The sequence below is a fragment of the Nocardioides aquiterrae genome (assembly GCF_039526625.1).
In the GTDB taxonomy this organism is placed as follows: domain Bacteria; phylum Actinomycetota; class Actinomycetes; order Propionibacteriales; family Nocardioidaceae; genus Nocardioides; species Nocardioides aquiterrae.
Window position 1 is genome coordinate 514647 of the sequence record NZ_BAAAJE010000006.1, and the last position, 57104, is coordinate 571750.

General features: G+C 72.3%; 50 protein-coding genes (1 of these 50 only partly in view). 27 read left to right on the forward strand and 23 right to left on the reverse strand.

Going from position 1 to position 57104, the window contains the following annotated elements; all coding sequences use genetic code 11:
* Positions 1 to 116: 116 nt before the first annotated feature.
* From ggt to ABD086_RS09380, 4 genes are read left to right on the forward strand one after another with little or no spacing between them, the layout of a single operon-like run.
* Complete coding sequence (gene ggt / locus ABD086_RS09365; protein WP_343907229.1) at positions 117 to 1868, forward strand: gamma-glutamyltransferase; 1752 nt, start codon at positions 117 to 119, stop codon at positions 1866 to 1868.
* 3 nt (positions 1869 to 1871) lie between these two features.
* Positions 1872 to 2513: a pyridoxamine 5'-phosphate oxidase family protein gene (locus tag ABD086_RS09370; RefSeq protein ID WP_343907230.1), complete on the forward strand. Its 642-nt coding sequence runs from the start codon at positions 1872 to 1874 to the stop codon at positions 2511 to 2513.
* A complete protein-coding gene (dapF, locus tag ABD086_RS09375; protein ID WP_343907231.1) occupies positions 2506 to 3300 on the forward strand; it encodes a diaminopimelate epimerase in 795 nt (264 codons plus the stop codon). Before ABD086_RS09370 ends, dapF begins: the two co-directional genes overlap by 8 nt.
* Positions 3301 to 3357: 57 nt before the next feature.
* Positions 3358 to 4134, forward strand: a complete 777-nt coding sequence (locus tag ABD086_RS09380; RefSeq protein ID WP_343907232.1) for an SDR family NAD(P)-dependent oxidoreductase — start codon at positions 3358 to 3360, stop codon at positions 4132 to 4134.
* Between the two features lie 45 nt (positions 4135 to 4179).
* Here the strand turns inward: ABD086_RS09380 and ABD086_RS09385 are convergent, their stop codons facing one another.
* On the reverse strand, positions 4180 to 4770 hold the full coding sequence (locus ABD086_RS09385) for a nucleoside/nucleotide kinase family protein (RefSeq protein ID WP_343907233.1): 591 nt from the start codon (positions 4768 to 4770) through the stop codon (positions 4180 to 4182).
* Positions 4767 to 7226, reverse strand: coding sequence for a GcvT family protein (locus ABD086_RS09390; protein WP_343907234.1), 2460 nt, complete (start codon positions 7224 to 7226; stop codon positions 4767 to 4769). The genes ABD086_RS09385 and ABD086_RS09390 overlap by 4 nt, the downstream gene beginning before the upstream one ends.
* An 85-nt stretch (positions 7227 to 7311) precedes the next feature.
* Here ABD086_RS09390 and hflX point away from each other — a divergent pair, with 85 nt between their 5' ends.
* Entirely contained in the window at positions 7312 to 8781 is a 1470-nt protein-coding gene (hflX, locus tag ABD086_RS09395; RefSeq protein WP_343907235.1) for a GTPase HflX, read from the forward strand.
* A 35-nt stretch (positions 8782 to 8816) separates the two neighbouring features.
* On the opposite strand, the gene ABD086_RS09400 is transcribed toward hflX, so the two are convergent.
* Positions 8817 to 10436, reverse strand: coding sequence for a S8 family serine peptidase (locus ABD086_RS09400; protein ID WP_343907236.1), 1620 nt, complete (start codon positions 10434 to 10436; stop codon positions 8817 to 8819).
* Positions 10437 to 10586: 150 nt separating this feature from the next.
* Complete coding sequence (locus tag ABD086_RS09405) at positions 10587 to 11471, reverse strand: alpha/beta fold hydrolase (RefSeq protein ID WP_343907237.1); 885 nt, start codon at positions 11469 to 11471, stop codon at positions 10587 to 10589.
* 86 nt (positions 11472 to 11557) lie between these two features.
* Between ABD086_RS09405 and ABD086_RS09410 the strand changes: the two genes are divergently transcribed.
* The 9 genes from ABD086_RS09410 (at position 11558) to ABD086_RS09450 (ending at position 21941) form a co-directional block, all read left to right on the forward strand.
* On the forward strand, positions 11558 to 12271 hold the full coding sequence (locus ABD086_RS09410; RefSeq protein WP_343907238.1) for an SGNH/GDSL hydrolase family protein: 714 nt from the start codon (positions 11558 to 11560) through the stop codon (positions 12269 to 12271).
* Between the two features lie 9 nt (positions 12272 to 12280).
* Positions 12281 to 13471, forward strand: coding sequence for an ROK family transcriptional regulator (locus tag ABD086_RS09415; protein ID WP_343907240.1), 1191 nt, complete (start codon positions 12281 to 12283; stop codon positions 13469 to 13471).
* Between the two features lie 158 nt (positions 13472 to 13629).
* On the forward strand, positions 13630 to 14838 hold the full coding sequence (locus tag ABD086_RS09420) for an ROK family protein (protein ID WP_343907242.1): 1209 nt from the start codon (positions 13630 to 13632) through the stop codon (positions 14836 to 14838).
* On the forward strand, positions 14835 to 16340 hold the full coding sequence (locus ABD086_RS09425; RefSeq protein WP_343907243.1) for a sugar ABC transporter ATP-binding protein: 1506 nt from the start codon (positions 14835 to 14837) through the stop codon (positions 16338 to 16340). Before ABD086_RS09420 ends, ABD086_RS09425 begins: the two co-directional genes overlap by 4 nt.
* Positions 16337 to 17368, forward strand: a complete 1032-nt coding sequence (locus ABD086_RS09430) for an ABC transporter permease (protein ID WP_343907244.1) — start codon at positions 16337 to 16339, stop codon at positions 17366 to 17368. The genes ABD086_RS09425 and ABD086_RS09430 overlap by 4 nt, the downstream gene beginning before the upstream one ends.
* 58 nt (positions 17369 to 17426) lie before the next feature.
* A complete protein-coding gene (locus ABD086_RS09435) occupies positions 17427 to 18491 on the forward strand; it encodes a substrate-binding domain-containing protein (RefSeq protein WP_343907245.1) in 1065 nt (354 codons plus the stop codon).
* Between the two features lie 79 nt (positions 18492 to 18570).
* Positions 18571 to 19743, forward strand: a complete 1173-nt coding sequence (locus ABD086_RS09440) for a Gfo/Idh/MocA family protein (protein ID WP_343907246.1) — start codon at positions 18571 to 18573, stop codon at positions 19741 to 19743.
* Positions 19740 to 20912: a xylose isomerase gene (xylA, locus tag ABD086_RS09445; protein ID WP_343907247.1), complete on the forward strand. Its 1173-nt coding sequence runs from the start codon at positions 19740 to 19742 to the stop codon at positions 20910 to 20912. Before ABD086_RS09440 ends, xylA begins: the two co-directional genes overlap by 4 nt.
* A gap of 24 nt (positions 20913 to 20936) precedes the next feature.
* Complete coding sequence (locus ABD086_RS09450) at positions 20937 to 21941, forward strand: sugar phosphate isomerase/epimerase family protein (protein WP_343907248.1); 1005 nt, start codon at positions 20937 to 20939, stop codon at positions 21939 to 21941.
* A gap of 70 nt (positions 21942 to 22011) precedes the next feature.
* Here the strand turns inward: ABD086_RS09450 and ABD086_RS09455 are convergent, their stop codons facing one another.
* The 5 genes from ABD086_RS09455 to ABD086_RS09475 are packed head-to-tail and all read right to left on the reverse strand — an operon-like array spanning position 22012 to position 25264.
* On the reverse strand, positions 22012 to 22218 hold the full coding sequence (locus ABD086_RS09455; protein ID WP_343907249.1) for a ferredoxin: 207 nt from the start codon (positions 22216 to 22218) through the stop codon (positions 22012 to 22014).
* The gene (locus ABD086_RS09460) at positions 22215 to 23378 is read right to left on the reverse strand and encodes an NADH-ubiquinone oxidoreductase-F iron-sulfur binding region domain-containing protein (protein ID WP_343907250.1); all 1164 of its coding nucleotides are present in this window, start codon (positions 23376 to 23378) and stop codon (positions 22215 to 22217) included. The genes ABD086_RS09455 and ABD086_RS09460 overlap by 4 nt, the downstream gene beginning before the upstream one ends.
* Entirely contained in the window at positions 23375 to 23932 is a 558-nt protein-coding gene (locus ABD086_RS09465) for a ferric reductase-like transmembrane domain-containing protein (RefSeq protein ID WP_343907251.1), read from the reverse strand. The genes ABD086_RS09460 and ABD086_RS09465 overlap by 4 nt, the downstream gene beginning before the upstream one ends.
* Positions 23929 to 24852 (reverse strand): FAD:protein FMN transferase, encoded by a 924-nt coding sequence (locus ABD086_RS09470; RefSeq protein WP_343907252.1) that lies wholly within the window; start codon positions 24850 to 24852, stop codon positions 23929 to 23931. Before ABD086_RS09470 ends, ABD086_RS09465 begins: the two co-directional genes overlap by 4 nt.
* Before the next feature lie 4 nt (positions 24853 to 24856).
* Entirely contained in the window at positions 24857 to 25264 is a 408-nt protein-coding gene (locus tag ABD086_RS09475) for a hypothetical protein (protein ID WP_343907253.1), read from the reverse strand.
* Positions 25265 to 25395: 131 nt separating this feature from the next.
* On the opposite strand from ABD086_RS09475, the gene ABD086_RS09480 reads away from it, so the two are divergent.
* Positions 25396 to 25842 (forward strand): hypothetical protein, encoded by a 447-nt coding sequence (locus ABD086_RS09480; protein WP_343907254.1) that lies wholly within the window; start codon positions 25396 to 25398, stop codon positions 25840 to 25842.
* A 6-nt stretch (positions 25843 to 25848) separates the two neighbouring features.
* On the opposite strand, the gene ABD086_RS09485 is transcribed toward ABD086_RS09480, so the two are convergent.
* Positions 25849 to 27120, reverse strand: coding sequence for a sensor histidine kinase (locus tag ABD086_RS09485; RefSeq protein WP_343907255.1), 1272 nt, complete (start codon positions 27118 to 27120; stop codon positions 25849 to 25851).
* On the reverse strand, positions 27120 to 27809 hold the full coding sequence (locus ABD086_RS09490; protein WP_343907256.1) for a response regulator transcription factor: 690 nt from the start codon (positions 27807 to 27809) through the stop codon (positions 27120 to 27122). Before ABD086_RS09490 ends, ABD086_RS09485 begins: the two co-directional genes overlap by 1 nt.
* Positions 27810 to 27859: 50 nt before the next feature.
* Between ABD086_RS09490 and ABD086_RS09495 the strand changes: the two genes are divergently transcribed.
* Together ABD086_RS09495 and ABD086_RS09500 are read left to right on the forward strand one after the other, a co-directional pair.
* Positions 27860 to 28306, forward strand: a complete 447-nt coding sequence (locus ABD086_RS09495) for a hypothetical protein (protein WP_343907257.1) — start codon at positions 27860 to 27862, stop codon at positions 28304 to 28306.
* Between the two features lie 131 nt (positions 28307 to 28437).
* The gene (locus ABD086_RS09500) at positions 28438 to 30387 is read left to right on the forward strand and encodes an ATP-dependent DNA helicase (RefSeq protein WP_343907258.1); all 1950 of its coding nucleotides are present in this window, start codon (positions 28438 to 28440) and stop codon (positions 30385 to 30387) included.
* A 12-nt stretch (positions 30388 to 30399) separates the two neighbouring features.
* Here the strand turns inward: ABD086_RS09500 and ABD086_RS09505 are convergent, their stop codons facing one another.
* The 6 genes from ABD086_RS09505 to lexA all read right to left on the reverse strand — a co-directional run bounded on the left by ABD086_RS09505 (position 30400) and on the right by lexA (position 38113).
* Positions 30400 to 31968: an MXAN_6640 family putative metalloprotease gene (locus ABD086_RS09505; RefSeq protein ID WP_343907259.1), complete on the reverse strand. Its 1569-nt coding sequence runs from the start codon at positions 31966 to 31968 to the stop codon at positions 30400 to 30402.
* 66 nt (positions 31969 to 32034) lie between these two features.
* Positions 32035 to 33489 (reverse strand): MXAN_6640 family putative metalloprotease, encoded by a 1455-nt coding sequence (locus ABD086_RS09510; RefSeq protein ID WP_343907260.1) that lies wholly within the window; start codon positions 33487 to 33489, stop codon positions 32035 to 32037.
* Positions 33490 to 33533: 44 nt separating this feature from the next.
* Positions 33534 to 34784, reverse strand: a complete 1251-nt coding sequence (locus ABD086_RS09515; RefSeq protein ID WP_343907261.1) for an alkaline phosphatase family protein — start codon at positions 34782 to 34784, stop codon at positions 33534 to 33536.
* Entirely contained in the window at positions 34781 to 36457 is a 1677-nt protein-coding gene (locus tag ABD086_RS09520) for an alkaline phosphatase D family protein (protein WP_343907262.1), read from the reverse strand. Before ABD086_RS09520 ends, ABD086_RS09515 begins: the two co-directional genes overlap by 4 nt.
* Complete coding sequence (locus ABD086_RS09525; RefSeq protein ID WP_343907263.1) at positions 36454 to 37296, reverse strand: phosphatase PAP2 family protein; 843 nt, start codon at positions 37294 to 37296, stop codon at positions 36454 to 36456. Before ABD086_RS09525 ends, ABD086_RS09520 begins: the two co-directional genes overlap by 4 nt.
* Positions 37297 to 37396: 100 nt before the next feature.
* On the reverse strand, positions 37397 to 38113 hold the full coding sequence (lexA, locus tag ABD086_RS09530; protein WP_343907264.1) for a transcriptional repressor LexA: 717 nt from the start codon (positions 38111 to 38113) through the stop codon (positions 37397 to 37399).
* A gap of 260 nt (positions 38114 to 38373) precedes the next feature.
* On the opposite strand from lexA, the gene ABD086_RS09535 reads away from it, so the two are divergent.
* Positions 38374 to 38709, forward strand: coding sequence for a LysM peptidoglycan-binding domain-containing protein (locus ABD086_RS09535; RefSeq protein ID WP_343907265.1), 336 nt, complete (start codon positions 38374 to 38376; stop codon positions 38707 to 38709).
* A 147-nt stretch (positions 38710 to 38856) separates the two neighbouring features.
* The gene (locus ABD086_RS09540; RefSeq protein ID WP_343907266.1) at positions 38857 to 39267 is read left to right on the forward strand and encodes a DUF3052 domain-containing protein; all 411 of its coding nucleotides are present in this window, start codon (positions 38857 to 38859) and stop codon (positions 39265 to 39267) included.
* Here ABD086_RS09540 and ABD086_RS09545 read toward each other — a convergent pair.
* Entirely contained in the window at positions 39264 to 39608 is a 345-nt protein-coding gene (locus tag ABD086_RS09545) for a hypothetical protein (RefSeq protein ID WP_343907267.1), read from the reverse strand. The two genes, ABD086_RS09540 and ABD086_RS09545, sit on opposite strands and share 4 nt — an antisense overlap.
* A 46-nt stretch (positions 39609 to 39654) precedes the next feature.
* Between ABD086_RS09545 and ABD086_RS09550 the strand changes: the two genes are divergently transcribed.
* Positions 39655 to 40581 (forward strand): ATP-binding protein, encoded by a 927-nt coding sequence (locus tag ABD086_RS09550; protein ID WP_343907268.1) that lies wholly within the window; start codon positions 39655 to 39657, stop codon positions 40579 to 40581.
* On the opposite strand, the gene ABD086_RS09555 is transcribed toward ABD086_RS09550, so the two are convergent.
* Positions 40505 to 41287: a SigB/SigF/SigG family RNA polymerase sigma factor gene (locus ABD086_RS09555; RefSeq protein ID WP_343907269.1), complete on the reverse strand. Its 783-nt coding sequence runs from the start codon at positions 41285 to 41287 to the stop codon at positions 40505 to 40507. The genes ABD086_RS09550 and ABD086_RS09555 overlap by 77 nt on opposite strands.
* A 199-nt stretch (positions 41288 to 41486) precedes the next feature.
* Entirely contained in the window at positions 41487 to 42284 is a 798-nt protein-coding gene (locus ABD086_RS09560; protein ID WP_343907270.1) for a hypothetical protein, read from the reverse strand.
* 421 nt (positions 42285 to 42705) lie between these two features.
* On the opposite strand from ABD086_RS09560, the gene nrdR reads away from it, so the two are divergent.
* From nrdR to ABD086_RS09575, 3 genes are all read left to right on the forward strand, one after another.
* A complete protein-coding gene (gene nrdR, locus ABD086_RS09565) occupies positions 42706 to 43248 on the forward strand; it encodes a transcriptional regulator NrdR (protein WP_343907271.1) in 543 nt (180 codons plus the stop codon).
* A 133-nt stretch (positions 43249 to 43381) separates the two neighbouring features.
* Positions 43382 to 46291 carry a vitamin B12-dependent ribonucleotide reductase gene (locus tag ABD086_RS09570; RefSeq protein WP_343907272.1) on the forward strand — a complete coding sequence of 970 codons (2910 nt, stop codon included), beginning with the start codon at positions 43382 to 43384 and terminating at the stop codon, positions 46289 to 46291.
* A 364-nt stretch (positions 46292 to 46655) separates the two neighbouring features.
* Positions 46656 to 47516, forward strand: a complete 861-nt coding sequence (locus ABD086_RS09575) for an LAGLIDADG family homing endonuclease (RefSeq protein ID WP_343907273.1) — start codon at positions 46656 to 46658, stop codon at positions 47514 to 47516.
* Between the two features lie 453 nt (positions 47517 to 47969).
* On the opposite strand, the gene ABD086_RS09580 is transcribed toward ABD086_RS09575, so the two are convergent.
* A complete protein-coding gene (locus ABD086_RS09580; protein ID WP_343907274.1) occupies positions 47970 to 51050 on the reverse strand; it encodes a DEAD/DEAH box helicase in 3081 nt (1026 codons plus the stop codon).
* 117 nt (positions 51051 to 51167) lie between these two features.
* Complete coding sequence (locus tag ABD086_RS09585; protein ID WP_343907275.1) at positions 51168 to 51938, reverse strand: hypothetical protein; 771 nt, start codon at positions 51936 to 51938, stop codon at positions 51168 to 51170.
* Positions 51939 to 52049: 111 nt separating this feature from the next.
* On the opposite strand from ABD086_RS09585, the gene ABD086_RS09590 reads away from it, so the two are divergent.
* Positions 52050 to 53249 carry a cysteine desulfurase-like protein gene (locus ABD086_RS09590; protein WP_343907276.1) on the forward strand — a complete coding sequence of 400 codons (1200 nt, stop codon included), beginning with the start codon at positions 52050 to 52052 and terminating at the stop codon, positions 53247 to 53249.
* A 74-nt stretch (positions 53250 to 53323) separates the two neighbouring features.
* On the opposite strand, the gene ABD086_RS09595 is transcribed toward ABD086_RS09590, so the two are convergent.
* Positions 53324 to 53905, reverse strand: a complete 582-nt coding sequence (locus tag ABD086_RS09595; protein ID WP_343907277.1) for a hypothetical protein — start codon at positions 53903 to 53905, stop codon at positions 53324 to 53326.
* Between the two features lie 273 nt (positions 53906 to 54178).
* On the opposite strand from ABD086_RS09595, the gene ABD086_RS09600 reads away from it, so the two are divergent.
* The 3 genes from ABD086_RS09600 to ABD086_RS09610 all read left to right on the forward strand — a co-directional run.
* A complete protein-coding gene (locus ABD086_RS09600; protein WP_343907278.1) occupies positions 54179 to 54973 on the forward strand; it encodes an SDR family NAD(P)-dependent oxidoreductase in 795 nt (264 codons plus the stop codon).
* Between the two features lie 39 nt (positions 54974 to 55012).
* Entirely contained in the window at positions 55013 to 55567 is a 555-nt protein-coding gene (locus ABD086_RS09605) for a nuclease-related domain-containing protein (protein WP_343907279.1), read from the forward strand.
* A 68-nt stretch (positions 55568 to 55635) separates the two neighbouring features.
* Positions 55636 to 57104, forward strand: partial view of a M1 family metallopeptidase gene (locus ABD086_RS09610; protein WP_343907280.1) — the 5' portion only. It continues 58 nt past the right edge of the window; only the first 1469 of its 1527 coding nucleotides appear in the window; it begins with the start codon at positions 55636 to 55638; the stop codon falls past the right edge of the window.

Consider the following 57104-nt stretch of genomic DNA (forward strand, 5'->3'; position numbering starts at 1 on the left):
CGCCCCGCTGCTGCCGCGACGGATCGAGCTGCGCCTGGAGGAGCACGCCCGGAACCGCGAGTTCCTCTGCGCCCGCTACGCCGTTTCGCGTCCCGGCTGAGCGGGCACGGGACGGCATGCGCCGTCTCGGGTACGTCGTCACGCTCGCCCTCGCGTCCTCCGCGCTGCTCGTGCCGCCGGCGCACGCGGACGCGCCGACGAAGGTCCCGACCCGGCACGGGTACGGCGGCGCGGTCACCTCGGTCGATCCCGACGCGTCGCGGATCGGGCTGCGGGTCCTGAAGGCGGGCGGGAACGCCGTCGACGCCGCGGTCGCCACGGCCGCGGCCCTCGGCGTGACCGAGCCGTTCAGCTCCGGCATCGGCGGTGGCGGCTACTTCGTCTACTACGACGCCAAGTCCGGCAGGGTCCGCACCATCGACGGCCGCGAGACCGCGCCGAAGGCGATGCCGCGCGACGCGTTCATCAACCCCAAGACCGGCCGGCCGTACGGCTTCTCGCCGGCCCTGGTCACCAGCGGCGTCTCGGTCGGCGTGCCCGGCACGCTCGCGACCTGGCAGCGCGCGCTGCGGAAGTGGGGGACCCGGTCCCTCGCCCAGTCGCTGGAGCCCGCCGAGGTGCTCGCCCGGAAGGGCTTCCTCGTCGACCGCACCTTCCACGGCCAGGTCCTGCAGAACAAGCGCCGCTTCAAGGCGTTCGTGCCCACCCGCGCGCTGTACCTGCCCGGCGGGCACGCGCCGAAGGTCGGCAGCCGCTTCCGCAACCCCGACCTCGCCGACACCTACGACCTGATCGCCGACCGCGGCACCCGGGCGTTCTACGAAGGGCCGCTCGCCGGAGAGATCACCCGCGTCGTGCGCAAGCCCCCGAAGTCGAAGCACACCACGCTGCCGGTGCCGAAGGGCTTCATGCGGCGCGGCGACCTCGCACGCTACCGAGCCATCGGTCGCATGCCCTCGCACACGCAGTACCGCGGCCTCGACGTCTACGGCATGGCGCCGTCGTCGTCCGGTGGCTCGACCGTCGGCGAGGCGCTCAACATCCTGGAGAACTACGACCTGTCGACGATGCCGCGCGCCGAGGCGCTGCACCTCTACCTCGAGGCCAGCGCGCTCGCGTTCGCCGACCGCGGCGCGTACGTCGGCGACCCGGAGTTCGTGGACGTGCCGCTACGGAGGCTGCTCAGCCAGGACTTCGCCGACCAGCGGGCTGCCGAGATCGACCCGGCGCAGGCCCAGCCCAAGCCGGTCGCGCCCGGCGACGTGTCGGACACCGAGAACGTCGAGACCACGAACCTCACGGTCGCCGACAAGTGGGGCAACGTCGTCGAGTACACCCTGACCATCGAGCAGACCGGCGGCTCCGGCATCGTCGTGCCCGGCCGCGGCTTCCTGCTCAACAACGAGCTCACCGACTTCACCCCCGTCTACGACAGGGCCGACCCGAACCGGATCCAGCCGCTCAAGCGGCCGCGCTCCTCGATGGCGCCGACGATCCTGCTGAAGGACGGCAAGCCGTTCCTCGCGGTCGGGTCGCCGGGCGGGTCGACGATCATCACCACGGTGCTCCAGATCCTCGTGAACCGGCTCGACCTCGGCATGACCCTGCCGCAGGCGATCGCGGCGCCGCGCGTCACCCAGCGCAACACCCCGGACGACCTGGGGGAGAAGCGCTTCGTGAAGCGCTGGCACGACGCGCTGACGGCGTACGGCCACGACGTGAAGACCTACGAGGACGTCTTCACCGGCACCGACCAGATCGGCGCGGCCACCGGCATCGAGTTCGGGCCCGGCAAGCGGCTCACCGTCGCGGCCGAGCCGCGGCGGCGCGGAGGCGGGTCGGCGACGGTGGTGCACCGGTACCGTTGAGGGGTGACGACCGCACCCGCCCCGACCGAGATCGCCACGGTCGACGAGCTCGTCGGCCTGCTCGGCGAGCCGCACCCCCGTGCCCGCGACAAGGGCCGCACCGCCCTGCTCGACGTGGATCGAGACTGGCTGGCGGCCACGCCGTTCTGTGTGCTCGCCACCTCGTCGGCCGACGGCCGCTGCGACGCCTCGCCGAAGGGTGACCCGGCCGGCCGGCTGGTGCACGTCATCGACGACACGACGATCGCGATCGCCGAGCGCCCCGGCAACAAGCGCGCGGACGGCTACCGGAACATCCTCGAGAACCCCCACGTCGGCCTGACCTTCCTCATCCCCGGCCGTGGTGACACCCTCCGCATCAACGGCCGCGCCCGGCTGGTCAGCGACGCGCCGTTCTTCGACGAGATGGTCGTCAAGGGCCACCGGCCGGTCCTGGCCGTGGTCGTCGAGATCGAGGAGATCTTCTTCCACTGCGCGAAGGCGTTCCTGCGGTCGGGGCTGTGGCAGCCGGAGACCTGGGACCCGGAGGCGAAGGTGCCGCGGCGTGCGGTGATCGCGAAGGAGGTCGAGCCGAGCGGGATGACGATCGAGCAGCTCGACGACTACTACACGCCCGAGAACTACGCGCGGGGCCTGTATGGCTGAGTACGAGTTCCTCAAGGGCCACGGCACCGAGAACGACTTCGTGCTGCTCCCCGACCTCGATGGCACGATCCACGGCGACCTGTCCCCCGAGCGGGTGCGCGCCCTCTGCGACCGGCGCGCCGGCATCGGCGGCGACGGCGTGCTGCGCGTGCTGCGCCGTGGTGACGGTTGGTTCATGGACTACCGCAACTCCGACGGGTCGCTGTCGGAGATGTGCGGCAACGGCATCCGGGTGTTCGCGCGGTACCTCGTCGACGCCGGGCTCGCCGACCCCGCGCAGCCGATCCCGGTCGACACCCGCGACGGCCGCAAGGTGCTGACCGTCGACGGCGACCTGATCACCGCCGACATGGGCACCCCGCGGGTGCTGGGCGAGTCGAAGGTCGCCGTCCCCGGCCACACCTGGCCCGCGCGGCACGTCGACATGGGCAACCCGCACGCGGTGGCGTTCGTCGACAGCCTCGACGACGCCGGCCCGCTGCTCGACCCGCCCGAGCACGACGCGGCGACGTACCCTGACGGCGTGAACGTCGAGTTCGTCGTCCGCCGCGGCGAGCGCCACGTGGCGATGCGCGTCCACGAGCGCGGCTCGGGGGAGACCCGCTCCTGCGGCACCGGCGCCTGCGCGGTGATGGTGGCGGCGGCGGTCGCCGACGGCCTCGGACCCGGCTCGGCGTACCGCGTGGACGTCCCCGGCGGCACGCTCACCGTCACCTGGACCGACGACGACCGGGTGCTGCTCACCGGCCCCGCCGTGATCGTCGCGCGGGGGACCACCTCGCTCTGACGGCAGACGACCAGCACCCTGACAGTCCCGCTGTGAGCATGGCTATGCTCGCCAGCCATGGACATCAACGGAGCCAGTGCCATCGTCACGGGCGGGGCGTCGGGCATCGGCGCCGCGGCCGCCCGCCAGCTCGCCGCCAAGGGTGCGGTCGTCGTGGTCGCCGACCTGCAGGCCGACAAGGGCGAGGCGCTCGCCCAGGAGATCGGCGGCGTGTTCGCCCGGGTCGACGTCACCGACACCGACCAGATCAAGGCCGCGGTGAACGCCGCCGCCGAGATCGCGCCGCTGCGTGCCTGCGTGAACTCGGCCGGCATCGGCTGGGCGCAGCGCACCATCGGCCGCGACGGCGAGTTCGACTCCGCCCACGACCTCGAGGCGTTCCGCAAGGTGATCGCGATCAACCTGATCGGCACCTTCGACATGACCCGCCTCGCCGCGACCGCGATGAGCCGCAACGAGCCCGACGAGGACGGCTGCCGGGGCGCGATCGTGAACCTGGCGAGCGTCGCGGCCTTCGACGGCCAGATCGGCCAGGCGTCGTACTCCGCCTCCAAGGGCGGCGTCGTCGGCATGACGCTGCCGGTCGCCCGCGACCTGTCGGCCGCCGGCATCCGCCTCAACACGATCGCCCCGGGCCTGATCGACACCCCGATCTACGGCGAGGGCGAGGCCGCCGAGGCGTTCAAGGCCAAGCTCGGCGAGAGCGTGCTGTTCCCCAAGCGCCTCGGCGTGCCGGACGAGCTGGCCAGCATGGTCGTCGAGTGCATCACCAACAGCTACATGAACGGCGAGGTGATCCGCGTCGACGGCGGCATCCGGATGCCTCCCAAGTAGTCGCCTGATCGGGTCGTCCGCCTCTGGCGCGTCAATACGCCGCCCTCAGGCGGACGACCCGGGCGCGTCAGGCCCGCTGACGTCGACGATCGCGTCCGCGCGGTCCCGCGCGGCCTCGACCAGCCGCGCGTTGGCCTCGTCGACCCGCGCCACCCAGGCGCGGGCCTCCTCCGGGGACTTCCCGAATGCGACGTGCCGGGCGACGAGCCGCTCGATCCGCGCGGCGTCGTCGGTGACCAGGTGCCAGACGACGTCGAGGGTCTCGCGGACCGCCCGCCAGCGGGGCTCGTCGAGCAGCAGGTAGTTGCCCTCGGTGACCACGGTCCCGGTCGGGGGCACGGGGATGGCCCCGGCCAGCGGCTGCTCGAGGTCGCGCTCGAACATCGGCGCCACGACGTCCTCCTCCCCGGCCCGGACCCGCCGCAGCAGCGCGGCGTACCCCGGCGCGTCGAAGGTCTCCGGCGCGCCCTTGCGGTCGAGCAGCCCGCGGCGGACCAGCTCGACGTCGGCGTAGTGGAACCCGTCCATCGGCACGACCGGGAGACCGAGCGCGGCTGCCACGGTGGACTTGCCGACCCCCGGCGCACCCGTGATGCCGAGCAGCCGGGTGCCGGGCGGGACGTCGGGCAGGGTCACGCGCGGACCCGGGCGGAGGTGGGGTCGTACATCGGCCGCAGCGACACCTCGGCGGCGTGGCGGGTGCCGGCGACGTCGACCTCCCAGGTGCCGGCCGACAGCCAGTCGGGCGTGACGGGGTCGCCCTGCCCGGACACCATGGCCAGCCCGACCGCCGAGCCGAGGGTCCAGCCGTACGACGCCGCCCGCACGTAGCCGACCGCCACCCCGTCGCGGTACACGACCTCGGCGTGGTGGAGCAGCGGCTCGGGGTCCAGCAGCCGGACCTGCACCAGCCGCTGGCCCATCCCGCCCGCGGCCGCGTGGGCGGCCCGGCGCTCGAGCACGGCCTCGCGGCCGACGAAACCGCCCGGCTTGTCGAGCGCGAGCGCGAAGCCGAGCCCGACCTCCAGGGGGCAGTCGGTGTTGTCGATGTCGTGACCGAAGTCGCGGTAGCCCTTCTCCAGCCGCAGCGACGCGAGCGCCTTGAGCCCCACCGGACGCAGGTCGTACGCCGCGCCGGCGTCCTGCAGCGCGTCGTACACCTTCAGGCCGTCGGCCGCCGGGACGTAGAGCTCGTAGCCGAGCTCGCCGAGGTAGGTGATCCGGGCGCAGAGCACCCGCACCCCCGCCACGTCGATCCAGCGCGCGGTGCGGAAGCCGAAGACCTCGGTGGACAGGTCGGCGTCGGTGAGGCCGGCCAGCACGTCCCGCGACCGGGGCCCCTGGAGGTTGAGCTGGGCGTAGTCCGCGGTCACGTCCTCCACCTCGACGTCCGCATCGCCGACCGCCCGGCCCAGCCAGGCCAGCACGTGGCCGTGCGCGGTGTCCGAGGCGACCACGAGGAAGTCGTCGTCGGCGAGCTTGGTGACGGTCAGGTCGGCCTCGATCCGGCCGCCCTCGTCCAGCCACTGCGTGTACGTGATCGTCTCCGCCGCCGCGGTGACGTCGCCGGCCGAGACCCGGTCGAGCACGCTCGCGGCGTCCGGGCCCCGGACCGCGAGCTTGGCCATGAAGCTCATGTCCATCAGCCCCACGCCCTCGCGCACGGCGCGGTGCTCGGCCTCCCAGGAGCCGAACCACGGGGCGTGGCCCCAGGTCGGCTCCGCGGTCGGCGCGACGCCCCGGCCGGCGAACCAGTCCGCGCCCTCCCACCCGGAGACCTCGCGCAGGTAGCCGCCCTGCTCGACGAGCCGGTCGTGCACCGGGGAGAGCAGGGTCCCGCGGGCCGAGCGCAGCTGCTTGCCCGGGGTGTGCGCGGCGTACACCGTGCCGAGGATCTCGGTGGTGCGTGCCGCCCGGTAGGCGTCGTCGGCCTGCCACGGCCGGAACCGGTCGACGTCGAAGCCGGTGACGTCCACGTCCGGGCGACCGGTGGTGATCCACGCGGCCAGCACCCGGCCCAGGCCGCCCGCGGACAGCACGCCGACCGAGTTCATCCCGGCGGCGACGAAGTAGTTGCGGATCCCCGGCGCCTCGCCGACGGCCGGCGCGAGGTCGGGCGTGAAGGACTCGGGTCCGCAGAAGAACGTGCGCACCCCGGCCTCCAGCGTCACCGGCACCCGCGCCATCGCCTTCTCCAGGAACGGGCCCATCCGGTCCCAGTCCGGCGGGATGGTGCCGAAGGAGAAGTCGGCAGGGACGCCCTCGACCCGCCACGGCGCGGCGACCGGCTCGAAGAGGCCGACCATCATCCCGCCGCCCTCCTCGCGGTAGTAGCCGTACGACGCGGGGTCCTCGAACACCGGCGCGTCCGGGTCGAGCCCCTCGATGGTGTCGGTGATCAGGTAGTAGTGCTCGGCGGCCTGGTTCGGGATCACCAGACCGTTGCGGGCACCGAGCTCCCGAGCCCACATGCCGGCGCAGTTCACGACGTACTCGCACTCCACGTCGCCCTGCGTGGTGGTCACGCCGGTGACCCGGCCGCGGTCGACCCGGACGTCGGTCACCGCGACGCCCTCGACGACGCGGACGCCGAGCTGCCGGGCGCCCTTCGCGAGCGCGGTCGTCAGGTCGACCGGGTTCACCCGGCCGTCGCCGGGGACGTGGAAGCCGGCGAGCAGGTCGTCGGTGCGCGCCCAGGGGAACAGGTCGGACATCTCGCGCGGCGAGATCTCGTGCACCTCCAGGCCGAGGTGCCGCTGGAACGCCGCGACCCGGCGGTACTCCTCCAACCGCGCCTCGTCGGCCGCCGCCTCGATGAGCCCGACCGGCTTGAAGCCGGTGGCCTGCCCGGTCTCCTCCTCCAGCCGCGCGTAGAGGTCGCGGGAGTAGAGGCGGATCGCGGTCGAGGTCTCCGACGTGGAGCCGAAGCAGGTCATCAGGCCGGCGGCGTGCCAGGTCGTGCCCGAGGTGAGGCGGTCCCGCTCGAGGACGACGACGTCGGTCCAGCCGGCGTGGGCGAGGTGGTAGGCCACCGAGCAGCCGATCACCCCGCCACCGATGACGACGACACGGGCACGGTCGGGGAGGGTCACCGCCACAAGGTACTGCCGGCGGGAATCGGTCGGACGCGTTAAGCGTTGGTACCGACAGATGACTGAAACGTACGCTGTTCCCCATATGACGAACCCTGACTTCAGCCTCGACGACGAGCTCGAGGCCACCGACGGCTGGGACTCCGAGGAGTTCGAGTCGGGATACGCCGACCAGCCGGACCCCGAGGACCTCACCACCGGTGAGCTGGACCTGGCCGAGCGCCACCAGCTGCGCCGCGTCGCGAGCCTGCGCACCGAGCTCGAGGACATCACCGAGGTCGAGTACCGCCAGCTCCGCCTGGAGCGCGTGGTGCTCGTCGGCGTGTGGACCGAGGGCACCGTGGAGGACGCCGAGAACTCGATGGCCGAGCTCGCGCTGCTCGCCGAGACCGCCGGCTCCGAGGTGCTCGACGCGATCTACCAGCGCCGGCAGTCGCCGGACCCGGCGACCTACATCGGCCGCGGCAAGGTGGAGGGCCTCGGCGAGATCGTCCGCGCCACCGGCGCCGACACCGTCATCTGCGACGGCGAGCTGGCGCCCAGCCAGCTGCGCAACCTGGAGGACCGGCTCAAGGTCAAGGTCGTCGACCGGACCGCGCTGATCCTCGACATCTTCGCCCAGCACGCGAAGTCCCGGGAGGGTCAGGCGCAGGTCGAGCTGGCGCAGCTGAACTACATGAAGCAGCGGCTGCGCGGCTGGGGCGGCAACCTGTCCCGCCAGGCCGGTGGCCGGGTGGCCGCGGGTGCCGGTATCGGCGGCCGTGGCCCCGGTGAGACCAAGATCGAGACCGACCGGCGGCGGATCAACACCAAGATCGCCAAGCTCCGTCGCGACCTGCGCGAGATGAAGGGCACCCGCGACACCAAGCGCCAGGAGCGCCGTCGCCACCACATCCCGAGCGTGTCGATCGCCGGCTACACCAACGCCGGCAAGTCGTCGCTGCTCAACCGCCTCACCGACGCGGGCGTGCTCGTCGAGAACGCCCTGTTCGCGACGCTCGACCCGACCACCCGCCGGACGACGACCGCGGACGGCCGCGTCTACACGATGAGCGACACCGTCGGCTTCGTCCGGCACCTCCCGCACCAGCTCGTGGAGGCGTTCCGCTCCACGCTGGAGGAGGTCGCGGACTCCGACCTGATCCTGCACGTCGTCGACGGCTCGCACCCGGACCCCGAGGGCCAGCTGTCCGCGGTGCGCGAGGTGTTCGCCGAGATCGGCGCGACCGGCGTGCCGGAGATCGTGGTGATCAACAAGGCCGACGCCGCCGACCCGATGGTGCTCGCCCGCCTCCAGCGCGAGGAGCCGCACTCGGTCGTCGTCTCCGCGAAGACCGGCGAGGGCATCGAGCAGGCGCTGCGCGTGATCGAGGGCGAGCTGCCCCGACCCGACGTGGAGTTCAAGGCGCTGCTGCCCTACGACCGCGGCGACCTGATCAACCGCCTCCACCAGCACGGCGAGATCGCCTCCATGGAGCACACCGGCGAGGGCACCATCGTCGTCGGCCGCGCCAACGAGGACCTCGCCGGCGAGCTGGCGGCGTACGCCCTCTGAGCTAGCTCCCCGCTAGCTCCCCGGCCGCGGCGAGCTCAGCCGGCGTGCTGGTGCCGGTGGCGGTGCTTGCGGTGGTGCCCGTGCTTGGCGGTGACCCTCACCGTGCCGGAGCGAGCCGACTCGGGGCTGGAGCCCACTGCGTTGGTCTCGACGACCGCGAAGGAGTAGCTGCGGCGCGGCTTCAGCTTCGACACCGTGATGGAGGTCGAGGCCGGCGAGACCGGCACGGTGCGGACCCGGCGGTTGCCGGAGTACACGACGACGGTCTGGCCGGTGAACGCGGAGCCACCGTCGTCGCCGCGAACCCAGGTCACCCGGGCCGAGCGCCGACCGGCGGTCGCCGCCACGTCCGTGGCCACCGACGGCCCGGTGACGGGACTGGGCTCGGGGGTGGGCGTCGGCTCGGGCATCGGCTCGGGCGTGGGCTCGGGCGTGGGCTCGGGCGTGGGCTCGGGCGTCGGCTCGGGCACGGCGGCCAGCGTGGGCGTGAACAGCAGTCGGTTCGCGGTGTCGGACGAGACGCCGGTCAGGACGCCGGGGCTCGCCGCGTCGAGGAGCACGGCGGTGACTCGGCTCGGCGTCAGGGTCGGGTCCTGGGACAGCACCGCGGCGGCCGCGCCCGCGACGTGGGGAGCGGCCATGGAGGTGCCGGACATCGTGGCCGTGGCCGTGCTGGAGGAGTAGTAGTCGGACCTGACCGAGACACCGGGTGCGAAGAGGTCCACGCAGCTGCCGTGGTTGGAGAACGAGGCCTGGTGGTCGCTGCTGTCACTCGCGGCGACGGTGAGCGCCGCGCGGACCCGGGCGGGGGAGTCCTGGCAGGCGTCGGCGCCGTCGTTGCCGGCCGCGACGGTGGCGGTCACGCCGTCGGCGACGACGCCGTCCAGGGCGGCGTCGAGGGTGGAGCTGACTCCGCCGCCGAGGCTGAGGTTGACGACCGCCGGCGCGCCGGCGGCGTGGTCGGCCGCGACCCAGTCCAGGCCCGCGACGACGTCGGACAGGTAGCCGGAGCCGTCGCAGCCCAGCACCCGCACCGGCACGATCCGCGCCGCCTTGGCCACGCCGTACGTCGTGCCAGCGACGGTACCCGCGACGTGGGTGCCGTGGCCGTTGCAGTCGTCGGTGCCGCGGCCGTCGGGAACGACGCCGTGCCCGGCCTCGACCCGCCCGCCGAAGTCGGTGTGGTCGGCGCGGACGCCGGTGTCGACGACGTACACCTCGACGCCCGCCCCGGTGCCGGCCGGGGTGTAGGAAGTCGACAGCGGCAGCGCCGGCTGGTCGATGCGGTCGAGGCCCCACGGTGCAGGGGACTGGGTGTCCGACACCGAGACGACGGCGTCGGGCTCGACCGAGAGCACCCGCGGGTCGTGCGCGAGGGCGGCTGCGGCGGCCGGGGTCGCGGTGACCGCGGCGGCGCGGACGGCGTGCGAGAAGGTGCGCCGTACCGTCATGCCGCTGTCGCGCAGGCCCCGAGCCTGGGCGGCGACCTCGGCGCCCGGGGCGTACCGGACCAGGTAGCGACCGGAGCCCTGGGCGGCCGCCCCGCCACCGCCCGGCTGCCCGGGGTCGGCCGCAGGAGTGGCCTGCGCGGTCGGGGCTGCGGCGAGCGCGAGAACGGCGAGGACGGCGGCTGCGCCGATTCGTGCGGAGATCACGGTGGCCTTTCCAGGAGCAGCTCCGGACGGTCCGGGCGACGGCGCGGGACCAGGCCCAGTGCCACACACCCAATGTCGGTCGCGCGTGGGGCGGCCTTGAGTGAGGACGGACACGCCGGACACGCAAGCCGGCGTCCGCGGGTCGTCCCGTCAGATCCCGGCGCGCTGCTCGAGGTCGGCGAGGATCTCGTCGATGCGGTTCACCAGCGACAGGTGGCCCTCGTCGTCGAACAGGTGCGCCTCGGCGCCGGGGACGTTCGCCGCGAGCCACTCGCCGTGGGCGAAGGGGACCATCGCGTCCTCGCGGCCCTGCCAGATCGCGACCGGGACCCGGATGCTCGCGAGGTCGTAGCCCCACGGCGTCACCGCGGCGATGCCGTCGTCGCGGACGCCGGTGACGCCCTGCGCGCCGGCGTTCTGGAAGGTCCGGCTGAGCCAGTCGGCGAACAACGGCGTCATCGCCGCCTTGTCGACCGGGGTGACCAGCCCGCCCATCGCCTCGGCCACCTCGTCGGCCGAGGCGGACAGGATCGGCGAGAAGTTCTCGGTGAGGTACGCCTCGTAGACCTCGCGGCCCTGCTCGGCGGCGTGGTACTCGTCGTGGTTCTCGTCGGCCATGCCGTCGAACCAGTCCAGGCCCGCGCCGTGGTACGGCGCGACGCCGGCGACCGACGCCGCCGCCCGGCAGCGCTCGGGCAGCAGCGCCGCGCAGGCCAGGGCCCGCGGCCCGCCGCCGGACCAGCCGACGGTCACGAACTCCCCGATGCCGAGGTGGTCGAGCACGAGCACCGACTCCTCGACGTCGTCGGCGTACCGGCCCGCCTCCGGACGCGGCGTCGAGGCGCCGTACCCCGGGCGGGAGTAGGTCACCAGCCGCAGTCCCAGCGACCGCGCGGTCTCGTCCAGCGGTGCGTACTCGGCGACCGCGGACGGCGAGCCGCCGTGGTACAGCAGGCCGAAGCCGTCCGGGTCACCTCCCACCAGCACCTCGATGGTGCGACCGTCGGGACCGGGGACCTGGAGGCGCTCGCTCATGGCCTCAGCCTGTCATTTCTTGCAGGTACATCACGGCTTGGCAACATCGCCGGCGAACCGCCCCGCCAGGCCGCACCATTGCTCGCGTGGTTCCCCGGGGGGTCGCGAGCATCGGCTCGCTGTGGTCAGTACGCCGTCGCACGGTCGTGGTCGGCGCGGCGCTGCTCCTCCTGCTAGCCGCCGTCCTCGTCGTCCACGCCGACCGCGCCGGGGCGAACGGCGACAAGTGCGACCGGTTCGCCGCGGATTCCCGAGCCCGGGCGGCCGTCGCCAGCGGGTCGGGGGAGCCGGTCGTCGTCATCGGCGACTCGTGGTCGGCCGGCCTCGGCCTGGACCGGATCGCCTCGTCCTGGCCGTCGCGGCTGCCGGGCGCCGTGCACGTGGCCGGCTTCTCCGGCTCCGGGTTCAGCGAGGAGGCGGGCGGGTGCCGCGGCGTCTCCTTCGCCGACCGCGCGCCGGCGGCCGTCCGCGGCGGCGCGGCCCTCGTCGTCGTCGAGGGCGGCCTGAACGACTACGACGTCCCGAACGCCGACATCCGCGCCGGCTTCCGGCGGCTGATGACCGAGCTGCGCGGCCAGCGGGTGGTCGTGGTGGGTCCCGCGAGTGCGCCGTCGCGCGCCGCCGAGGTGCCGCGCGTCGATGCGCTCCTCGCCCAGCTGGCCACGGCCTACGACGTCGGCTACGTGCGGACGTCGGGTCTCGACCTGCCGTACCTGCCCGACCGGCTGCACCTCACGCCGGCCGGCCACGAGGAGTTCGGCGACTTCGTCGCCGGGGAGCTGGCTTCCCTCCCGCACTAGCATCGCGGCGTGCGCCATTCCCTCGCGGGCCGTGCGGAGAACGCGATCCAGGCCCAGATCCTCGCCCAGCTGCGCGACGAGGGGCCGCTGTCGAAGGCCCAGCTCGCCGACCGGCTCGAGGTGTCCCGCACGACCGCGGCTTCCGAGGTGGCCCGGCTGGTCGAGGTCGGGCTCGCCCAGGAGGCCGGCCCGGCGGCGTCCCGAGGCGGCCGGCGCTCGACGTTGGTCGACCTGTCCCAGGACATCCGGTTCGTCGGCATCTCGATCGGCGCCACCGGCCTGTCCGTCGGGGTGACCGACGGCCGGCTCACCGTGCTCGCGACGCGGACCCGCGAGTGCGACATCCGGCAGGGCCCGGAGACGGTGCTCGCGGTCGCGCTCGAGCTGGCCCGGGAGGTGCTGGCCGAGGTCGGCGTCGACCGGCCGATGGGCGCCGGGGTCGGCGTCCCCGGCCCGGTGGACTTCCACCGCGGCGTGTCGGTGTCGCCGCCGATCATGCCCGGCTGGGGCGGCTACCCGGTCCGGGACGCGGTCTCCCGTGAGCTGGGCTGCCCGGCGCTGCTCGACAACGACGTGAACGTGCTGGCGCTGGGGGAGCAGCACGCCGGCGTGGCCAAGGGCGCGCGGGACTTCCTGTTCGTGAAGATCGGCACCGGCATCGGCTGCGGGATCGTCATCGACGGCCAGCTGTACCGCGGGGTGAACGGCTGCGCCGGCGACATCGGGCACATCCGTGTCGAGGAGTTCGGCCCGACCTGTGCCTGCGGCAACTCCGGCTGCCTCGAGGCGTTCTCCGGGGGTGCCGCCCTGGCCCGCGACGCGACCGCGGCCGCGCGCAGCGGCCGGTCGCCTGCGCTCGCGGCGCTGCTGGAGGAGAAGGGCGAGCTCACCGCCGCCGACGTCGGCACGGCCGTCGGCCAGGGTGACGCGCAGGCGGTGCAGCTGATCCGCGACAGCGGCCGCCAGATCGGCCAGGTGATCGCCGGGCTCGTGTCGTTCTTCAACCCCGGGCTGATCGTCATCGGCGGCCGGGTCACCGGGCTCGGCCACGCGCTGCTCGCCGAGATCCGCGGCGTCACCTACCGCCGGTCGCTCCCGCTGGCGACCGGGAACCTGCCGATCGTGCTCTCCGAGCTCGGCGACGAGGGCGGAGTCGTCGGTGCCGCGCGGATGATCAGCGAGTCGATCTACTCCCCGTAAGGCCGCCTACTGAGCGACTTTCGAAGGTAACTTTCAAAAGTTTGCCCAGAACTTGACGTTCTTCCGCCCGAAACGCTTGCGGGCTGCGCGCGCATCCGCCTACTTTGTCCGTCGTCACAACAAATGGGTGACGGTCGTCACGAAGCAGGAGGTCGCCGGTGCGCAGTGCCAACCTCTCCCTCGTGCTCCGTCGCCTCCGCGACGAGGGGCCGCGCTCGCGGGCCCGGCTCGCCACCGAGCTCGGCCTGACCCGCTCGGCGGTGTCCGCCCTGGTCGGCGAGCTCGAGGACCGCGGCCTGGTGCGCCGCGGCGGTGTCGAGCGCGGCGGCCTGGGCCGTCCCGGCACCGCGGTCGAGCTGGACGGCGGCGCCGTCTGCGGCATCGGTGCCGAGGTGAACGTCAACCACGTCGCGACGATGGCGCTCGACCTGGCCGGCGACGTCGTGGCCGAGCACCGGCTGGACCTGGACGCGAACCGGCTGGCGGTCGACGAGGTCCTCGACCGGCTCGCGGAGCTGGTGCTCACGACGGACGCCGAGGTCCGGGCGACCGGCCGGACGACCGTCGGCTGCGTGGTCGGCGTGGCCGGACTGCTCGACCGCACCCACGAGGTGCTGACCGTCGGTCCCAACCTGCACTGGAAGAACGTCCCGGTCGGCGCGGGGCTGCGCGCCCGGCTCGGGGGGGAGTACCCGGTCACCATCGACAACGAGAGCAACCTGGCCGCGGTCGCGGAGGCCACGCCCGGCGACGCGGCCCGCCAGGACATCCTGGTGATCTTCGGCGAGGTCGGCATGGGCGGCGGCATCGTCGTCGACGGCCGCCCGCTGCGCGGGCACCAGGGGTACGCCGGCGAGTTCGGCCACATGATCGTCGAGCCGGGCGGCCGCCGGTGCGGCTGCGGCCGGGTCGGCTGCTGGGAGACCGTGGCGGGCATGCGCGCGCTGCTGGACGCGGCCGCGGACCCCGACGACCCGGTGCGCGACCCGGACCTCTCGCTCGCGGACCGGCTCGCCGAGATCAACCGCCGCGCCGAGCTCGGCGACGCGCGCACGCTGGCCGCCCTCGACCAGCTCGGCAGCTGGATCGGCGTCGGGGCCGCGATGCTCGCCAACGCGCTCAACCCCGCGGCGATCGTGCTGAGCGGCTACTACGCCGAGCTGGGCGACCACCTGCGCCCCGCCATCGCGGAGCAGCTCCTCGCCGGCGTCCTCGCCCCGCAGGCCGGCGGCACCCGGGTGGAGTTCTCCACGCTCGGCTTCACCGCGGCGGTCCGGGGCGGGGCGACGGTCGCGCTCGAGGCCGTCTTCGACGACCCGACCGTGGTGGCCCCGCGGTCCGACGCGCTCACGGGAGGAACGCGATGACGCTGCTGCAGATGACCGGGATCGTCAAGGAGTTCCCGGGTGTCCGCGCCCTCGACGGCGTCGACCTCGACGTCCGGCCCGGCGAGGTGCACTGCCTGCTCGGCCAGAACGGGGCGGGCAAGTCGACGCTGATCAAGGTGCTCTCGGGCTTCCACCAGCCCGACGCCGGCACCATCACCTGGGACGGCGCCGAGGCGTCGCTGTCCACCCCCGCGAAGGCGATCGAGCGCGGCGTCGCGACGATCTACCAGGAGCTCGACCTGGTGCCGCACCTCGACGTCGCCGAGAACATCTTCCTCGGCCACGAGGTCGCCCGTGGCGGCTTCACCCAGCGCGGCCGGGCGCACCGGGAGGCCCGCGAGCTGCTGGCCCGGCTCGGTCACCCCGAGATCGCGCCGACCCGGATCGTCGGGGAGCTGCCGCCGGCCAAGCAGCAGATCGTCAGCATGGCCCGCGCCCTCTCCCGCGAGACCCGGCTGCTGGTCCTCGACGAGCCCTCCGCGGTGCTCGACCAGGAGGAGGTGAACAACCTCTTCCGGGTGATCCGCGGCCTCACGGCCGACGGCGTCGCGGTCGTCTACATCTCCCACCGGCTCGAGGAGATCCGCGAGATCGGCGACCGGATCACGGTCCTCAAGGACGGCCGCACCGTCGCCACCGGGCTGGCCGTCGCGGACACCCCGACCGCCGAGCTGATCCGGCTGATGACCGGCCGGTCCATCGAGTACGTCTTCCCGCAGCGTGGCGTGACCGCGCCGGCGGACCGTGGGGCCGTCCTCGAGGTGCGGGACCTGGCTCTCGACGGCGTGTTCTCAGGCGTCGACCTCACCGTGCACGCCGGCGAGATCGTCGGCTTCGCGGGCCTGGTCGGCGCCGGCCGCTCGGAGATCATCGAGACCGTGTACGGCGCCCGCCGGGCCTCGTCGGGGACCGTGATGGTCGACGGGAAGAAGCTGCGCCGGGGCTCGGTCCAGCAGGCGGTGCGTGCCGGCGTCGGCCTCGCCCCCGAGGAGCGCAAGAGCCAGGGCCTGCTGCTCGACGAGGCGGTGTTCAAGAACATCACGGTCTCCTCGATGAGCCGCTTCGCCCGGCTCGGCTTCCTCGACCGCGGCGAGGAGCGCAAGCAGGCGGCCGAGCTCACCGAGAGCCTCGACGTCCGACCCACCGGCGTGACCCGGGCGGTCCGCACGCTCTCGGGCGGCAACCAGCAGAAGATCGTGCTCGCCCGCTGGCTGATGCGCGACTGCCGGGTGCTGCTGCTCGACGAGCCCACCCGCGGCGTCGACGTCGGCGCCCGGTCCGAGATCTACCAGCTCATCCGGTCGCTGGCCGACCGCGGCGTCGCCGTCGTGGTCGTCTCCAGCGAGATCGAGGAGGTGCTCGGCCTGGCGGACCGGGTCCTCGTCGTCCGGGAGGGCGAGGTCGTCCACGAGTCCGCCGCCACCGCGATCGACGAAGCCGGGGTCCTCGACCTCGTCATGGAAGGAAAGGTTCCGGCATGAGCCAGGACAGTGCCCGGGTCGAGCGCGCGGCGCTCGAGACCGAACGCGAACCCAACCCGGTCCTCGCGGTGCTCCGCACCAGCGTCGGCCGGAACGCGGGGCTGGTCGTCGCCCTGCTGCTGATCTGCGTCGTCGGCGCGATCACGGCCGGTGACCGGTTCTCGTCCACCGACAACGCGCTCACGATCCTGCGGCTCGCCGCCACGATCGGCGTGGTCAGCATCGGCATGACCTTCGTGATCATCGGCGGCGGCATCGACCTGTCGGTCGGCGCGATCGTCGCGCTGTCGTCGGTCTGGTGCACGACGCTCGCCACCCAGAACATGGCCGCGGACACGCACTGGTCGGTCATGGTCCTCACCGCCCTGATCGTCGGTGCCGTGTGCGGCCTCGTGAACGGGTTGCTGATCGCCTACGGCAACATCGTGCCGTTCATCATGACGCTGGCCATGCTGGCCAGTGCGCGCGGCCTCGCCGAGATCATCAGCGACAAGAAGACCCAGATCGTCGGTTCCGGCGTCAGCGGGTTCAAGGACTTCTTCAACAGCGACTTCCTCGGCGTCGACGTGCAGATCTGGCTGTTCGCGCTGGTCGCGGTCGTGGGCTGGATCCTGCTCAACCGCACCACGTTCGGCCGCCGCACGGTCGCCGTCGGCGGCAACCCCGAGGCCGCCCGCCTGGCCGGCATCAACGTCAAGCGGCACACGGTCTACCTCTACGTGCTGATCGGCGTCTGCTGCGGCATCGCCGCGATCATGCTCGTCGCCAAGACCACGACCGGCAGCTCGACGCACGGCACCCTCTACGAGCTCGACGCCATCGCCGCCGTCGTCATCGGCGGCACCCTGCTCACCGGCGGCCGCGGCACCATCGTCGGCACCGTGCTCGGCGTCCTCATCTTCTCGACGCTCACGAACATCTTCATCCTCAACAACCGCTCCTTCTCCGAGCAGTCGCTCTTCAAGGGAGCCATCATCGTCGCCGCCGTGCTCCTCCAGCAGCGGCTGGCGTCTCGGAGCAGCACCTAGCACCAGCCCGCCACCACCACCATCACCTCTGCACGAACACGAACCAAGGAGCACCACCATGTCCCTGCGGTCCACCACACGTAAGTCCAGGAAGGTCGCCACCGGCCTGGTCGCCGGCGTCGCCGTCCTCGCGCTCGCCGCCTGCACCAGCAACAGCGAGGGCGGCGACGAGGGCGACACCTCGGGCGGCACCTCCGCGGCCCCCGCCGGCTCGAACGACGAGACCGGCGACAAGGTCGTCATCGGCTTCTCCGCGCCCGCCGCCGACCACGGCTGGATGGGCTCGATCACCGAGTCCGCCAAGAAGGAGGCCGCCAAGTACGACGACGTCGAGCTCAAGGTCGCCGAGGGCACCAACGACGTCTCCGTCCAGATCAGCCAGGTCGAGACCTTCATCAACGACGGGGTCGACGCGATCGTGCTGCTGCCCTTCGACGGCGCCGCGATGACCCCGGTCGCGCTGAAGGCGATGGCGGCCGGCATCCCGGTCATCAACGTCGACCGCGAGTTCGACGACCCGAACGCCGCCCGCGTCACCGTGCTCGGCGACAACTACGGCATGGGCGTCTCCGCCGGTGCCTACGTGTGCGACCAGGCCGACGGCAACAAGGACGCCATCGTCGCCGAGATCGCCGGCATCGACTCGCTGCCGCTGACCCAGGACCGCAGCCGCGGCTTCAAGGACGCGCTCGCCGAGTGCGGCCTCGACGTCGACAACCGGGTCGCCGCCGACTTCACGGTCGAGGGCGGCTCGGACGCCGCCGAGCAGCTGCTCCAGGCCGCGCCGAAGATCGACTTCCTCTGGAACCACGACGACGACCAGGGCGTCGGCGTGCTGGCCGCGATCGACAACGCCGGCCGCGACGAGTTCACGATGATCGGCGGCGCCGGCTCGAAGAACGCGATGGAGCTCATCCAGTCCGGCGACAGCGTCCTCAAGGCGACGGTCATCTACCCGTCGACCCAGGCCGCCGACGGCATCAAGCTGGCCCGCCTGCTCGTCCAGGGCAAGTCGATGTCCGATCTCGTCGAGGTGGAGGTCCCGCGGACCGTCCAGCTCTACGCCCCGGTGGTCACCGCCGACAACGTCGACCAGTACATCGGCTCCGCGTTCGAGTCCTGACCGACCTCGTGCCCGCCCCCACTCGCCCAGCACCGGGCGAAGCGTCGTGGGGGCGGGCACACACCCTCCGGGAGACCGCATGACCCGCACGTCCCTCCGCGTCGCCATGATCGGCCACGCGTTCATGGGCAACGCCCACTCGCAGGCCTGGCGTACCGCGCCGCGCTTCTTCGACCTCCCGCTGCGGCCCGAGATGGCCGTTCTCGTCGGCCGCGACGCCGACCGCGCCGCCGAGGCCGCCGACCGGCTCGGCTGGGCCGAGAGCTCCGCCGACTGGCGCGCGGTGATCGCCCGCGACGACGTCGACCTCGTCGACATCTGCACGCCCGGCGACACCCACGCCGAGATCGCGATCGCCGCGCTGCGCGCCGGCAAGCACGTGCTGTGCGAGAAGCCGCTGGCCAACACGGTCGCCGAGGCCGAGCAGATGACCGCCGTGGCCGACGAGGCCCGCGCGCACGGCGTCCGCGCCATGGTCGGCTTCACCTACCGGCGGGTCCCCGCGATCGGGCTGGCCCGCCGGCTCGTCGAGGAGGGACGGATCGGCGAGGTGCGACACGTCCGCGCGCAGTACCTGCAGGACTGGATCGCCGACCCCGAGGCGCCGTTGTCCTGGCGGCTCGACAAGGCCAAGGCCGGCTCCGGCGCGCTGGGCGACATCGGCGCCCACGTCATCGACCTCACGCAGTACATCACCGGTGACCGGATCGCCGAGGTCAGCGGCCGGCTCGAGACCTTCGTCAAGGAGCGCCCGTACGCCACGTCGCACTCCGGTCTCTCCGGCACCGCCTCCACCGAGCGTGGCCCGGTGACCGTCGACGACGCGGCGTCGTTCCTCGCCACGTTCGGCTCCGGCGCGATGGGCGTCTTCGAGGCGACCCGGTTCGCGACCGGCCGCAAGAACGCGATCCGCATCGAGATCAACGGCTCGCTCGGCAGTCTCGCCTTCGACTTCGAGGACATGAACGTCCTGGAGTACTTCGACGCCCGGGACGACGCCGAGGTCAACGGGTTCCGGCGGATCCTCGCCACCGAGCCCGGGCACCCGTACGTCGCCGCCTGGTGGCCGCCCGGCCACGGGCTCGGCTACGAGCACGGCTTCACCCACCAGGTCGTCGACCTGGTGGAGGCGATCGCGGCGGGCGCTGACCCCGCACCGTCGTTCGCCGACGGCCTGCAGGTCCAGCGCGTGCTGGCCGCGGTCGAGACCAGCTCCCACACCCGCACCTGGCAGGAGATCCCCCAGTCATGAGCTACGAACCCACCCGAGACGACAAGTTCTCCTTCGGCCTCTGGACGGTCGGCTGGCAGGGCGTCGACGTCTTCGGACCGGCGTCCCGTCCGCTGCTCGACCCGGTCGAGGCGACGTACCGGCTCGCCGACCTCGGTGCGGCCGCGGTGACCTTCCACGACGACGACCTGCTCCCCGACGAGGACACCCGGGACGCGACGCTGGACCGGTTCCGCACGGCGCTGGACGAGACCGGCCTGGTCGTCGAGATGGTCACGACCAACACGTTCTCCGACCCGGTGTTCAAGGAGGGCGCGATCACGGCCAACAACCGCGAGGTGCGCCGCTACGCGCTGGCCAAGGTGCTGCGCAACATCGACCTGGCCGCGTCGCTGGGGGCGAAGACGTTTGTGATGTGGGGCGGCCGTGAGGGTGCCGAGCACGGCGCCAGCAAGAACGTCCCGGCCGCGATGGACCGGTTCCGCGACGCGCTCAACGTGGTCTGCGGCTACGTGAAGGAGCAGGGCTACGACCTCCGGTTCGCGCTGGAGCCGAAGCCGAACGAGCCGCGCGGCGACATCCTGCTGCCGACCATCGGTCACGCGATCGCGCTGATCTCCGAGCTCGACCACCCGGAGATGGTCGGCCTCAACCCCGAGGTCGGGCACGAGGAGATGGCGGGGCTGAACTTCGCGCACGGCATCAGCCAGGCGCTGTGGCACGACAAGCTCTTCCACATCGACCTCAACGGCCAGCACGGCCCGCGCTTCGACCAGGACCTGCGCTTCGGCGCCGGCAACCTGCGCGGCGCGTTCTGGACCGTCGACGCGATGCTCGGCGCCGGGACCTCGAAGCGGTACGACGGCTACGTGCACTTCGACTACAAGCCGCCGCGCACCGAGGCGATCGACGGCGTCTGGGAGTCCGCTCGCGCCTGCATGCGCAACTACCTGATCCTGCGCGAGAAGGTGCAGGCCTTCCGGGCCGACCCGGAGGTCGCCGCGGCTCTGGAGGCGGCCGGCGTCCACGAGCTCGAGGAGCCCACGGTGGCGCCCGGCGAGTCGCTCGACGACGTCCGCAACGCTGCCAAGAAGATGAGCAAGGCCGACCTCGAGGCGCTGCGCTCGCGCAGCGTCGCCATGGAAGCCCTCGACCAGCTCGCCATGGAGCACCTGCTCGGCGTGCGCTGACCGACGCTACGGAAAGGAACCGACATGACCCGACCGATCACCCTGTTCACCGGCCAGTGGGCCGACCTGCCCTTCGAGGAGGTGGCCCGCCTGGCCGCCGAGTGGGGGTACGACGGCCTGGAGATCGCCTGCTGGGGCGACCACCTCGACCCGTGGCAGGCCGACGACGACGGCTACGTGCAGGGCAAGCTCGACCTGCTGGAGAAGTACGGCCTGAAGGTCTGGGCGATCTCCAACCACCTCAAGGGCCAGGCCGTCTGCGACGACCCGATCGACGCCCGGCACGAGGCGATCCTGTCGTCGAGGGTGTGGGGCGACGGCGACCCCGAGGGCGTCCGGCAGCGGGCGGCCGAGGAGATGAAGATGACGGCCCGACTGGCGCAGCGGCTGGGGGTCAAGACCGTCGTCGGCTTCACCGGCTCGTCGATCTGGAAGTACGTCGCGATGTTCCCGCCGGCCTCCGCCGAGCAGGTCGCCGCGGGCTACCAGGACTTCGCCGACCGCTGGAACCCGATCCTCGACGTCTTCGACGAGTGCGGGGTGCGGTTCGCCCACGAGGTGCACCCGTCCGAGATCGCCTACGACTACTGGACCACGGTCGCGACCCTCGAGGCGATCGGGCACCGCGAGGCGTTCGGCCTCAACTGGGACCCGTCGCACTTCGTGTGGCAGGACCTCGACCCGGTCGGCTTCATGTGGGACTTCAAGGACCGGATCTACCACGTGGACTGCAAGGACGCGAAGCGCCAGGTGGGCAACGGCCGCAACGGCCGGCTCGGTTCCCACCTGCCGTGGGCGGACCCCCGCCGCGGCTGGGACTTCGTGTCCACCGGCCACGGCGACGTCCCGTGGGAGGCGTGCTTCCGGATGCTCAACACGATCGGGTACGACGGCCCGATCTCGATCGAGTGGGAGGACGCCGGCATGGACCGCCTCGTCGGCGCCCCCGAGGCGCTGGAGTTCGTCCGCCGGCTGGCCTTCGACGCCCCCGACGCCGCCTTCGACGCGGCCTTCTCCACGAAGGACTGAACGCTTGTAACGCGGTGTTGGAGGCGCTGTGATCCCGCTGCAACGGGATCACAGCCGCGCCAACACCGCGTTACACCGGTCGGGCGGCCACCAACCGGAGCGCCAGCCGCGGGCACATCCGGACGGCGGCCCGGGCGTCGGCGAGCAGGTCGGGAGTGACCTCGCCGCCGACGACCGGGTAGCCCCACTCGTCGAGGTCGACCAGCTCGGGCAGCAGCTCGTGGCAGAGCCCGCGGGCCCGGCAGCTGGGCCAGTCGACGCGGAGCCGCGCGGTCACGACGACACCCCGGCGCGCACCCCGGCGCGCAGCGCCAGCAGCGAGCGCACCAGCCGCGCGGTCCCGTCCGGGTGGGCGCAGGCGCCGCGGCCGGTGACCAGCCCGGCGAGCTCGGCGGCGCGGTCGTCGGCACCCGCGTCCACGGCGGCCGCGAGGGCCGGGAGCCCGTGGCGGCACGGCCCGCAGCGGCCCGCGCTCTGGGCCGCGAGGTAGCCGACCACCCGCGCGGTGAAGGCCGCCGGCGGCTCGTCGGGGCAGATCAGTACGCCGGCGCCGAGCGGCGTACCGGCCGCCCGCATCGAGTCGACCGAGACCGTGCCGGCCGCCAGCGCGTCCCACGGCACCCAGGATCCGTGGAAGCCGCCGAGCAGCACCGGGCGGCCCGCCCAGTCCGCGGGCAGCACGTCGCACCACGGCGTGCCGAACGGCACCTCGCGCACCCGGGGCCGGGAGCCGGACAGCGTGAGCAGCGTGGTGCCGGGCTCGTCGGGCGACCCGAGCGCGGCGTACCGGCGCTCGCCGACCAGCACCAGCCGGCCGACCTGCGCCCAGGTCTCGGCGTTCGACAGCAGGGTGGGGCGGCCGCGGTGGCCGGCGACGGCCTCCGGCTGCCACGACGTGACCGGCAGGTTCGGCCGGCCCGCCATCAGCTCGAGGACCGCGCGCGCCTGGCCCGCGACGAACCGGGCGTCCGCCGTGTGCACGACGGCGCGGAGCCGCTCGGGGCGCTCGTCGAGCGCGGCCCGCATCGACGCCGCGGCGCGCGGCCGCTCCGTCGGCACCACGACGTGGAGCTCGCGGGCGCCGAGCTCGCGGGCGACCGCGACGGCGCCGTCGAGCACCAGGTGCGGCCGCGTCAGCGCGAGGGCGGTGTCCTTGGCGCTGGCCGGCTCGCCCTCGCTGAGGTTGACGACCAGGACCGGACGGCGTCCGGCCGCGGCCGTGCGCAGCTTGGTCTCGAACGGGAACCCGGCCCCGCCGCGGCCGCGCACCCGCAGCCGCGCCAGCGCGCCGAGGAGGTCGTCGAGGCCGGGGCGGGGCAGCTCGCCGTACCGGCGCCGGTGGGCGGCCAGCCCCGGCCCGTCGGCCAGGCCGGCGAGCAGCGCCGGCCCCTCTTGCACGTCCGGCGCGTCGGAGGCCCGGACCGGCGGGGCGGTCATGCCCGGCTCCCCGCCGGCAGCGCGAGCCGGCCGAGCCGCAGCACGACCGCGGCGGCCACGAGGGCCGCGCAGGCGGCGACCGTCAGGTCCGCCCAGGCCGCGTCGGCGCGGACGTCGGTGCCGATCCCGAGGGTGTGCGCCATCGCGGCGGCCCAGCCGGCGTACGCCAGCAGGTGGACCGCGCGCCAGGACCGGTGGCCCAGGCGGGTGCGCACCAGGCTGGTCAGCGCGACGACGAGCACCAGGTCGAGCGCGAGCGTGCCGAGCCCCAGCCAGAGCGGCTGGTACGTCGAGCCGGCCCACGGCACCAGCGCCTGCCACCACCGGATGTCGACGTAGCTGTCGGCGACCGCCGTCGCCACGTGCGCACCGAGCAGCGCGACCGACACCAGCGCGAGGTTGCGGTGCAGCGACTGGCTGACGAACCGGGGTACGCCGCGGCCGGCGCGGCCGCCGGTGGCGAGGATGCCGAGCGCGGTGGTGACCGTGAACAGCCCGAGGATCACGAAGCCCGTGCCCCGGTTGAGGTACCACAGCAGCGGTCCGTCGATCATGCGCCTCTCCTCTCCTCCTCGGCGGGCCAGCCGCCGGTCGTGACCACCCGGCCGTCAGCGGCCACGAGCCGGGCGGTCACGCCGCGCGCGGCCAGCCATCCCGGCGCCTCGGCGCCCAGCACGACGGCAGCGGTCGTCGCGGTGTTGGCGGCGGCGCAGGTGGGGCCGGTCGCGGTCACGGTCCGCCAGACCTCGGCGGCGGGCCGCCCGGTGCGCGGGTCGACGAGGTGGTGCAGATGGACGCCGCGCCGCGCCCAGCGGCGGACCCGGGTGCTGGACGTCGCCAGGCCGCCGCGGTCCAGCCCGACGGTCGTCTCCACCGGGCCGTCGGGATGGGTCGAGATCGCCACGGGCCACGGGTCGCCGTCGGGTGCCGCGATCGCCAGGTCGCCCCCGAGGCTGACCAGTGCGGAGCCGCCCAGCTCCTCGGCGAACGCGGCCGCCACGACGTCTGCGGCCCAGGCCTTGCCGGTCGCCCCGAGGTCGAGGGCGGTCCCGGCCGGCACCCGGAGCGCGCCGTCCGGGTCCAGCCCGAGGTCGCGCCAGCTGTCGAGGCCCGGCTCCGCCGACGGCCAGAGAACGGCGGGCGCGTCCCCGCCGGCCGCCAGCGCCGCGAAGTCGCGGTCGTACCCGAGCTGGACCAGCGGCCGGCCCAGCAGCGGGTGGACCAGGCCGCCGGTGTGCAGGGCCGCCCGGCAGGCCGCCGTCACGGCGGCGACCAGCAGCGGGTCGACCTCGACCCAGCGGCCGGCGGCGGCGTTCGCGCGGGAGAGGTCGGAGTCGGGCCGGAACCTGTTGCAGGTCCGGTCGACCTCCGCGAGGATCGTCTCCGCGAGCTCGCGGGCGACCGGCAGGTCCCGCGCCCGGCGGGTCGCCAGGAAGACGTAGGTTCCCAGCGCGGTCGTCGTGGTGGTCGGCATCGGCTCACGATCCCGAGCTGGGCGCCGGAGCGGAGTGTTGGGGAGCCGGTGCGGAGTGCTGGGGGGCCGGCGCGGGGGCGGAGTGCTGGGAGACCGGCTGGGAGACCGTGCCGCCGGACCCGACGGGCGCGGACGGCGCGGCCTGGACGTAGCGGACCGTCACGTGGGTGCGCTGTGGCCGCTGCCGGAGCACGACCTTCCGGGCCGGGCGCGCGTGCCGGGCCTTGACGGCGGGCTTCGGCGTGGCGGGGGCCGCCTGCTGGTCGGCCTGCTGGTCTGCCTGCTGGGCCGCGGTCGAGCGGGCCGCGGTGCCGGCCAGCCACCCGGTGGCGGACAGGGCGGCGATCGTGGTGACTCCGGAGACGGCGGCGACGGCGAGTCGCGAGCGGTTCCGGCTGGTGGTGGAAGCCATGACCGCAGCCTGCCGGTGCCGACGGCATGGGTGCCTCATCGCTCCGTCAAGAGAACGTCTTGAGGTTCCTTGACCCGACCTTGAGGTTCTCGCGAGGTGCTCGTAGGGCCGGTCGGTCCAGCCTTCGACCCATGAAGACGCTGACCATGATCCTGCTGTCCGCCGCGGTGCTCGCTGTCGGCCTGTTCGCCGGGACGCTCGCCTACCAGGTCTCCTCCGCGGCCCCCGACGCCGGCCCCGCCGCGTCCTCGGCCGCGCCCGCGACGCCGGCCGCGCACCGCCAGCACCGCCAGCACCGGGTGAAGCCCACGGTGCGGTGGGCGCCCTGCAATCCGCCCGCGAAGCTCCAGGGCAAGGCCTGCGTCACCGAGCAGGTGCGCACCGTGGTCGTCGCGGCGCCCGCCGCGCCCGCTCCCGCCCCCGCGCCGGCCGCCCCGGCCCGCCCGGTCCGCGCCAGCCACACCGGCCACGCCGAGCCGGCCGAGCACGCCGAGCCGGCCGAGCACGAGGGCGGTGACGACGGCGGTGGGCACGCGGAGCACGAGTCGGAGGGCGAGCACGAGCACGGGGACGACTGAGCGGTGTCACCCGCGGAGCAGCGGCAGCCGCACCTCGACCCGGGTGCCCGCCGGGTGACCGGGCCCGACCAGAAGCCCACCGCCGCAGCCGCGCGCCGTCCGCCGCGCGATGTCGAGCCCGAGGCCGGTCGTGCCGACCCGCTCCCCGGGCGCGCCCGGCGCGGTCCCGGGACCCGCGTCGGCGACGACGAGCACGGCGTCGCCGTCGACGACTCGCAGGTCGATGTCGAACGGCGTCCCCTCCGGGGTGTGCGCGAAGACGTTGTCGACGAGGACGTCGACCAGGTCCGCCAGGTCGTCGTCCGCCACCGGGACGGGAACGGCGTGGTCGGGCAGCGACACCTTGAGCGGCCGGTCCTGGTCCTCGGCGAGCGGCGACCAGAACCGGACCCGGTCGCGCACCGCCGCGGCGGCGTCCCCGGACGCGGACAGGTCGGTGCGCACCGGCCGCCGGGCCTCCTTGACGATCGCGTCGATCGACCGCTGGAGCGTGCCGATGTGCTCCGACAGCCGCGCCGAGAGCTCCGGGTCGGCGACGGCCTCGGCGTCGAGCCGGAGCGCGGTGACCGGGGTCCGCAGCCGGTGCGACAGGTCGGCGACCGAGGCGCGCTCGGCGGCGAGCAGGTCGACGGTCCGGTCGGCCAGCCCGTTGAGGGCGCGGGCGAGCTCCTGGGTCTCCTCGGGGCCGGCGACCTCCGCCCGGGCCTGGAGGTCGCCCTCGCGGAGCCGGTGCGCGACCGCCGCGACGTTCCGCACGGGCTCGCTGACCCGCCGGCCCAGCCGGGCCGCCACGACCAGGGCGAGGGCGAGCAGGAGCACCCCGAGGCCGATGATGCTGGTCCACGCGGCGGTGACGCCGTGGTGCAGCTGGCCGGGGGTGACGCTGCTGCGCACCACCGCCGTACCGGCCTCGGTCACGACCGGCAGCAGCACCCGCCCGCCGGCGCCGTCGACGACCTGGAAGCCCTCGCCGCGCGCGGCCCGGCGTACCTCGGGGTCGCCGCGCATCGCGGCCTCGGCGCCGAGCACGGTGTGGTCGGGCATCAGCACGCTGGTGCTGGGCGTGCCGCGGCGGTCGAGGTCCTCGACGAGCCCCGGCAGCTGGGGATCGTCGCTCAGCGTCGACACCAGGATCGCCACGTTGCGCGCCTCCTGGTCGGTGGCCGCCATCGCGCGGTCCTCGGCCATCGCGCGCACCAGCAGGCACAGGGGGATCACGAATGAGACCACGACCGTGGAGGTGGTGGCCACGACCAGCCAGGAGATCCGGCGGCGCATCAGTGGGCGTCCGGGTCGACCAGGCGTACGCCGACGCCGCGCACGCTGATGAGGTACCGCGGCTCCGCGGCGGTCTCCCCGAGCTTGCGCCGCAGCCAGGAGAGGTGGACGTCGACCGTGCGGTCGCCCCCGCCGTACGGCTGGTTCCACACCTCGGTCAGCATCTCCCGCTTCGTCATCACCTGGCCGCGGCGCTGGGCGAGCGCGAGCAGCAGGTCGAACTCGCGGCGCGCCAGCTCGAGCCGGCGGCCGGCGAGCGTCGCGGTGCGGGTGCCCTCGTCCACGACCAGCTCCCCGATCCGGATCGGCTCCGCCAGTGGGGCGTGGTCGCCGGTACGCCGCAGCACGGCCCGCACCCGCGCCTCGACCTGCCCGGTGCCGAACGGCTTGACGACGTAGTCGTCGGCGCCGCTGTCCAGCGCCTGCACGATCGTGGGGTCGTCGTCCTGCGCGGTGATCACGAGGATCGGCGCGGCGCTCGCCGCCCGGATCATGCTGATCAGGGTCAGGCCGGAGACGTCGGGCAGCCCGAGGTCGAGGAGCACGGCCTGCGGCCGCTCGGCCAGCACGTGCTCGAGGCCCGCCAGCCCGGTCGGCGCGGTGGCCACGGCGTGCCCGCGCTCGGTGAGCCCGCGGCGCAGGGCCTCGCGGATCGATTCGTCATCCTCGATGACGAGGATGCTCGCCATGCCTCCGAACCTAGCCGGTGGCACCCGTCCCGTAGGGGGAGAATGGCCACATGAGCTCACCGCGCGCGGCTGTCTCCGCCGTCGTCGCCTGGCTCGTCGTCGTCGCGGTCGGGTCGACGGTGGTCTGGCTGGTGATCTCGCGCGCCGGTGACGGCATCTCCCCGGCGGCCACCCCGGGGATCGCGCCGACCACCACCCAGCCGACCACCCAGCCGGCCACCGACCGACCCACGTCCCACTCCTCGAGCGGGCCGACCCCGCAGCGGCGTACCTGGCAGGGCGTCGGTGGGCTGGTCACGGTCGAGTGTCGCGGCGCGACGATCTCGCTGGTCGCCCGGTCGGCCGACGTGGGGTTCGTCGTCGAGCCCGAGAAGCGCGGCCCCGACGAGGTCCGGGTCGTCTTCGAGGGGCAGGGGGACGAGGGCCGGGAGACGTCGGTCCGCGCCCGCTGCGAGGACGGGGTCCCGGTCTTCGAGGCGGACACGAACGGCGACTGACGCATGTAACGCGGTGTCAGAGGCACTATGAACCCGTTGCAGCGGGTTCACAGTGCGCCTAACACCGCGTTGCATCGAACGGCTGGGGATGGCGACGCGCCGCCGTCCGAGCCCGCGGCTAGGGTTTCGGGGTGCCTGAGAGCCCCACCGTCGCGCCCACCGTGACCGAGCTGCTGAGCACCGCGGTCGCGGCGCTCGGCGGGCAGGAGCGCCCCGGGCAGGTCGCGATGGCCGAGGCCGTCACCGCGGCGATGGAGCAGGGCGAGCACCTGCTCGTGCAGGCCGGCACCGGCACCGGCAAGTCGCTGGCCTACCTGGTCCCCAGCCTGCTGCACGAGGACCGCGTGGTGATCGCGACCGCGACCCTCGCGCTCCAGCACCAGCTGGTCGAGCGCGACCTGCCGCGGCTGGTCGAGGCCGTCAAGGACAGTGGGGTCGACACGTCGTACGCCGTCCTCAAGGGCCGCTCCAACTACGCCTGCTTGCACCGGATCCGCGAGGGCGTGCCCGACGACCAGGGCGCGCTGGTCGAGCTGCCCGAGGGCTCGCTCGGCAAGAAGGTGCTCGAGCTGCGGGCCTGGGCCGAGGAGGAGGCCGGGCAGGGCGGCAGCGGCGAGCGCGACAACGCCCCGCGGCACACCGACAAGGAGTGGCGCCAGGTCAGCGTCAACCACCGCGAGTGCCTGGGCGCCGCGAAGTGCCCGTTCGGCCAGGAGTGCTTCGCCGAGCTGGCCCGCGAGAAGGCGCACCGCTCCCACCTGGTGGTCACCAACCACAGCCTGCTCGCGATCGACGCGATCGAGGGCGTCCCGATGATCCCCGAGTACGACGTCGTGGTGATCGACGAGGCGCACGAGCTCACCACCCGGGTGACCCAGGCGGCCACCGACGAGCTGTGGGCCGCCGAGGTCGAGCGGGCCGCCCGCCGCAGCCAGCGGCACGTGTCGGCCGGGGGAGAGGGCAGCGAGGCCGACGACCTCGCCGACGCCGCCGACGCGCTGCGCGAGGCGATCAACGCGGCCCGGCCGGGCCGCTTCGACCGGATCCCGCAGGACCTCGGCGACGCCTTGGTGCTGGTCCGCGACGCCGCGCGTGCCTGCCTGTCGGCGTACCCCAAGGGAAGCGATGACGCGGACGCCGGGATGCAGCAGGCCAAGGGCGCCGTGCAGGAGGTGTTCGCGACCGCCGAGCGGATGGCGGCCGACCTGGACTCCGACGTGCTCTGGATGAGCGAGGGCACCGAGCGGATGCCGCCCCGGCTCTGCGTCGCGCCGCTCCAGGTCTGGGGACCGATGCGCGACAAGCTGCTGGCCGACAAGACCGTCGTGTTCACGTCGGCGACGCTCAAGCTCGGCGGCGACTTCGGCACCGTCGCCCGCACCGTCGGCCTCAAGCCCGAGGACGACGAGATGCCGTGGCGCGGCCTCGACGTCGGTAGCCCGTTCGACTACGGCAAGCAGGCGATCCTGTACGTCGCCCGGCACCTGCCGCCGCCCGGCCGCGACGGCCTGGTCCAGGCCCAGCTCGACGAGATCGTCGACCTCGTCGACGCCGCCAACGGCCGCACGCTCGGCCTGTTCTCGAGCCGCCGCGCGGCCGAGGCGGCCGCGGCCGTCGTCCGCGAGCGGCTCCCGCACCTGACCACGCTGGCGCAGGGCGACGCGCAGCTGCCCGAGCTGGCGGCGCAGTTCGTCGGCGACCCGCACACCTGCCTGTTCGGCACCCTCAGCCTCTGGCAGGGCCTCGACGTCCCCGGCGACACCTGCCAGCTGGTGCTGATCGACCGGATCCCGTTCCCGCGCCCCGACGACCCGCTGCTCAGCGCCCGCCAGAAGGCCGCCGACGAGGCCGGCGGCAACGGCTTCATGCAGGTCGCCGCCACCCACGCCGCGCTGCTGCTCGCCCAGGGCGCGGGCCGGCTGATCCGCACCCACACCGACCGCGGCGTGGTCGCCGTCCTCGACCCCCGGCTGGCCACCGCCCGGTACGGCGGGTTCCTCAAGGCCAGCCTGCCGCCGATGTGGACGACGACCGACCCGGCGTTGGTGCGGCAGGCGCTCAGCCGGCTGGCCGCCGGCTGAGCGCGCCCCCGGCTACTTGGTCGCCACGGCCCGCACGTAGAGCTTGCGCCCGTCGTCGTTCGAGGTGCCCATGCACGAGTACGGCCCGCCGTTCCAGCAGGTGTAGCTCGTGCCGGCGTTGACCAGGGTGACCTCGACGTAGGAGACGCCGGCCGAGCCGAACACCACCTTCTTCGACCCGCCGCCGCTGGCGTCGAGCGGGACCACGAGCACCTGCGGGGCCCCGGACCGCTTCGCGACGGTCACGACGGCGGTGGTGCCGGTGGACTTCGCCGGGAGGTCCACCGTCACCTTCAGCTTCCAGGCCCGGGACGACAGCCCACTGCCCGGCACGAACCGCGCGGTCGCCGCGGCGAGGTGGTCGACCGTGGCGACCAGCCACTTGCTGTCCTTCTTGCCCGAGGAGAGCTTGACGGTGCCGGCCGGCGCCGCGACCGGGTAGTGGTTGGCCGCGCCCTCGGCGTAGTAGCGCTGCGGCATCCGGTTGGCGGCCGCGAAGGCCGCGAAGGCCGCGGTGGCGTCGACCCCGCGGTCGGCGAGGACGCTCTCGACCGCCTGCATCGAGTACTCGTCCGTGGCACCGGCGGAGCCGTCCGCGCGCCGCCACATGTCGCGGACCAGCGTGGGCAGGCCGCCCTCGGCCGCCGGGATCTGCTCGGTGAGGAAGCGGAAGAAGATCCACTCGCCGTACTGCGCGCCGTCGTCGGCCCCGCTGTCGGCCCACGTGTCCAGCGGCCGCCCGGGCTGGCTGAGCGGGCTCGTCGCGAGGTACTGCAGGTTGTCGTCCACGTCGGTGTAGAGCTCGTCCTCGGCCCAGGTCGCGGTGGCTTCCATGAACCACGGGTCCTCGTAGTAGTCGTAGGCGAACTGCACGGCGTGGAAGTACTCGTGGGCGGCCGTGACCTGGAGGTTCTCCAGCGGCGTGTTCGTGGGGAACTGGCTCGCCTTGAAGTCGTTGTCGAGCACGCAGTACGCCCAGGCGTCGTACGGGCCGCCCTGCGGGACCTGCTGGTCGCTGGTGCAGTAGCCGTACATGCCCTGGTCGCCGACGTCGGTGAGGTAGATGTCGGTCTGGGCGTTGCCGCCGAGGGTGCCGTCCGGCTCGGGGGTCCGGTAGCCCGCGCCGGAGTAGGTGCTGCGTACGTCGTCGACGGTGGCCATGGCCGCCTCGACGTAGTCCGGCGTCCCGTCACTGTCGGTGTCGCCCACGGGGACGGCGTCGGATCCGGTCGTGTCCCAGTGGTAGCAGTTGCTCGCCGTGCAGGCGGAGTGCGCGAGCACCGGGCGGTCCAGCGCGCGGGCGGCCGCCGCCCGGTCCGCGCCGGTGAGCTCGTCGCGCAGCTGCACGAGGCGGAGCAGCATCATCGTGGCGTCGCGGGTGGGCCGGCCGGCGTGCCCGGACAGCACGGCCTGCGCGTCGGCGAGCGCCGCGCGCGCCTCGGCGGCGCGGGCCGGCGTGGACTTCCCGCCGGCGGCAGCGGCCCCGGCGGTGGCCGAGGTGGTGGTCGCGGTCAGCCCCGAGACGACCAGCAGCGGGACGGTGAGCGCCGCGAGCAGGGCGCGAGAGGGTGATTTCGCCATGGGGACAGCCAACCGCGTCAGCCGCCACCGCGCATGACGAATGGGGACGATTCGTCGGCCCGGACGCTAGCGCAGAGCCTTCGCCCGCACCCGGAACCGCAGGCCGTCGTCGTCCGGGCGGCCCTGGCAGGAGAACGACGTGCGCTTCCAGCAGGTGTAGTGGATGCCGGCGTTCGCGAGGGTCACCTCGACGTACTTCACGTCCTGGCCGAACGGGAGCGTCCGGGTGGCGTCGCCGGCCGCGTCCAGCCGGACCTGCGTCGCCAGCGGGCGGCCACTGGTCCGGTACACGGTCGCGATCGCGCCGGAGCCGCGCCCGCGCGGGGGCAGGTCGAGCCGGAGCTTGAGCGAGCCCGCCCGCATCTTCGCCGCGCGGGTGAACCGCACGGTGCTCGCCGCGAGGTGGTCGACGCGCCGGGCCTTCCAGCCGGAGTCGCGCGAGCCGCCGGTGAGACTCACCCGGCCCGACAGCCGTCCCTCGGGGTAGCGGTTGGCCCTGCCCTCGTCGTACGACGTGCCGGGCCGGCGGTTCGCGTCGGCGAACCGGACCCACGCGTCGCGCATGGTCGTGCCGCGCGCAGCGAGCGTGTCGGCGACCGCGCGGATCGAGTACTCGTCGGGCCCGCCCTTGGCGCCGTCGGCGAGCTCCCAGGCCTCGCGCACGAGCGTCGGCAGCCCGCCCTGGGCGTCCGGGTAGCGCTCGGTCAGGTAGCGGAAGAAGATCCAGTCGCCGTACTGCCGCACCCCGAGGTTCTCGAAGTGGTCCATCGAGCGGTCGGGCTGGGTCAACGGGCTCTGGGCCAGGTACTGCAGGTTGTCGTTGACGTCGTCGTACAGCTCGTCCTCGGCCCAGGTCGCGGTGGCCTCCATGAACCACGCGTCCTCGTAGTAGTCGTAGGCGAACTGGACCGCGTGGAACAGCTCGTGCGCGGCGGTCACCTGGAGGTTCTCCAGCGGCGTGTGGTTCGGGAACTCCTGGTAGTCGTTGTCGAACGCGCAGTACGCCGGAGCGTCGTACGGGCCGGGGTCGGTCGGCGTCGCGTCGCTGTCGCAGTAGCCGTAGAGCCCCTGGGTGCCGAGGTCGCTGAGGTAGATGTCGAGCAGCCCGTTGCCCCCGGCCGTGCCGTCGGCCTCGGGGGCGCGGTAGCCCGCGGCCCGGTAGGTCTTCAGCACCGACTGGGCGACCCGGGCGACGCGGTCGACGTAGTCGCGGGTCGCCTTGTCGCTGCCGCTGGTGAACCAGTGCACGCACACGGTGGTGAAGCACTGCGACCGGTCGCCGCCGGGCCGCTGCAGCAGCGCCGCGGCGCGGGCGCGGTCGGCGGGGGCGAGCTCGTCGCGGTGCGCGCGCAGGTCGCGCAGCACCAGGGTCTGGTCGCGCGACCCGTCCGGGTGCTCCGCGGCGGCCAGGGCGCGAGCGGCCGCGCGCGTGCTCGCCGGGCCGGACTCTCCGCCGTACGCCGGAGCCGCGAGGAGCGGCAGGGCGAGCGCGACCAGGGCGGCGACGGGACGGCGGAGCACCCGCTCACTCAACCCCACGGACCTGAGAAACCCCAAGCCGACACTCACAGCAGGGCGCGGCCGTCCCAGCCGCCGCGGGGGCGCCCGACGCCGAAGAACGACGCGACCGTGGGGGCCACGTCGAGGGTGCGGGCCACGCGGGGCGTCGCCTTCCCCTTTGGTACGGCGGGGTGGCCGCCGCCGATGAAGAACGGGATCGACCGGGTGGCCGGATGCCCGTGGTTGCCGGGGATCGGGTTCGAGCCGACCGGGTCGGGGTCGCTGAACCGCCATCCGGCCTGGCAGAACACCACGACCTCGCCGGCCTCCGGGCCGAGCCGCAGCCAGTCGGCCCGGCGGTCCCAGGCGGCGAGCACGCCGTCCTGGGCGCGGGCGACCGCGCGCATCCGGCGGACCGCCTCCTCGCGGTGGCGGCGCGGGCCGGTCCAGTAGAGGAGGTCGGCGCCGCCGTTGTCGGCGATCTGCACGTGCCCCGCCAGCAGCGGGTCCGCGGCCAGCGGCGCGGCCAGGCTGATCACCCGGTCCGGCAGCGACCAGTCCATCGAGTGGTCGGCGAGCACGATCACGACGGAGTGCTCCCAGCGCCCGGAGGACTTCAGCGCGTCGACGAAGCGCTGGACCTGCAGGTCGGTGTCGGCCAGCGCCGACCGCCGCGCGACCTGCAGGGTGGTGCCGGACAGGTCGCCGTGGCCGAACCGGTCGATGTCGCCGAGGTTGACGAACATCAGGCTGGGGTCGAGCTCGTCGAGCATCCCCAGCGCCGCCTCCATCGTGGCCGCGTCCGGCGCGTGCCCGCTGACCGGCACCGTCGGCTGCGGCTCCCAGCGGTGCGTGGCGCGGGCGCCGAACACGCCGTACAGGTACTCCTTGCTCAGCACCGTGCCGGTGGTGAGACCCCTGCGGTTGAGCCGCTCGATGACCGTGTCGCAGCGGATGTCGGAGGCCCGGTCCAGGTCGCGCACCGCCCCCAGCGCCCGGTCGTAGACCGAGTTCGCGGGGACGCCGGAGCGGTCCGGCCGCACGCCGGTCATCATCATCACGTGGTTGGGGATCGTCTCCATCACCGGCATCGACGACGCCTGCGGGAAGCGCAGCCCGCCGTCGCGCAGCGCGGCGAGGTTCGGCGTCAGGTCGCCGTCGATCTCGTCGGGGCGGCAGCCGTCGACCACCAGCACGTACGCGCGCCGGCGCCGGCCGCCGACGGCCAGGGACGGCGCCCCGGCCGCGGTCGAGAGGACGACGCCCGCGCCGGTGGCGAGGAAGGTACGGCGGCCCAGGCCGGTCGGGGTGGTCACAGCGGCTCGGCCGCCTGCTCGACCCGCGCGGTGCCGGTCGGGGTCCGGTACGACACCGACCACTGCACCGAGGTGTCCCGGTCGGCTCGGTCGCCGATGACGTACCAGTCCATCTGCGCGCGCTCGGCGGTCACGTCGAGCACCGAGAACCCGTGGCTGTCGAAGTCGAGGTACTTGATGTGCCGGTTGTTCGCCAGGATCGCCTGCTCGACCGCCAGGCTGGTGGTGCGCGGCGGCGTGCCGGTGATGTCCTTGAGGTTGTTCGAGGTGACCGACGAGCAGACGAACTCCACGCCCGCGCTGTCGCCCACCGGGTACGACGAGGCGTCGTACGGCAGCTCGGCCGCCCACCCGGAGTGGATGTCGCCGGTGAGGAACAGCGCGTCGCTGACCTGGTGGTCGCGGATGTGCTCGAACACCTCGCGCCGGTCGTCGGTGTAGCCGTCCCACTGGTCGACGTTGTACGGGCTGCCGTCGCGGGGGAGCAGCCCGGTCACGTCGTTGACCGGGTCGAGCAGGTCGTGGGGCACCGCGCCGAAGTCGACCGGCGCGATCATCACCGGGTTGCCGACGATCTTCCACTGCGCCCGGCCACGGCGCAGCGACTCCTTGAGCCAGCTCATCTGCTGCCGGCCGGTGATGGTGCGGTCCGGGTCGCTGACGCCCGAGTCGGGCACCGGCAGCGGCTGCGGGACCTCGGTCTGCAGTTGCCGGCTGCGGTAGCTGCGCAGGTCGAGCATGCTGATCTCCGCGAGCCGCCCGAACCGGAACCGCCGGTAGAGGCGGTCGCCGTCGCGCAGCCGCGCCGTCCCGTCCAGGCGCACCGGCATCCACTCGTCGTACGCGCGGTGCGCGCGGGCCCGGCGCAGCGGGTAGGCGCCCTGGGTCGCGTCGTCGTGGTTCTCCGCGCCGTCGGCCCACTGGTCGTTGGCGACCTCGTGGTCGTCCCAGGTGATGATCCACGGGTACTTCGCGTGCAGGTCCTGCAGGTCCGGGTCGGTCTTGTACTGCCCGTGCCGCTGCCGGTAGTCGTCCAGCGACACCATGTCGTGGCCGGGCACGTGGGTGCGGATGTCCTCGTCGGAGGAGCCGTAGCCGTACTCGCCGGGGGCGTACTCGTAGAGGTAGTCGCCGAGGTGCACCACCGCGTGCAGGTCGTCGCGCTCGGCCAGGCCGCGGTACGCCGAGAACCAGCCCGCCTGCCAGTTCGCGCACGACACCACGCCGAAGCGCAGGTGGTCGGGCCGGTCGTCGCGGGCGGGCGCGGTGCGGGTGCGGCCGGTGCGGCTGGTCACGCCCGCGCAGCGGAACCGGTAGAAGTACCAGGTCGCCGGGGCGAGCCCGGTGACGTCGACCTTGACGGTGTGGTCGCGGCTGGGGCCGGTGGCGAACGTCCCGCGGCGGACGACGTGCTGGAACCGGCCGTCGGTCGCCACCTCCCACGACACGTCGACCTTCGGCCCCTGCCCGGACCCGGGCGTGCTGGCGGCGGTCGGCGTCACCCGGGTCCAGATCAGCACCGCGTCGGACAGCGGGTCGCCCGAGGCGACGCCGTGCTGGAACACCCGGTCGCGGCCGGCCGCGGCGAAGGAGGGGTTGGCGGGGACCCCGAGGAGCCCGGTGGCGGCGGCCGTCCCGAGGACGGTGCGGCGTCGTACGTGCGGAGGCGTCACGCCTCGGTAACGACGCTCGCCTCTCCGGGTTCCGCCCGTTCCGTGAGTTCACCCGGTGTTCGCCGGCGCCACCGCGAGGGCCGGAGCCGGTCCAGCGGGATCCGGCCCATCGCCTCGGCCAGCGCCCAGCCCGCGATGATGACCATCCAGCCGACCACCGCGTCGATCACCCAGTGGTTGCCGGTGCCGACGATGACCACGGCGGTGCCGACGGCGTAGATCCAGCCGAGCGCGCGCACCCAGTAGCGGGCCGCGTACAGCTGCAGCGCGAGCGCCACCCACAGCGACCAGCCGGCGTGCAGGGACGGGAACGCCGCGAGCTCGTTGGTCAGCCCGCCCAGGCCGCGGGGTGCGGACGCGTCGGCGCCCCACCAGCCGTCGGCGGAGTGCAGGCTGAGGACGTCGACGTACCCGGCGACGTAGCGCGGGGGAGCGGTGGGCAGCGAGATGTAGGCGAGCAGCCCGAGCAGGGTGCCGACGGCCAGCGCGCGGCGGGCCGGGCCGTAGCGGTCGGCGCCGAGCCGCCACAGCCAGATCAGCACGGCGGCGGTGACGACGTAGTGCAGGGTCGCGTACCAGTAGCTGCCGGCCAGGCCGAGGATCCGGTGGTCGGTGAACAGCTGGTTGAGCGGGATCTCCCACTGGATGCCGATCAGGCCCTCGAGGTGCAGCAGCTCGTTGGCGCGCTGCAGCGCGGGGTCCATGTTGGTGTCGGCGAGGAGGCGGGCCAGGCTGTACAGCACCCAGAGGCCCATCACGAGCACGACCTCGAAGATCGCCCGGACCCACCGCGGTGTGTGCCGCCGGTTCCGGGCGTAGGACGCAGGTGCTGTGGTCACAGCACCAGCGTTGTTCATGCACCCTCCTGCGGACATCCGGGGCTTGCCCGGAACCAACACCAGGGTCTGGTCAGGGATTCCCCGAGGGTTCAGGTGCCGTCTAGACCCGGCGCAGCACTGCTGTCACCTTACCGAGGATGGTGGCATGGGTGCCGTCGATCGGATCGTAGGCGGTGTTGTGCGGCAGCAGCCACACCTTTCCGTCCTTGCGCTGGAAGGTCTTGACGGTGGCCTCGCCGTCGATCATCGCGGCCACGATCTCGCCGTTCTCGGCGGTCGGCTGCTGGCGGATCACGACGTAGTCGCCGTCGCAGATCGCCGCGTCGACCATCGAGTCGCCGCGCACCTCGAGCAGGAACAGCTGCCCGTCGCCGACCAGCTGCTTGGGCAGCGGGAAGACGTCCTCGACGCGCTCCTCGGCCAGGATCGGGCCGCCGGCGGCGATCCGGCCGACGACCGGCACGTACGCCGCCGCGGGGACCGCGTCGCCGACCCCGGTCTCGTCGAACACGCTCTCCTCGGCGGCCGACATCGAGCGCCGCGCCGCCATCACCTCGGGCAGGAAGACCTCCAGCGCCCGGGGCCGGTTCGGGTCCCGCTTGAGGAAGCCCTTCTCCTCCAGCGTCTTGAGCTGGTGGGCCACGCTCGAGGAGCTGGTCAGGCCGACCGCCTCGCCGATCTCGCGCATCGACGGCGGGTAGCCGCGCTTCTCGATGGAGTCCTTGATGTGGGCGAGCACCCGCTGCTGGCGCGGGGTCAGGCCCGTCGCGTCGGGCGGACCGTCGGGCAGTTCCGACACCTTCTTCTGGGTGGCCATGGGCGAACGGTAGTCCTCCGGACCGTCCGGGTTCAAACATCTGTTCGAACGGCGTGTCGCCGCCGGGACCTTCGCGACACGTTCGAACAAATGTTCGCGTCGGTCCTTGTGTCGTTCGAACACGTGCTCTAACGTCGTACACACGTTCGATCGAACACCTGATCGAGAGTCCGGTCCAGACCGGTCCGCGAGGACTGTCGGTGGCCGCCTCTAGAACTGGTGTCGACCACCCGGCCACCTCACTTCCCCAGGAGCCACCGATGAGCGCGATCACCGCCAGCCCCCTCCACCACCAGCACGGCGCCGTGCGGCTGACCCGCCGCGGCCGCCTCGCGGTCTTCACCCTGGCGCTGCTCGTCGTCCTCGCCGTCGGCTTCGTCCTGGCCTCCGGCGCCGTCGGCACCGGTGAGCCCGGCACCCCCGAGCCGACCCGCGTGGTCGTGGTCGGCTCCGGCGACACTCTCTGGGAGATCGCCGCCGGCCTCGCCGACGACGGCGACGTGCGGGCGATGGTGGCGAAGATCCAGAAGCTCAACGCGCTCGACTCGGGCATGCTCACCGCCGGCCAGAAGCTGGTCGTCCCGATCGGTGGTTGAGGTGCGAGCGAAGCGAGCCTCGAAACCACCATCGCGCAACTGAAGACTTCGCACGGCCGCCTCGACCCCGGCCGTGCGAAACCGGGGAAGACGACGGGCGGGACCACCAGGTCCCGCCCGTCGCGGCTTCTGGTCTACCTTCGGGCCATGGCCGGCTACTCAGGCACCCCGCTGGAGCGCAAGCTCGGCATCCGGGAGGGCCAGGTCGTGTTCCTCGACGGCGCGCCGGGCGACCTGGCGCTCGAGACGGCGGGCGCCCGCGTCGTCCGCCGCCTCCCGGCGGCCGCCGACGTCACGCTGACCTTCCACACGACCCTGGCCCGGCTGTCCGAGCGGCTGCCGGCGCTGCTCGAGCGCACCTCGTCCGCCGGGATGGTCTGGGTGTGCTGGCCCAAGAAGGCGGCGCAGCGGGCGCTCGGGATCGCCAGCGACCTCGACGAGAACGTCGTCCGCGAGCTCGGGCTGCGGCTCGGGTTCGTCGACGTCAAGGTCGCCGCGATCGACGACACCTGGTCCGGGCTGAAGTTCGTGCGGAGGCTCGCCGACCGGCGCGGCTAGCGGGCGGCGCGGCGCCCGCCGATCGGCCGCGGCTCGTCGTCGCGCGGGGTGGGCGAGGGTCCCCGGGTGATGCCGAGGCGGCGCAGCACCCGCGCGACCAGCATCAGCCCGACGAACAGGCAGGCCACGGCGCCGACCGACGCCAGCGCCAGGAACCACCACGCCCTGGTTTCGCCGCTGCGGGCGGTGGAGCCGAAGTCGATCGCGGCGTACACGAGGTACCCCCATGCGACCACGCATGCGGTGATGCCGAGCGCGAGCAGCAGCACCGGCTGAAAGCCCCGCTTGGGGCGCGGCCCCCGGCGCGATCCCGCGTGCTTGTTCCCGCTCCCCGACGCCACGGGCTCATTGTCTCCGATCGGCCCCGAGGTGTCTTAACGTTGGGGGGTGTCCGGGGACGTCGACACCGTGGTGAGCGCTGCGCTGCGGGAGCTGATCGGCATCCCGGGCGTGCGCCGGGCCGCGGTCGCGCTCAGTGAGGGCGGCGGCCGCCGGCTGCGGTTCCGCTCCAGCGACGGTGGTCCCTGGTGCCACATCGACGCGTACGACGACGTGCCGCTGACGACCGTCGTGCGCACCGGCGTTCCCCTGCTCGGCGGCCTGGACGCGCTGCCGGAGCGGTTCGCGGGGATGGCCGAGCGGCAGCGCGCCGAGGGCACGGTCGCCCTGGCGGTGCTGCCGCTGCCGGGCCGGCACGCGCCGATCGGCGGCGTGGTGCTCTACTTCGACGCCGAGCAGCGCTTCGACGACCACCAGCGCGAGCAGCTCGAGGCCGCGGCGCACCGCATCGCGGACTCGCTGCGCCGGGTGCGGTTGGCGCCCGAGCCCGACGGCATCACCCAGGACGCCACGCTCCGGCTCGAGGACGACCCACAGTCCGCGGGCCGGGCCCGGCACTTCCTGCGCGGGCTGCTGATCGCGTGGCGGGTGGGCGACGACGACCGCGACGCCGCCGAGCTGTGCCTGTCCGAGCTGGTGACCAACGCGCTCGTCCACGCCGGCACCTACTCGGTGCTCACGGTCAGCCTCGCCGACGGCGTGCTCACCGTGCAGGTGCGCGACCACGGCATCGCCGGCGACGCCGTACCGGTGGACGACGACGACCCGCTGCGGGTGTTCGGCCGGGGCCTCCAGCTGGTCGACGCGCTCGCCGACAGCTGGGGCTCCGACCACGACGAGGCCGGGACGACCTCGTGGTTCAGCCTGGACGTCGGCTCGGCGGCGCTGACCGCCGCGGCTACGCCGCGACCGTCAGCTCGGCCCGCAGCCGGGCGACCAGGCGGGCCAGCAGCCGGGAGACGTGCATCTGGCTGACGCCGATCTCCGCGCCGATCTCGGCCTGGGTGCAGCCGCGGAAGAACCGCATCTCCACGATCAGCTGCTCGCGGCGGGACAGCTTGGCCAGCAGGGGAGCGAGGGTGGCCCGCGCCTCGGCCAGGTCGAACTCGGGGTCGAGCTCGCCGAGCCGCTGCCCGACGCTCTCGTCGGCGTCGGCGAGGCTCGGCGCGTCCAGGGACGCCGGGGCGAAGCAGCCGTTGGCGCCCAGCGCGTCGATGACCTGCTCGAGCTCCAGGCCCAGGTGGGCGGCGATCTCGCTGGGCCGCGGCGCGCGGCCGAGCTGCTGGTAGAGCTCGCTCTCGCAGCCGGAGATCTTCTGCTGGGTCTCCTGGATCGACCGCGGCGGGCGCACGGTCCACCCGAGGTCGCGGAAGTGTCGGCGGATCTCGCCCCGGATGGTCGGGACGGCGAAGCTGGTGAACTCGTTGCCGGTCTCGGGCTTGAAGCCCTTCACGGCCTTGACCAGGCCGACGTACGCGACCTGCTCCAGGTCGTCGTCGGCGATACCGCGGCCGCGGAAGCGGCGGGACAGGTCCCGGGCCAGCGGCATGTTGATGCGGACCAGCTCCTCCTCGATCGCGGCGCGACCGGCGTCTGGGGCCTCGGCGCGCTCGGCGAACAGGCGAGCGGTGGTCTCGGAGCGACTCTCGGGGGTCTCGGTGAACGCGGGTGACACAGTCATGGCAGTCAACGAACGAGCCTCTCGGATGTATGCGGTTGTGACGGCGGCCGGCTTCTTGACCGCCATCAGGGTCCTTCCAACGTTGGTTGAGCACGAAACCACCCGTTTGGGTGGACCTCGGTCACGTTCAGAGGCCGCTGAGCTGCTTCCCGCGCTCTCCGATGACCTTGCTCGAGCCGGTGCGGTCGTCTGGAATGGGTCAGCCGAAGTTGCAGAGGAACTCGGAGGCGCCGATGGCCGGGGCGGCGTAGGCGGGCTCGACGGACGTGTCGTGCGCCTGGATGGCGAACCGGTACGGCGCCGCGAGCTCGACCTCGAACGGTGCCACCATGCCCGGCGTCAGTTCGGGCGACTCCCACACGACGTCGGTCTCGTCGGCCACGAGGGTGATGGTGCCGGACGAGCCGTCCGACGACTCGTCGCGGACGCCGGCGGTGCCGCGGAACGCCTTGCAGTTGCGACCCGGGGTGTAGCGCGCCTCCCACATAGTCGCGGTTCCGTACGTGTACCAGCCCACCCAGGTGTCGCCGTTCATGGCGAAGCTAGCTCCGGAGTAGTCGGCAACGCCTGGCGTCTCGTAGTAGCTCCGGAAGCCGCCCAGCGGGTACCAATGCCAGATGGTCACGGTGACCGGCCTGGAGGTCACGGTCCGTCCGTCGACGTAGCGGACCTGGGCACGGAACCGGTTGCTGTCGAGCGTGTCCGCGACGGCCGGGACCTTCACCGCCGAGCGTCCCTGCACCTTCATGCTCTTCACCGGGGTCCACTCCGCCTGGCCGTAGATGTTCTCGGTCAGCTTGAGCAGCGAGAGGCGCTCGGCCTTCCGGGCAGCACCGATCCGGACCTTCACCGTGAAGCGGTCGCCCTCCACACGGTCCGCCGGCGCCGAGACGGTCACCGCCGGCGGCCCGGACCGACCGGTCGTCGCCTCGGCGGCGGGCGCCGCCGTCCCTCCGCTGATGGCCAGGGTCACGCCCACGAGAGCATGCAGAATCATCGGTCGTCCTTCCCCGCTCGGCGCGCCCGAGTCTCGTCGGGGGACACGTCGGCATGCGGGGGCGCCGGACTTGAGGTGACGTGGCCGCCGGACACGCCGCGACACGCCCCCGCGGGGGCCGATCTTCGGCGCCGAAATGGCGCCTGACCTGCGATTACGCGAACCGCGCCCACCCGGTGCCGGGAAGTTCTCCGGGACCGCTTGCGCGCCCCCGGCTCCCGGCGTACGGTTACCCCAACATCTAGTACTTACAACGATGTAGTTATCCACATCTAGTGCACAGCCCGGATGCGGAAGCCCACAGCGTCACTGGGTGTTGTACACAGCGAGCCCCCCGATATCCACAGCCCGCCGACCCCTCGCAGAGGGTCTCCTCGGCGTGCCCGGGTACCGGGGACACGACCGAGGGAGGAGGGCCCCGATGCACTGTCCGTACTGCCGCAACACCGACACCCGGGTGCTCGACTCCCGGGTCGCCGAGGACGGCGGCTCGATCCGCCGCCGGCGTACCTGCTCGGCCTGCGAGCGCCGGTTCACGACCGTCGAGATGATGCAGCTGACCGTGCTCAAGCGCTCCGGCGCCACCGAGCCGTTCGCTCGCGACAAGGCGATCGCCGGGGTCCGCAAGGCCTGCAAGGGCCGCCCGGTCACCGAGGACCAGCTGGCCTGCCTGGGCCAGGAGGTCGAGGACACGCTCCGGCTCGCCGGGGCCGCCGAGATCCCGGCCAACGACGTGGGCCTGGCGATCCTCGGGCCGCTGCGGCGGCTCGACGAGGTCGCCTACCTGCGGTTCGCGTCGGTGTACCGCGCGTTCGAGTCGGCCGACGACTTCGAGGACGAGATCGCCCGGCTCCGAGCGGAGCGAGGAGACGGAAGTCCGGTGGTTGAGGCGCCGGACGCGTCAGCGGACGGCCTCGAAACCCTGCGCGCGGAGCGCGCGACCCAGCCCGTTCCGACGGGCTGACCACAGACCGCCCGGCGTGTGTAGTGGGGAAGCTGCACGCGCCGGGCGCACCAACGTCGCCATCGGACTTGTCGGTGGCAGCAGCAATGATCGAAACCAGCACCAACAACCTCGAGAGACGGGACGAAGAGGGATGACCGAGACGGTGAGCGGGAAGGCCGCAGCCCAGGCCAAGGCAGGGTCGGGCGCCGGGCTGAAGATCGAGCGTGTCTTCAGCACCGAGGGGGTGCACCCGTACGACGAGATCACGTGGGAGCGCCGCGACGTCGTGCAGACGAACTGGAAGACCGGCGAGACGGTCTTCGAGCAGCGCGGTGTGGAGTTCCCCGACTTCTGGTCGGTCAACGCCTCGACGATCGTCACGACCAAGTACTTCCGCGGCGCGGTCGGCAGCGACCAGCGCGAGTGGAGCCTCAAGCACATCGTCGACCGGGTCGTGAAGACCTACACGAAGGCCGGCCGCGACTTCGGCTACTTCCGGTCCGAGGTCGACGCCGAGGTCTTCGAGCACGAGCTCACCTGGCTGCTGGTGCACCAGTACTTCTCGTTCAACTCCCCGGTCTGGTTCAACGTCGGCACCCCGTCGCCGCAGCAGGTCTCGGCCTGCTTCATCCTGTCCGTCGACGACTCGATGGACTCGATCCTGAACTGGTACAAGGAGGAGGGCTTCATCTTCAAGGGCGGCTCCGGCGCCGGCCTGAACCTCTCCCGCATCCGCTCCTCCAAGGAGCTGCTCTCCTCCGGCGGCACCGCCTCCGGCCCCGTCTCCTTCATGCGCGGCGCCGACGCCTCGGCCGGCACCATCAAGTCCGGCGGCGCCACCCGCCGTGCGGCGAAGATGGTCGTCCTCGACGTCGACCACCCCGACATCGAGGAGTTCGTCGAGACCAAGGCGCGCGAGGAGGACAAGATCCGCGCGCTGCGCGACGCCGGGTTCGACATGGACCTCGGCGGCCGCGACATCACGAGCGTCCAGTACCAGAACGCCAACAACTCGGTCCGCGTCAGCGACGAGTTCATGCGCGCCGTCGAGGACGGCACCGACTTCGGCCTGCGTGCCCGCAAGACCGGCGAGGTCATCGAGCGCGTCGACGCCCGCGGCCTGTTCCGCAAGATCGCCACCGCCGCGTGGGAGTGCGCCGACCCGGGCCTGCAGTACGACGACACCATCAACGACTGGCACACCAACCCCGAGACCGGCCGGATCACCGCGTCCAACCCGTGCTCGGAGTACATGTCGCTCGACAACTCCTCGTGCAACCTGGCGTCGCTGAACCTGCTGAAGTTCCTCAAGGACGACGACACCTTCGACGGCGAGCTGTTCGCGAAGGCCGTCGAGCTGATCATCACCGCGATGGACATCTCGATCTGCTTCGCCGACTTCCCGACCGAGTCGATCGGCAAGACCACCGTCGACTACCGCCAGCTCGGCATCGGCTACGCCAACCTCGGCGCGCTGCTGATGGCGATGGGCCTGGGCTACGACTCCGACGGCGGCCGCGCGATGGCGTCGACGATCACCTCGCTGATGACCGGTACGTCGTACAAGCGCTCGGCCGAGCTCGCCGGCGTCGTCGGCCCGTACAACGGCTACGCCCGCAACGCCGAGGCGCACAAGCGCGTGATGCGCAAGCACCAGGCCGCGAACGACACCGTCCGCACCCTGTCGATCGCGGACTCCCAGGTGCACAAGCTGGCCACCCAGGCGTGGGCCGACGTGATCGCCCTCGGCGAGACCAACGGCTTCCGCAACGCGCAGGCCTCGGTGCTCGCGCCCACCGGCACCATCGGCTTCATGATGGACTGCGACACGACCGGCATCGAGCCGGACTTCTCGCTGGTCAAGTTCAAGAAGCTGGTCGGCGGCGGCTCGATGCAGATCGTCAACCAGACGATCCCGCGGGCCCTGAAGAAGCTCGGCTACCAGCCGGAGCAGGTCGAGGCGATCGTCGCCTACATCGCCGAGCACGGCCACGTCGTCGACGCGCCGGGCCTGAAGACCGAGCACTACGAGGTCTTCGACACCGCGATGGGCACCCGCTCCATCAAGCCGATGGGCCACGTGCGGATGATGGCGGCCGCGCAGCCGTTCCTCTCCGGGGCGATCAGCAAGACCTGCAACCTTCCCGAGGACGCTACGGTCGAGGAGGTCGAGGAGATCTACCTCCAGTCCTGGAAGCTTGGGCTGAAGGCGACCGCGATCTATAGAGACAACTGCAAGGTGGGCCAGCCGCTCGCCGACGGTGGCGGCAAGGCCAAGAAGGACGCCGCCGACGCGGCGGCCGCGGCCGACGAGGCGGCCACCAAGGTCGTCGAGAAGATCGTCTACGCCCCGACCCGCAAGCGCCTGCCGAAGTCCCGCGTCTCGCGCACCACCTCGTTCACCGTGGGTGGCGCCGAGGGCTACATGACCTCGGGCGCGCACGACGACGGCGAGCTGGGGGAGATCTTCCTCAAGCTCGGCAAGCAGGGCTCGACCCTGGCCGGCGTGATGGACGCGTTCTCGATCGCGGTCAGCATCGGCCTGCAGTACGGCGTCCCGCTGGAGACCTACGTCTCGAAGTTCACCAACCTGCGCTTCGAGCCGGCCGGCCTCACCGACGACCCGGACGTGCGGATGAGCCAGTCGATCATGGACTACATCTTCCGCCGCCTGGCGCTGGACTACCTGCCGTACGACAAGCGCGCCGCCCTGGGCATCTACTCCGCCGAGGAGCGCCAGCGCTACCTCGAGACCGGCTCCTACGAGCCGATCGAGGAGACCGGCTCCCCGGCCGAGCTCATCGAGGCCCCGGTGGTCGAGCTTGTCGAAACCCCGGAAGCCAAGGACGAGCCCGTGGTCACCCACGACTCCCACGGCTCCGACCAGCGGGAGGTCCCGGCCACCCCGGCTAAGACCGCCCACACCTCGGCCGAGCTCCTCGAGCAGATCACCGGCCACGCCGTCGACAGCCCGCTCTGCTTCACCTGCGGCACCAAGATGCGCCCCGCCGGCTCCTGCTACGTCTGCGAGGGCTGCGGCAGCACCAGCGGCTGCAGCTGAGCACGTCTGATCACGGGAACAAGGGGGGCCGGGAAACCGGCCCCTCTTGTCGCATCCGTGGCGCCCTCGACTGACTGTCGGTGTGGCCTGTTAGAACGGTCAGCAAGCCAGGGGTCGGGTGAGGACGTGCATCATGGACCGACCCTTACTGATCACGGCACGCGGCCGCGGAACTCGACCGTGGGCAGCGGGTGCTGAGGTGCTTGTGTCGGCTGGTGGCGAGGAGCAGCCGCGGTTGATCCCAGCCGCCGACGTTCGCGTTGGAGACTGGATCGGCATCCGGTATGGCGGCCCGTGGCCGTCAGCAGGGCCATCTATGCCGCTCCCCGATCGCCGACGCTGCCGGGGCAGTGAGAAGACGATTGTGTATCCCGAGAAGCTCACCACCGAGCTGGCGTTCCTTCTCGGCGCCTACCTCTCCGAGGGGCACACGACCCGGAGCAACTGGTCGGTCATCATCACGAACTCGGTGATGGACGTTCTCGAGCGCGCCCAGCAGGCGTGGTTCGACACATTCGGGCTGGAGGCGCGCATTACGCACCAGCCCGGCCGCTGCACCGGTCTCGTGGTCTCGAGCAAGCGGCTCGTCGAGTACATGGACGCTTTGGGGTGCGGGAGCCGTGCGGCAAACAAATGTGTCCCGAGCGTCATCATGGACGCTGGCCGCCGCGAGGTTCTCGCCTTCCTCCAGGGGGCGGCGCTCGATGCTTACACCACTCATCAGTACGCCGCTAAGTGGGGCATCTGCTTGGAGAGTCACCGCGCGATCGATGATCTACAGGACCTGCTCACTAAGCTGGGTGTGGCGAATGCACAGATCGCGAAGTGGAACAGTGACATGCAGAAGCACTACTACGAGCTGTACGCCGCGGGCGGCCAAGGCCAGAGGCTCTGCGACCTGGTCCCGTTCCTCGAGCCGGACAAGCACGCAGCTGCGCAGCGCTACCTCGCGCGAACCTTCGGTCCGTCCGCCACAGATGTCGTGCCTGGCGTCAGCGGCGCAGAACTGTACCGACTCATCCCGCCCGGTCGCCCCGGAGCGAATGGTCGAGGAACGGGCCGCCAGCGCTTCCGGCACCTCTGCGACTCCAGAACTCGACACGTGACACGTTCCAGCGTTGAGCGAGCTGCTGACGCCGGTGCCCGGCTGCCAGAGTGGCTTCGCGCCGTGCTCCGGGATGAGGTGCGCTTCGCTGAGGTCACGTGTGTTGGCAGCGAATCCTGATACGTGTCGAATGGCGCCCAGTTCGCCGCGACTACTCCGACTGTCGGCGGCAACTCCTACTCTCCAAGTACCGGGTTCAGCGGAGGAGATAGGAGTTCGAGATGCAGCCGGATCACGTGCTGGTGAAACTGCGATGCAATCGGCGACAAGAAGAGCTGACGTTTTGCGTTCGCGTCAAGCGGGGGGTTCCCGATGCGCTCAGGTGTACACCAGGGGCAGGCGGAGGTGGCACCGGCGGAGCAGCTCCAGTGTGCGACGAATGCGCCTCGCTTCTTCAGGGTGACCGACTCTCCCAGCGGGTCGACGAACTCGTTAGGCGGGGTTGGTCCGACCACCTACGCACAGGTGCCGTAATCATCACCTGCTGAGCCCTAACTCCCCCCAGCTACGCCGCAATCATCGTGGGACGGAGACCTGCGTCCTACCACCGCGGGTGCCGCGAAGAGCGGACGATCACTGGACCGCCACGGTGGCAGCCTGGAAGAAGTCGGCCGGCATCGAGTGCATCAGTCTCCACGTGATCGCGATTGGACGTTCGCCCTGGTGGCTCACGTAGCTAGCTGGTCCGAGGAACTGGTAGGGCGCGGTCCCGAACGGGTCGATGTGGGTGTCGCGCACGAAAAGCAGGATGTTGCTCGTGCCATTGAGGTAGCGCTGTCCCGTTGGTGAGGAGACCGTGGTCGCGTTCTGCGACTCCCAGTGGAAGAGCGTTGGACTGATCGGGTAGTCGCGGTACATCGTCGTGGGGGAGTAGTCCGCCTCTGACTTCTTCAGGGTGGCCATCAGGAGGTCGGCGTTGACGGCAGGAGCGTAGGCGACGCCCTGCATCATGCTCGTCGGCTTGCGTTCGAGGGTCGCGTAGTCGACGGCCGCCAGGATCTCTTCTCGTTGGTAGCGCGCGTGCACGCGCAGCGGAACATTGCGCAGCTCTCCGGCAAGCGGGCTCGTCACGTGCTCCGCTGCATCCAGTGCGAGCTCGACGACGGCCGAGAGCTCGTCGCGCACGGCCTCCTCCCGACGCAAGACATCAAGGCCAGCGTCGTACGACGTGAACCCGCCGCCGTCGGGCCAAACTGAGAAGAAGAGCATGCGAGAGTAGCGCTGATCGATCTCGCTGAGATGGGCGTACGCGGGTGCGTCGTCGCTCAGCAAGCGGACGTACGCGGCGGCTCGGTCGGGGTCGTCGACGTGAGCGAGGGCGCGGCCGCGCTTGAAGAGATTCGGTGCCAATTCGCCTCGGATTCGAATGGGCAGACCAGCGTCGATGCGTAGCTGCGTCCACGACTTCTTGCCCTGACGGAGCACTTCTGACAGCGGCAGGCCGGATCGGTGGAGGAAGTCAGGCAGGGTGGTGTCGCCCATGGACCGTAGCTCTTGGACCACCTGCGGCCAGCGCCGAGTGACTTGCGCCTTGACGTTCTCGAGGATGAGCTCCTGCGAAGTGCGATCGAGGATGATCTGGCTCCCCGATGGCAGGAACGGGAAGCCTTCTTCGACATCTCTCACGAGCTCGCCGCGAGCTCGTCCGGTCAGCGCTCGAAGCTTGGCGTCCCATCTGAACTCGGCGTTCTGGTGACCGACGAAGTCGAGTGCGGTGAGAACTGCCTTGTCCGTGGTGCGCCTCAGTCCACGGCCGAACTGTTGGAGGAACACCGTCGCGCTCTCCGTCGGGCGCAGGAAGAGGACTGTGTCGATGTCGGGTATGTCGAGGCCCTCATTGAAGAGGTCGACCGTCAACACGACGTTGACTCGTCGGCCGCGCAAGTCACTCAGCGCTTGGGCTCGCACCGCCGACGTCGTCTCCGCGCTGACAGCGCTGGAAGGGATGCCGGCATCGTTGAACACCTTGGCCATGTAGTGCGCGTGCGCAACGCTCACACAGAAGCCCAGGGCACGCATCGCCGAGAGATCTGCGACCTTGTCGTTGAGCTCGCGAAGGACGATCGCGGCACGGGCATCGTTGCCGGTGTAGAGATGCTCCAACTCGGCGTCGTCGTAACGGCCTCGCCGCCACGTGACCGACGAGAGGTCGGTGTTGTCTGCGACGGCGAAGTAGTGGAACGGGCACAGAAGATCCGACTCCAGCGCGTCCCAGAGCCGCAGCTCGGTGGTTATTCGGCCGCCGAAGAAGTCGCGCACATCCGTGCCATCGGCGCGTTCGGGAGTCGCCGTCAAACCCAGGAGTTCGCGCGGTGCGAGATGGTCGATGATGCGCCGGTAGGTAGGCGCCTGTGCATGATGGAACTCGTCGATCACAACGATGTCGAAGGCGTCGGGTGGGATCTGCTGTATGCCGTACGAGTTCAGCGACTGCACGCTGGCAAAGACATGCTCGCCGCGCTCGGGCCGGCTGCCGCCGTACCACGGCTCACCGAAGTTGCCGTCGGCGAGCACCTCGCGGTAAGTGCGGCGAGACTGCTCCAGGATCTCGGCGCGGTGAGCGATGAAGAGAAGCGACGGACGGGTGCTCGGAGATTGGGTGGCCAAGCGCCGGTAGTCGAGTGCGGCGACGACCGTCTTGCCGGTTCCGGTCGCCGCGACGACGAGGTTGTGGTGCCTGCCTCGCACGGTTCGTTCCACCTCGAGGTCATCGAGCATTTTCTGCTGGTAGCTGTAGGGCCGCACCTCGAGACCCGACAATGTGAGAGTGACCCGATCGTGCTGCTTGCGGCCGCTCGCTTCGAGAAGGGCGTCATCGAGACGGTCGCGATCCTGAGCGGGGTCGTAGCGCTCGAAGCTCGCGTCGTTCCAGTAGGAATCGAAGGTCGCCTCGAACTTGCGGAGCAAGCTGGGGGTGGCGATATTCGAGAGTCGTACGTTCCACTCGACTCCATCGAGGAGTGCGGCGCGCGACAAGTTCGACGAGCCTACGTAAGCAGTGTCGAAGCCGGACTTGCGGCGGAACAGCCAGGCCTTTGCGTGCAGTCGAGTCCGCTGAGAGTCGTATTGCACCCGAACCTCGGCACCGAACTCCTCGATGAGTCGATCCAGCGCCCGTCGCTCCGTCGATCCGAGGTAGGTAGTGGTAACCACCCGAAACGGGATGCCGGCACGCTGCAGCTCACGGAGGTCGCCTTCGAGGAGCCGGACGCCATGCCAACGAACAAACGCGCAGAGGAGGTCCACGGAGTCGGCTGATGCCATCTCGGCTCGGAGCTCCGCGGCAAGGCTCGGCTCGTCTCTTGCGTTGGTCAGCAGGGCAGCTTCTGACAACGGAGTCTTCGGTCGAGTCCGATACCGGCCTGGGCTACCCGCGCTCCGCTCGTCGAGAAGTGACCCCAACATCCGGGTCGGACGCTCGATCGACTCATGGACATCAAGTGCAGCAAGGACGGCGTTCGCAGTGATCACGCGTTGGTCGCGATCACCGACGCTTTCCAAGTGACGCTGGACGACGCGAGCGATGTGCCGCGCGATCAGATGCGGCTCGTCGGCCTTGTCCACGCCCAACTCGGTCGCTGCCAGGTGCTCCGTCAGACGGAGGCGGGTTCGGAGCTCCGGAGTAATGACTGACTCGTAGAGGCCTTCGTCCACGAGGTGAGCTTGCCAGGGACCGGAGCCGGTAGCCGGTATTCAGCCTGCCCCGGTGCGCCACACGAGGGATGTCTGAGACGTGGCGCCGATTCGACCGATCACATGACGCAAGTGGGATCAACGGCTGTTTGTGATAGCGTCCGCCGCCCTTAGCTCGGCGTCGACCCGAAGCCGAGCATGCGCGATACGCGATAGGCACACGTCGCTCGCCGCGCGACTCTCACGACCCTTCCACACGAAGTCGATTGCATAGCCCAACGCTTCGGACCCGTCGGCTGACAAGCCGCTGACTGTCTTGCGGCTTGTCAGGTGGAATGCGAAGTAACCGTCGTGGATCACCTCGCGGATGCGATCAGCTCGCCACTCAACCCGCTTGGTCGCACCGATGAACTCGACGCCGGAAGGGTGAATGCGGACGGTGCCCTGTTCGATGGCCGTCGGTACCTGCGGTCCATGAGTGACTCGCACCCTCGGCTCGATGAGCCAAACGTCAGCGTATTCGAGGGGCCAGCGCTGCTCCCGAATCGCGGTGGCCAATGCGTCGAGTTCGACAAGCGAGCGGCGAAGGGTCTCGCGGCGTTCCGTGGCTTCGCGTTCCTTTGCCACCAAGGCGGAATGGCGTCTGAGAGCGACATAGCCGAGAACCAGTACAGCCACATAGATGGCTTCGAAGATCCAGCCGAGTGCATGCGCGGAGGACCCGTTCGGAGGTGCGCCGAGCTTCTCGGCAATCCATTGACCTAAAAGAAAGGGCCAGAAGATCGCAAGCAGTACGAGGCCGAGAATCAGGAAGATGCCGAGTATCGGTGCGCATCCCTGTATGTCGCGGGATCGCGCGCTTGTCCCCACTCTGAAGGGACCGACGCCGAGGCCGAAACCTATGCCCATGACCTCTCCTACTTGTCTCCCGGATCCTAGGAATCGAGGCTCCGGATGTCTCGACTTCGGGGAAAGCGAGCCAGTCAGCCGGATGGGAGTGACGGCGGCAATGATGGGCCTATGAACTTCGACGTCGACCGCATCCGCAAGGACTTCCCGGCCCTCGACCAGGGCGTCGCGTACTTCGACGGGCCGGGCGGCACCCAGGTGCCCCGACAGGTGGGCGACGCGATCGCGAGCACGCTCACAGGCGGGATCTCCAACCGCGGCACGGTCACCGCGGCCGAGCGGCGGGCCGAGGAGGTCGTGGTCGGGGCGCGGCAGGCGGTGGCGGACCTGCTCGGGTGCGACCCGGGCGGCGTGGTGTTCGGGCGGTCGGCGACCCAGTTGGCGTACGACGTGTCGCGGGCGCTGGCGAAGGAGTGGGGGCCGGGGGACGAGGTCGTGGTGACCCGGCTCGACCACGACGGGAACGTCCGGCCGTGGGTGCACGCGGCGGGGGCGGCGGGGGCGACGGTGCGGTGGGCCGGGTTCGACCGGGAGACGGCCGAGCTGGGCGTCGACGACGTACGGGCCGAGCTCTCGGACCGCACCAAGGTGGTGGCGGTGACCGGGGCGTCGAACGTGCTCGGCACGCGGCCGGACATCGCGGCAATTGCCGAGGCGGTGCACGAGGTGGGCGCGCTGCTGTACGTCGACGGGGTGCACCTGACGCCGCACGCGCCGGTGGACGTCGCGGCGCTGGGCGCCGACTTCTACGCGTGCTCGCCGTACAAGTTCTTCGGGCCGCACCACGGCGTGGTCGTCGCGGCGCCGGAGCTGCTGGAGCGGATCCACCCCGACAAGCTGCTGCCGGCGACCGACCAGGTGCCGGAGCGGTTCGAGCTCGGGACCCTGCCCTATGAGCTGCTCGCGGGCACCACGGCGGCGATCGACTACATCGCCGGGCTGGCCTCGGACGCCGAGGACCGGCGGACCCGGGTGCTGGAGTCCATGCGCGCGGTGGAGGAGTACGAGGACCGGCTGTTCGAGCGGCTGCTGGACGGGCTGCGGGGGATCGACGGGGTGACGCTGTACGGCAACCCCCAGCGGCGTACGCCGACCGCGTTCTTCTCGGTCGCGGGCCGGGAAAGCCGCGAGGTGTACGAGCACCTCGCGGCGGCCGGCGTGAACGCGCCGGCGAGCAACTTCTACGCGCTCGAGGCCAGCCGCTGGCTCGGCCTCGGCGACGGCGGCGCGGTGCGCGCGGGCCTGGCGCCGTACACGAGCGCCGACGACGTCGAGCGCCTGCTCGCCGGCGTCGCGGAGATCGCCCGGTAGCGGTCCGCGACGGCCCCCGAACGGCGACACCGGCCCGGTCCTCGAGAGGAGCCGGGCCGGTGCTGGTCCGCGGATCAGCCGGCCTGGGCGTGCGCGTACGCGCGGGCGGCCGCGTTGTACTCCGAGCGGACCTCGGAGACCGCGCTGCCGGAGCTGGTCGCGTCCAGCTCGAGCGCCGCGTCGACGGCCACGTCGAGCTGCGCCGATACCTCCTCCATCAGCGCGGTGAGCGTCGCCGACACGGTGTTCGCCAGGGTGACCTGGACGTCGGCCTCGAGCCGCTCGGCGGCGTTGAGGATCACCACGACCTTCGCGTAGACCGAGGCGCGGTACTCCTGGACGGAGGCGAGGGTGTCGCGCAGCTCGGCGACGGTGGCGTCGGAGTCCGCCTCGGCCCGCAGGTCGACCAGCGCCGCGACGTCGGCGTCGATGCCGGCCCGCACCTCGGCGCGGTGGTCGGCCTCGAGGGTGCCCAGCCGCCGCGCCTCGATGGTGGCGAGCGCGTGCACGTTGGCATCGACCTGAGCGTCGATGCGGTGCTCCAGCGTGGCGCGGATCTGGGCGTTGCCGTCGGCCGCGATGGCGGGGGCGGTGACGCCGGCGAGCGTCGTGAGGGTGGCGGCCACGGCCGCGGCGGCGAGAGTGATGCGGTTCATGATGGGTGCCTTCTTCCATGATGGCGTTCGTCCACGTCGCCCGGCCGGCTTCTGGGCGCCGGCCTTCGGTGGACACGGAACAGTTCGGGGCGAGATCCGGCGTTCCTGAGGGTTCGCAGATTGCGATTACTCGCAGCCCTCGAGGCCGTAACCCCGTCCCTTCCTCCCTCGTTGTGATCCGATTTCCGGCCGCCCCGCAGGGGTGAATTCACGGGCCACCGGAGCGCCACCCCCCGCGATTCCTGCGGGGATTTCGCCGGACATGATGTCCCCGTGCCTCTCGACATCGATCCCACCAGCAGCACCCCTCCGGTCCAGACCACCCGCGGCGTGCTGGTGACCGGCGGCTCCCGCGGCATCGGCGCCGCGATCGCCCGCGCGTTCGCCGCGCAGGGCGACCGGGTCGCGGTCCACTACGGCTCCTCGGCCGATCTTGCCGAGGCCGTGGCGGCGTCGCTGCCGGGCGAGGGCCACGCGACCGTGCAGGCGGACATGGCCGACGCGGAGGCGGTACGGCGGGCGGTCGACTCGGCCGCCGAGCAGCTGGGCCGGCTCGACGTGCTGGTCAACAACGCCGGCGTGTTCCTCGCGCATCCGCCGCTGAGCACGTCGTACGACGAGTGGCAGGCGGCCTGGTCGCAGACGCTGGCCACCAACCTGGTCGGCGCCGCGAACGCGGCGTACTGCGCGATCCCGCACCTCAAGGCCGCCGGCGGCGGGGCGATCGTCAACGTGTCCAGCCGGGGCGCGTTCCGCGGGGAGCCGCGGAACCCGGCGTACGGGGCGTCCAAGGCCGGGATGAACGCGTTCGGCCAGTCGCTGGCAATTGCGCTGGCGCCGGAGGGGATCACGGTCGGGACCGTGGCGCCCGGGTTCGTGCAGACCGAGATGGCGCGCGAGGTGCTCGACGGCCCGGGCGGGGACGCGGTGCGCGCGCAGTCGCCGTTCGGCCGGGTGGCGCGGCCGGAGGAGGTCGCGGCCGCGGTGCTGTGGCTGGCCTCGCCCGAGGCGAAGTTCTCCACCGGCACGATCATCGACGTGAACGGGGCGTCGTACCTGCGCAGCTAGGGCCTCAGGTCCGGCGCACCGTCGCCGATAGGCGGAGGCATGAGTACGTCGTGGTCGCCGCCGTCGACTCGGACGTACGAGCGCGGGCTGCAGGGCCGGGGCGCCACCGCCGGGGTCCTCGGCGGGCTGCGCGCCGAGGGGTGGGCGGTCTTCCACGACGTGACCTGGCCCGGACGGCAGCGGGTGAACCAGGTGCACGTGGCCGTGGGGCCCGGCGGCGTGTTCGTGGTCGACGGCAAGAACTGGTCCGTGCGGATCGCGCTGCTCGACGACACCATCGTGGTCGACGGCTGGCGGCACGACGAGGTCGCCGCGGCGGCCGCCCGCGCGGCGCGCGCGGTCGCGGACCTGGTCGGCCCGCCGGCGGCCGCGACCGTGGTGCCGGTGCTGTGCTTCGTCCGCGACCAGCCCCTCACGGGCCGGTGCCACGACGTGCTGGTCTGCTCGACGGCCAACCTCCGCGAGACCCTGCTCGCGCGGCCCGCCGCGCTCACGCCCGACCAGGTGCGGACGGCCGCCCGGCAGCTCCATCGAGCGTTCCGGGTGCGGGCCGCCGACGTCTCCCGCGCGGGCCGCCAACGCTCGGCGACCTGACCGTCGGCGTTCTGTGGTCGAATGCTGGGACGGCCACACGGGGGTGGCCCTCTCGGGAAGGACCAGCCATGACCACACGAGCACGCGTACGCCGTACCGCCCTCGCCGTCGGGGCGGCGCTGCTGCTGCCGCTCGGCGTCGCCCAGGCGGCGCCCGCCGGCGACACCCAGGGCGCGCGGGGGATCGGGGACCCGTACTACCCGGACTACGGCAACGGCGGCTACGACGTCGACCACTACGGCATCCACATCTCGTACCGCCCGTCGAGCGACCGCGTCGCGGGCCGGACCCGGATCACCGCGCACGCGACGCAGGACCTGTCCCGGTTCAACCTGGACTTCGTGCTGCCGGTCTCGAGCGTGCAGGTCAACGGCCGGCGGGCGTCGTACGACCAGGGCCGGCACGAGCTGGTCGTCACGCCGCGGCGACCGCTGGCGACGGGCGAGCCGATGACCGTGGTGGTGCGGTACGCCGGGGTGCCGTCGACGATCACGTCCGACGGCGCGAAGCCGTGGATCCGCACCGCTGACGGCGCGGCCGCCGTCGGCGAGCCCGAGATCGCGGCGTGGTGGTACCCGGCCAACGACCACCCGCGCGACAAGGCGACGTACGACGTCAGCGTCACCGTGGCCAAGGACCTCGAGGTGCTCGGCAACGGCCGCCTGGTCTCCCGTGACGTCAGGCACGGCAAGCGGACCTGGCACTGGCGCGAGACCCGGCCGATGGCGCCGTACCTCGCGTTCTTCGTGGCCGGCCAGTTCGACATCACGCGGTCGCGCGCGGACGGCCTGCCGGTGATCACCGCGGTCGCGTCCCACGGCGGTCCCGAGGGCCGGTACGCCGCCGCGGACCTGAAGCGGACGCCCCAGGTGATCCGGTTCGAGTCGCGGCTGTGGGGCCCGTACCCGTTCGACGCGATGGGTGGGGTCGCGCCCGCGGCGGACTTCGGGTTCGCGCTGGAGAACCAGACCCGGCCGGTCTACACGCGCGGGTTCTGGAGCAAGGGCCCGAACATCTACGTGGTGGTCCACGAGCTCGCCCACCAGTGGTACGGCGACTCGGTGTCGGTGCACAACTGGCGCGACATCTGGCTCAACGAGGGGTTCGCGACGTTCACCGCGTGGCTGTGGTCGGAGAAGCACCACGAGGGCAGCGCGAAGCAGCTGTTCCACCAGTCCTGGCGCACCTTCCCGAGCGACGACCCCTTCTGGAAGGTGAAGGTCGGCAACCCGGGCGCGCACAACGAGTTCAACGGCGCGGTCTACGTGCGCGGCGCGATGGCCCTCCAGGCGCTGCGCACCCGGATCGGGAACGCCGCCTTCATGACCGTGATGCGGACCTGGGCGGCGGAGCACCAGTACGGCAACGGCACCGTCCGCCAGTACATCGCGCTCGCCGAGAGCGTGTCCGGCGCGGACCTCACGTCGTTCTTCGACGCGTGGCTCTACACGGGCCGCCGGCCCGCGCCGACCGAGGCCAACGGCTTCCCGCCGGACTTCCAGGCCCGGTCGTCGGCCGCGCGGGTCGCCGTCCCGGC

What these genes read in the sequence shown, in the direction of transcription:
- ggt (WP_343907229.1), top strand. Translation starts at nt 117, where the DNA reads ATGCGCCGTCTCGGGTACGTCGTCACGCTCGCCCTCGCGTCCTCCGCG.
- dapF (WP_343907231.1), top strand. Translation starts at nt 2,506, where the DNA reads ATGGCTGAGTACGAGTTCCTCAAGGGCCACGGCACCGAGAACGACTTC.
- ABD086_RS09380 (WP_343907232.1), top strand. Translation starts at nt 3,358, where the DNA reads ATGGACATCAACGGAGCCAGTGCCATCGTCACGGGCGGGGCGTCGGGC.
- hflX (WP_343907235.1), top strand. Translation starts at nt 7,312, where the DNA reads ATGACGAACCCTGACTTCAGCCTCGACGACGAGCTCGAGGCCACCGAC.
- ABD086_RS09405 (WP_343907237.1), bottom strand. Translation starts at nt 11,471, where the DNA reads ATGAGCGAGCGCCTCCAGGTCCCCGGTCCCGACGGTCGCACCATCGAG.
- ABD086_RS09425 (WP_343907243.1), top strand. Translation starts at nt 14,835, where the DNA reads ATGACGCTGCTGCAGATGACCGGGATCGTCAAGGAGTTCCCGGGTGTC.
- ABD086_RS09430 (WP_343907244.1), top strand. Translation starts at nt 16,337, where the DNA reads ATGAGCCAGGACAGTGCCCGGGTCGAGCGCGCGGCGCTCGAGACCGAA.
- ABD086_RS09435 (WP_343907245.1), top strand. Translation starts at nt 17,427, where the DNA reads ATGTCCCTGCGGTCCACCACACGTAAGTCCAGGAAGGTCGCCACCGGC.
- ABD086_RS09440 (WP_343907246.1), top strand. Translation starts at nt 18,571, where the DNA reads ATGACCCGCACGTCCCTCCGCGTCGCCATGATCGGCCACGCGTTCATG.
- xylA (WP_343907247.1), top strand. Translation starts at nt 19,740, where the DNA reads ATGAGCTACGAACCCACCCGAGACGACAAGTTCTCCTTCGGCCTCTGG.
- ABD086_RS09450 (WP_343907248.1), top strand. Translation starts at nt 20,937, where the DNA reads ATGACCCGACCGATCACCCTGTTCACCGGCCAGTGGGCCGACCTGCCC.
- ABD086_RS09460 (WP_343907250.1), bottom strand. Translation starts at nt 23,378, where the DNA reads ATGACCGCCCCGCCGGTCCGGGCCTCCGACGCGCCGGACGTGCAAGAG.
- ABD086_RS09465 (WP_343907251.1), bottom strand. Translation starts at nt 23,932, where the DNA reads ATGATCGACGGACCGCTGCTGTGGTACCTCAACCGGGGCACGGGCTTC.
- ABD086_RS09470 (WP_343907252.1), bottom strand. Translation starts at nt 24,852, where the DNA reads ATGCCGACCACCACGACGACCGCGCTGGGAACCTACGTCTTCCTGGCG.
- ABD086_RS09475 (WP_343907253.1), bottom strand. Translation starts at nt 25,264, where the DNA reads ATGGCTTCCACCACCAGCCGGAACCGCTCGCGACTCGCCGTCGCCGCC.
- ABD086_RS09480 (WP_343907254.1), top strand. Translation starts at nt 25,396, where the DNA reads ATGAAGACGCTGACCATGATCCTGCTGTCCGCCGCGGTGCTCGCTGTC.
- ABD086_RS09485 (WP_343907255.1), bottom strand. Translation starts at nt 27,120, where the DNA reads ATGCGCCGCCGGATCTCCTGGCTGGTCGTGGCCACCACCTCCACGGTC.
- ABD086_RS09490 (WP_343907256.1), bottom strand. Translation starts at nt 27,809, where the DNA reads ATGGCGAGCATCCTCGTCATCGAGGATGACGAATCGATCCGCGAGGCC.
- ABD086_RS09495 (WP_343907257.1), top strand. Translation starts at nt 27,860, where the DNA reads ATGAGCTCACCGCGCGCGGCTGTCTCCGCCGTCGTCGCCTGGCTCGTC.
- ABD086_RS09505 (WP_343907259.1), bottom strand. Translation starts at nt 31,968, where the DNA reads ATGGCGAAATCACCCTCTCGCGCCCTGCTCGCGGCGCTCACCGTCCCG.
- lexA (WP_343907264.1), bottom strand. Translation starts at nt 38,113, where the DNA reads ATGGCCACCCAGAAGAAGGTGTCGGAACTGCCCGACGGTCCGCCCGAC.
- ABD086_RS09535 (WP_343907265.1), top strand. Translation starts at nt 38,374, where the DNA reads ATGAGCGCGATCACCGCCAGCCCCCTCCACCACCAGCACGGCGCCGTG.
- ABD086_RS09540 (WP_343907266.1), top strand. Translation starts at nt 38,857, where the DNA reads ATGGCCGGCTACTCAGGCACCCCGCTGGAGCGCAAGCTCGGCATCCGG.
- ABD086_RS09555 (WP_343907269.1), bottom strand. Translation starts at nt 41,287, where the DNA reads ATGACTGTGTCACCCGCGTTCACCGAGACCCCCGAGAGTCGCTCCGAG.
- ABD086_RS09560 (WP_343907270.1), bottom strand. Translation starts at nt 42,284, where the DNA reads ATGATTCTGCATGCTCTCGTGGGCGTGACCCTGGCCATCAGCGGAGGG.
- nrdR (WP_343907271.1), top strand. Translation starts at nt 42,706, where the DNA reads ATGCACTGTCCGTACTGCCGCAACACCGACACCCGGGTGCTCGACTCC.
- ABD086_RS09570 (WP_343907272.1), top strand. Translation starts at nt 43,382, where the DNA reads ATGACCGAGACGGTGAGCGGGAAGGCCGCAGCCCAGGCCAAGGCAGGG.
- ABD086_RS09585 (WP_343907275.1), bottom strand. Translation starts at nt 51,938, where the DNA reads ATGGGCATAGGTTTCGGCCTCGGCGTCGGTCCCTTCAGAGTGGGGACA.
- ABD086_RS09590 (WP_343907276.1), top strand. Translation starts at nt 52,050, where the DNA reads ATGAACTTCGACGTCGACCGCATCCGCAAGGACTTCCCGGCCCTCGAC.
- ABD086_RS09595 (WP_343907277.1), bottom strand. Translation starts at nt 53,905, where the DNA reads ATGAACCGCATCACTCTCGCCGCCGCGGCCGTGGCCGCCACCCTCACG.
- ABD086_RS09605 (WP_343907279.1), top strand. Translation starts at nt 55,013, where the DNA reads ATGAGTACGTCGTGGTCGCCGCCGTCGACTCGGACGTACGAGCGCGGG.